The sequence below is a fragment of the Streptomyces sp. NPDC055254 genome (assembly GCF_053606025.1).
The window spans coordinates 120,803-177,233 of sequence record NZ_JBSGQV010000006.1; the positions used below are offsets into that span (position 1 = coordinate 120,803).

The window sequence follows — 56,431 nt, forward strand, 5'->3', positions numbered from 1 at the left end:
CCCGTCCTTCACCGGACTGAGCGGGGACTTCGCCACCATCCAGGCCGCCGCGCGCTCGCTCGGCATCGGCATCGAGGCCGCCAAGAAGGAGGCCGACGGCAGCGTCGTCTCCATGCACGGCGCCCAGGTCATCGCGTTCTCGCCCAAGACCGACGAGGGCTACGTCCTCTACGGCGAGGGCACCACCGTCGACGACTACGCCAAGGACCTGCCGAAGCTCATCCAGGGAGAGAACCCGTGAACGCCCGCACCACCCGAACCTTCGCCGCCGCCCTCTCCCTGACGGCAGCGCTGGCCATATCCGGCTGCTCCTCGGACTCCGGGGCCGGGGCGGACGCGGGCAAGCCCACTCCGGTGGTGAGCGGTGCCTTCATGCCCGAGCCCGTCAACACCAAGATGGCCGGCGCTTTCATGATCATCAAGAACGACTCCAAAACGGCGGACAAGCTCGTCGGCGCGTCCTCCCCGCTCTCGGACGATCTGCAGATCCACGAGACCAAGGACCAGAAGATGCAGCAGGTCCCCTCCATGGACGTGCCCGCCGACGGAGAGCTCAAGCTGGAGCGCGGCGGCAACCACATCATGCTGATGGGGCTCAAGAGCGCGCCGAAGGTGGGCGAAAAGGTCACCGTCGAGCTGCGCTTCGAGAAGGCCGGGCCCGTCAAGGTCGAGGTCGATGTGAAGGAACGGACGTACACCGCGCAGAACTCAACCGCCCACTGACGGACCGAGGTACCGACACGCCATGACGGCCACCGCCCCCTCCGCGGCCCGCGTCCACGCCACGGCACTCCTGCCCCGGCTCGCGCTGGTCCTCGCAACCCTGCTGGCAACCCTGTTCACCGCGGCCACCCCGGCCTCGGCGCACGCCGCACTCACCGCGAGCGACCCCAAGGACGGGGCGGTGGTGGCCACGGCCCCCGCCCAGGTCACGCTCTCCTTCTCGGAGCAGGTCGCCCTGGGCGACGACTCCATCCGCGTTCTCGATCCCCGGGGCAAGCGGGTGGACACCGGCGAACTGCGCGACATGTGCAGCGGCAGCGTCATCCGCTACGGCACCGCCCTGCACACCGGACTGCCCGACGGCACGTACACCGTCGCCTGGCAGGCCGTCTCGGCCGACAGTCACCCCATCTCCGGAGCCTTCACCTTCTCCATCGGCGCCCCCTCGGCCACGAGCGTCGCCCTTCCCGCCCAGCAGGCGGGGGGCGGTCCCGTCGGGATCGCGTACGGGATCGCCCGCTACGCCGCCTACGCAGGCTTCGCGGTCCTCGTGGGCGGCTCCGCCTTCATCCTGCTGTGCTGGCGGCGGGGCGCCGCCGAGCCCGCGCTCCAGAAGCTCGTCGTGCGCGCCTGGGTCACCCTCACCGCCGCCACTCTCGCGATGCTGGTGCTCCGCGCTCCGTACACCGGCTCGGGGAAGTTCGCCGACGCCTTCGACTTGGCCGCGCTGAGGTCCGTACTGGAGACGAAGACCGGCGCTTCGCTCGTCTCCCGGCTGCTCCTGCTCGGCGCCGCGGCCCTCTTCATCGCGGTCCTCTTCGGTGCGTACGCCCGACGCCAGCAGCAGGCATCGGGAGCCGAGACCGAGTCCCCGCGCGAGTCCGGAGCCGGGGACCGGGACGAGGACACCAATGACCTCAGCTTCGGCCTGGCCGTCGGCGGCGCCGTCGTGTCCGGCGGCATCGCCGCGACCTGGGCCCTGTCCGAGCACGCCTCCACCGGCATCCAGCCCGGTATCGCCATGCCGGCCGACATCATGCACCTGCTGGGCATGGCCACCTGGCTCGGAGGTCTCGCCGCGCTGCTCGTCGCCCTCCAGAAGGCACCCGGCATCGAGCGTGCCGCGGTGCAGCGCTTCTCCAAGGTGGCGTTCATCAGCGTCGTGGTGCTCGCCGTCACCGGCGTCTACCAGTCCTGGCGCCAGCTCGGTACCTGGTCCGCTCTGACGGGCACCGACTACGGGCGGCTCCTGCTTCTCAAGGTGGCCCTCGTCGCCGTGCTCATCGGCCTCGCGTACGTGTCCCGGAAATGGACCGGGCGACTGACGGAGACAGCGGCCGTGCCGGTCGGTCGGACGGCGGTCGCCGACAGCGGCGCGAAGCCCGGTCCGGAAGCCGATGTTTCACGTGAAACCGCCGGACCCGTCCTCGATGTTTCACGTGAAACATCCACCGCGGCCGACTCCGTGGACGAGACCCTGGACCCCCGGCGCGCGGCCCAGCTCGCCCGGCAGCACGCCGCCCGGCAGAGCGTGCGCGAGAAGCGGGTCCGGGACGCGGACCCCGAGCGGGCCGGGCTGCGCCGTTCCGTCCTCGCGGAGGCGGGCGTAGCCGTGGCTCTGCTCGCGGTCACCACCGTTCTCACCAGTACGGAGCCGGGCCGGGCCGCTCAACAGGAGGCGGGCCGCGGTTCCTCCGCCACCGCCGTCCCCGACCGCGCCGTCAAGATCACCCTGCCCTTCGACGCCGGTGGCCAGAACGGCAAGGGAAGCGTCCGCCTCGAACTCGATCCCGGGCGGGTCGGCGCCAACACCCTCCACCTCTGGGCCGACACCCCTGACGGACAGCCCTTCGACCTCCCCGAGGCCAAGGTCTCCTTCACTCTTCCCGCCAAGGACATCGGCCCCTTGCCGCTCGTCCCCGACCGCGCCGCCGCCGGCCACTGGACCGCGTCCGGGGTCCAGCTGCCGCTCGCCGGTGAATGGCGCATCGAAGTGACCGTCCGTACCTCCGAAATCGACCAGACGACCGTCCAGAAGACCGTGAAGATCGGCTGACCAGCGTGACCGTGAGCAACCCCGACATCGAGATCTCCCGGCGCCGCCTGCTGGGCACCGTCGGCGCCGCAGGCGCCGCCGGGCTCGCGCTCGGCGCCACCGGCGGCGCCCTCGCGCACTCCGGCCTGGCCGACCCCGCGAGCGGCTCCGCCGCGGGCGCGCCCGGCAGTCTGTCCTCCCTCGGGGCCAACGAGGTCGCCTTCCACGGGGACCACCAGGCCGGTATCACCACCCCGCTCCAAGCCAAGGGACATCTCGTCGCCTTCGATCTCACCCCCGGAGCGGGTCGTACGGAGGCAGCCGCACTGCTGCGGCGGTGGTCCGACACCGCCCGGCGGCTCATGGCGGGCGAGACCGCCGCGACCGCCGACAGCGGTATCGCCCTGGACGCCGGACCGTCCTCCCTCACCGTCACCTTCGGCTTCGGGCACTCCTTCTTCGAACGCACCGGGCTCACCGCCCGCCGGCCCACCGCGCTGGACCCCCTGCCGGACTTCTCCTCCGACCGGCTCGACGATCGGCGCAGCAACGGCGACCTGTGGGTCCAGATCGGCGCGAACGACGGACTTGTCGCCTTCCATGCGCTGCGCGCCCTGCAGAAGGACGCCGGTGAGGCCGCGCGGGTGCGGTGGCAGATGAACGGATTCAACCGTTCCCCCGGCGCCACGGGCTCTCCGATGACCGCCCGGAACCTCATGGGCCAAGTCGACGGCACCGGCAACCCGAAGCCCGCGGAACCCGACTTCGACCGACGGGTCTTCGTCCCCGGCGCAGGCCCCGGACCCGCCGAGCACGCCTGGATGGGCGGTGGCTCGTACGCCGTCGTCCGGCGCATCCGGATGCTGCTGGACGACTGGGACCGGCAGTCCTTGGAGCAGCAGGAGCAGGTCATCGGCCGGACCAAGGCCACCGGTGCCCCCCTCACCGGTGGCGGCGAGACCACCGAGATGGCGCTCGACAAGCTCGGCGCGGACGGTAAGCCGGTCATCCCGGCGAACGCCCATGCCCGGATCTCGGCCCCGGAACAGAACGGAGGGGCGGCCATGCTGCGGCGCCCCTTCTCCTTCCACGACGGGATCGGCCCCGACGGAGCACCCGACGCCGGGCTCCTCTTCATCTGCTGGCAGGCGGATCCGCTGCGCGGGTTCGTGCCCGTACAGCGCAAGCTCGACCGGGGGGACGCGTTGTCGACGTTCATCCGCCACGAGTCCAGCGGTCTGTACGCGGTGCCGCCCGGACCCCGCAGTGGTGAGTACGTCGGGCAGCGGCTGCTCGAAGGATGAACAGGACCCGTGCGGCGGGCAGCCCGGCACTAGGCTGATCCCATGTCGGCCACCCGCTTCACGTATCTCGGTCCCGAGGGCACTTTCACCGAAGCCGCCCTGCGCACTCTGCCGGAAGCCGCCACCCGCGAGCTCGTCCCGATGGTGTCGGTCCCGGCCGCCCTGGACGCCGTGCGCAACGGCGAAGCGGCAGCCGCCCTCGTCCCGATCGAGAACTCGGTGGAGGGCGGCGTCACCGCCACCCTGGACGAGCTGGCCTCGGGCGAACCTCTGATGATCTACCGCGAGGTGCTGCTGCCCATCGCCTTCGCGTTGCTCGTTCGGCCCGGGACCGCCCTGACGGACGTCAAGACCGTCACCGGGCACCCGGTCGCGCAGCCCCAGGTGCGCAACTGGCTGCGCGCCCACCTGCCGGACGCCGTGTGGGAGTCGGCCGCCTCCAATGCGGACGGCGCCCGCCTGGTGCAGGAGGGACGCTTCGACGCCGCCTTTGCCGGCGCATTCGCGGCTGCCACCTACGGGCTGGTTCCCCTGGTCACCGAGATCCACGACGCCGAGAACGCGGAGACCCGCTTCGTGCTCGTCGGGCGCCCCGCCCGGCCCTCGGCTCCGACCGGCGCGGACAAGACCTCCGTGGTGCTGTGGCTCGGCGACGACCACCCCGGCGCACTCCTCGAACTGCTCCAGGAGTTCGCCGTGCGCGGGGTCAACCTGATGCTGATCCAGTCCCGGCCGACCGGCGAGGGCATCGGAAACTACTGCTTCGCCGTCGACGCCGAAGGCCACATCTCCGACCGCCGGGTCAGCGAGGCACTCATGGGTCTGAAGCGGACCTGCCCGCAGGTCCGCTTTCTCGGCTCCTATCCGCGGGCGGGTATTGCTCAGAGTGACGTCCGAGCGCCTCGGCCGGGCACCTCCGACGGTGATTTCACGGCTGCCTCCGACTGGCTGACGCGTTGCCTCGATGGGCGAGCGTAGGACTTCTTCAACTGTCCACAGAGTTATCCACAGGTACGGACCCAGCCTGGGGACAAGTCGACACGGCGTTGCGACAAGGTCGACAAATCGGCTGGAGGCCCCGGTATCGCGCTGGAGAGCGGAAGGTGAACGCCGTCACCCCCGCATCCCCGATCAACTCTTTGGAGCGAGTCATTCCCACCCGAATGAGCGTGTGAGGGTGGTTTGAGCACTGATTCCCGCCGCCCTCACCCCGGCGGCGAATGATCAATATGGGTGTCCACAGATCCGGCACACAGCCTGTGGATAAAGTGGGGACAGCGCTAATTCCTGTGGACAAAGAAGCCCCTTCGGCGCAGTTCAGGGCCCGCGCGACCCTTGGGGGCGTGCCCCATTTCGGGGAATGGGACCGTTTTATCGACCTTTCGAGCCGGACCACTTCCGGCCAGCCGAGGATAATTATTCATTCGCGGCAATTGGGACATAGCGACACGCAGCGTGATATCGGTGTGATCCCAGGAACCCCAGCCCGGTAGCCTGGAGGGGTGATTGACCTCCGGCTGCTCCGTGAAGACCCTGACCGTGTCCGCGCCTCGCAGCGCGCCCGTGGAGAGGACGTCGAGCTCGTCGACGCACTGCTCTCCGCCGATGAGCGCCGCAGGTCCTCCGGCATGCGCTTCGACGAACTCCGCAACGAGCAGAAGTCGCTCGGCAAGCTCATCCCCAAGGCCTCTCCCGAGGAGCGGGCCGAGCTGCTGAAGAAGGCCGAACAGCTCAAGCAGGACGTGAAGGCCGCCGAGACCGAGCAGAACGAGGCCGACGAGGCCGCCAAGCAGCTCCTCCTGCGACTGGGCAACATCGTCCACGAGGACGTCCCGGTCGGCGGCGAGGAGGACTTCACCGTGCTGGAGACGCACGGCACCGTCCGCGACTTCGCCGCGGAGGGCTTCGAACCCAAGGACCACCTGGAGCTCGGCGAATCGCTGGGCGCCATCGACGTCGAGCGCGGCGCCAAGGTGTCGGGCTCGCGCTTCTACTACCTGACCGGCGTGGGCGCCCTCCTGGAGCTCGCACTGGTCAACGCGGCCATCGCGCAGGCCACCGAGGCCGGCTTCATCCCGATGCTGACCCCGGCCCTGGTCCGACCGCGCGCCATGGAGGGCACCGGCTTCCTCGGCCAGGCCGCGGAGAACGTGTACCACCTGGAGAAGGACGACTACTACCTGGTCGGCACCTCCGAGGTCCCGCTCGCCGCGTACCACATGGACGAGATCATCGACGTCGACAAGCTGCCGCTGCGGTACGCCGGCTTCTCGCCGTGCTTCCGCCGCGAGGCCGGTACGTACGGCAAGGACACCCGCGGCATCTTCCGCGTCCACCAGTTCGACAAGGTCGAGATGTTCTCGTACGTCGCGCCGGAGGAGGCCGAAGCCGAGCACCAGCGGCTCCTGGAGTGGGAGAAGCAGTGGCTGACCAGCCTGGAGCTGCCGTTCCAGGTGATCGACGTTGCTACCGGTGACCTGGGGGCGTCCGCCTCGCGCAAGTTCGACTGCGAGGCGTGGATCCCGACCCAGGGCAAGTACCGCGAGCTCACCTCCGCCTCGAACTGCAACGGGTTCCAGGCCCGCCGTCTGTCGATCCGCTACCGGGACGGCAAGAAGACCCAGCCGCTGTCCACGCTGAACGGCACGCTGTGCGCCGTACCGCGCACGATCGTCGCGATCCTGGAGAACCACCAGCAGGCCGACGGTTCGGTGCGCGTGCCCGCGGCGCTCCGTCCCTACCTCGGTGGGCGCGAAGTCCTGGAGCCGATCAACAAGTGAGCCCGGCCCCGTTCCCGTACAAGCTCGTCGCGACCGACCTCGACGGCACGTTGCTGCGCGGCGACGACACCGTCTCGGAACGCACCCGTGAGGCGCTCGTCGCGGCCAGCGCGGCGGGCGCGGCACACATCGTCGTCACCGGCCGTGCCGTGCCCTGGACCCGGCACGTGCTCGACGACCTCGGCTACAAGGGGATCGCCGTGTGCGGGCAGGGGGCTCAGGTCTACGACGCCGGCGCGCACCGGCTGCTCACCTCGGTGACGCTCGACCGGCAGCTGGCCGGTCTGGCGCTGTCGAAGATAGAGGCCGAGATCGGTCCGCTGGCGCTGGCCGCCAGTCGGGACGGGGTCGACGGCGAGGTGCTGTTCGGGCCCGGCTACCAGGTCCAGGAAGGCCTCCCGGCCCTCTATCTGGAGGACACCGCCGCGGTGTGGACGGCCCCGCTGAACAAGCTGTACATCCAGCACCCGGGGCTGGACGACGACGCGCTCGTCAAGGTGGCCCGGGAGTTGGTGGGCAGCCTGGTGGACATCGTCATGGCGGGTCCCGGCATCGTGGAGATCCTGCCACTGGGACTGACCAAGGCGACCGGACTGTCGCTGGCCGCGCGCCGGCTCGGGGTGAAGGCCGCGGAGACGATCGCTTTCGGTGACATGCCCAACGACATCCCGATGTTCGGCTGGGCGGGGCACGGGGTGGCGATGGCCAACGCTCACGCGGAGCTCAAGGCGATCGCCGACGAGGTGACGACCTCCAACGAGGAGGACGGCATCGCGGTGGTGCTGGAGCGCCTCCTGGGCGCCGCGTAGCGGGAGCGACGCACGACGATCGGCACCGCCAGAGCCGTCCCGTACGCACGGGAGGTCCGGGGAAGCCCGCGCCGCACGGCGCGCTCGAAGTGGCTTCCCCGGACCTTTTGTTGCTCCCCGCACGACTCACTGTGCCCCTCGCGCAGTCCCCGTACCAGCGAATTTCCCGCCCCGCCCGTTGGATCCGACGGCGCGGCCAGTAGGCCGTCGCCACGACGGTCAGTCATGTTTCACGTGAAACAACGGCAGTGCCCCGCCCGGCCGGTGGGCCGCGCGGGGCACGCGTACGCAGGCTGCGGCCTCGCGGCCGCCGTGGAGCGGGCCGGGGTCTACTCCTCGCCGGCCAGGGTCAGCCGACGCAGCTTCTGACCCGCGTAATAGGTGGCTCCGACGGTGACCACCGCGAGCAGGACCACCGCGGTGGGCAGGGCGACGGTGGCGTCGACATAGCCCGGACCCGCCACCTTCTCGGCGAGGGACAGCGCCCACTGCTGGACGCTGAGGGTCTTGGCGCCGGAGACCAGGCTGCCGAAGAGCGACTCCCAGATCAGGGCGTAGACGAGGCCGAAGACGACCGCGTGCCGGCTGATGGTGCCCAGCAGCAGGAACAGCGCGCTGTAGGCGATCGAGGCGACGAGGGCGGCGACGGTGTAGGCGACGGCGATCTGCTGGCCGTTGCCGTTGAGGATGAATCCGGCGATCAGCGTGGGGATCGCGGAGAAGGCCATGGTGACGGCGATCGCGACGATCAGCTTGGTCATGATGATCGTCGGACGCTTCACCGGCTTGGCGAGCAGGTAGACGATCGAGCCGTCGTCGATCTCGGGGCCGATGGCGCCCGTACCCGCGATGACACCGATCAGGGGGACCATCGTGGCGAGGGCGAAGCCTCCGAGGAGGTCCGCGGCGACCTTGTCGTCCACCCCCGTGAAGGCGCGTACGGCGACGGCGATGACGATCAGCAGGGCGGGCAGCGCGAAGAGGATCAGCGCGCGACGCCGGCCGAGCAGGGCCCGGTAGGTGAGCCGGGCAACGGTGGGGTTGTACATCGGGTGCCAGCTCCTTTCAGGCCGCGACGAGGTAGGAGAAGACCGACTCGAGGGACTCGTCGGAGGGCGAGACCGTCAGCAGTCGGATGCCGTGCTGCCGGGCCACGCGGGGCAGCAGCTCGGTGAAGCGGCCGAAGTCGACGGCCTGGATGCGCAGCGCGCCTTCCTTGAGGTCGACCTCGATGCCCGCGGTGGAGGGGTCGGCGATCAGGGCCGCGGCGAGGGCCCGGTCGTCGGAGGAGCGGACGAGGTAGCGGTGGGGGCGGTCCGTCATCAGTCGGCGGATCTTGCGGAAGTCGCCGGAAGCCGCGTGCCGCCCGGCGACGACCACCTCGATGTGCGAGGCGAGCTGCTCGACCTCCTCCAGGATGTGGGAGGAGAACAGGACGGTGCGCCCTTCGTCGCCCATGCGCCGCAGCAGGTCCATCAACTGCATGCGCTGGCGCGGGTCCATGCCGTTGAACGGCTCGTCGAGGAGCAGCACGGACGGGTCGTGGACCAGGGCGGACGCCATCTTCACGCGCTGGCGCATGCCCTTGGAGTACGTGGAGATCTTGCGGTCCTGCGCGTACTGCATCTCGACGGTGGCCAGTGCCCGCTGGGCGTGCGCCTCGTCGAGGCCGTGGAGTTCGGCGTTGGCCAGGACGAACTCCCGGCCGGTGAGGAAGTCGTACATGGCCTCGCGCTCGGGCACGACGCCCACCTGCTTGTAGACCTGCTCGTTGCGCCAGATCGGCGTGCCGTCGAGGGTGACGGTGCCGGTGGAGGGAGCGAGGAAGCCGCCCATCATGTTGATGAGCGTGGACTTGCCCGCGCCGTTGGGGCCCAGCAGGCCGGTGACGCCGGGCCCGATGGTCATGGTCACGTCGTTGACGGCTACGACGTTTCCGAACCAGCGGGACGTGTGGTCGATGTCGATGGTGGTCACAGCCCGGCCTTCCGGTAGCGGGCCATCAGGGCGGCGTAGGAGCCGACGATGAGGCCGAGGACGACCAGCAGGTAGACGGCGCCCGCGCCGGCCCCGGGGCCCTCGCCGCCGGGGAAGGCGGAGGTGGCGCCGAGGAACGCGGTCTGGACACCGTCGATCAGGCTGATCGGGGAGAACAGGCCCATCCACTCGATGGCGCCGTTGGCACCGGTCGAGTAGGCGACGGCCTGCACCGTGGACACGGCGCCGTAGGGGATGAGCAGCAGCCCGATGACCGCGGCGACACCGAACCCGCGGCGCGGGGTGAGTGCGGCCATGACCAGGCCGAGGCCGGCGAAGAGCAGCGACAGCAGCAGAACCGACACGAGTCCCTGCCCGAATCCCTTGGTCTGGTCACCGAAGTCGAACTTCGCCAGCAGCGCGCCGATCCACATGATCAGCAGCGGGGTTGCGGTGAGGATGAACAGGGCCGAGGCCATGGCCGCGTACTTGGCCACGACGTAGTCGACGCGTTCGATGGGCCGCGAGAAGTAGAGCGGCACCGTCTTGAAGCGCAGGTCGCGGGAGACGGACTGCGGGGCCTGGGAGGCGAGGTACAGACCGATGATCACCTGTGTGGTCAGGGCGTACGTCGTGTACTTGATCGGCAGGTCGGTGGACCCGGGTACCGCGATGGCCACCGCGACGATGATCAGTGCGGGGACGCACATCACCGCGAAGAGGATCATGGGCAGGACCTTGGACTTGGCCGAGCGGCCGAGTCCGTAGGCGCCCCGCAGGGACTGCGAGAACAGCGACTTGCGGGCGTAGGCGCGGCCGAGCCGGGGGCCGTCGTAGGACCGGTAGCCGATGTTGTGGATCTGGGTCGAGGTGTCAGGCGCCATCGGAACCGGCTCCCTTCTGCTGGATGAGCTGCGCGGACGGATCGTTGTCGCGGAAGACCTCCGCGATGTGGTGCCGGCGCTGCTCCATCCGGACCAGGCCGATCCCCAGGTCGGCGACGGTGTCGCGGACCTGGTCGTAGGTGTGGTCGCCGGTGGCTTCGACGAGCAGGATGTGGCCGGCGCCGGGCAGCCCCTGCTCCTCTCCCGCGTGCAAGGTGACGCCCGCCTCGGTGAGCGCCTTGCGCAGGGCGGCGCTGCCGTTCGGATGGGTGTCGGAGTCGGTGACCTCGACCGCGAGCGTCGTGGTGGTCTGGGTGAATTCGCTGGTCGAGCTCGACCGCAGCAGCGTGCCGCCATCGACGACCACGACGTGGTCGCAGGTCCGCTCCAACTCGCCGAGGAGGTGGGAGGTGACCAGGACGGAGATGCCGAAGTCGGTGTAGACCCTGCGGATCAGGCCGAGCATCTCGTCGCGTCCGACCGGGTCGAGACCGTTGGTGGGCTCGTCGAGAAGGACCAGCTGGGGGTCGTGGACGAGCGCCTGGGCGAGCTTGACGCGCTGCTTCATGCCGGTGGAGTAGCCGCCGATGGGGCGGTACCGCTCTTCGTAGAGCCCGACGTGGCGCAGGGTGTCGGCGGTGCGCTCGCGGGCGGCCGTCGGCGGGAGCCCGGACATGCGGGCCATGTGGACGACGAACTCGGTGGCCGAGACGTCGGGTGGCAGGCAGTCGTGCTCGGGCATGTAGCCGACGCGTTCACGGATGGCACCGCCATGCGTGGCGACATCGAGGCCGAGCACGGCGGCGCTGCCCTCGGTGGCGGGGGACAGTCCCAGCAGAATCTTGATCAGCGTGGACTTGCCGGCTCCGTTGGCACCCACGAGGCCGGTCACACCAGGCCCGATGTCCAGGGAGAGCCGGTCGAGGGCGGTCACTCGGGGGTACCGCTTGCTCAGGCTTTCGGTCGCGATGACAGTCACGGCTCCGACGTTAGTGGGGGAGCTCCCGGGAAACGTCAGACCTGGAGTGGGATCCCGTCTCCGCCTTCAGGCGTACATACCCGTACTGGAGGCTGATGTGGCCCGGTCAACTTTGTCCACAGGTCGGTGCACGGGCCTTGACGTGCCCTCCGGTCATTGTCACATTCATCAGTGTCACGTTACGGGCGCGTAGGGCTACAGGGACGGACTTCGGCATGGCTGGGGACACCACGCAACGCACCGATCGACTCATCGCCGACCTGCGCGGTTTCAGGGAAGTGCAACGGCTCGCGTACGAGTGCGCGGAGGCCGTCGCCGCGCAGCTGCGGCCCGGTACGACCGAGCGCGAGGCGGCGCGGATGCAGCGCGAGTGGCTGCGCGAGCGCGGGGTCCGGGACTGGTTCCACCTGCCCTTCGCCTGGTTCGGGGACCGCACCGCCTTCGCGAACTTCAAGATCCCCCTGCAGTTCTTCCCGACCAACCGGAAGCTGGAGCCGGGGATGCCGTTCATCCTCGACATGGCACCGGTGTTCAAGGGCTGCGCGGCCGACGTCGGCTACTCGGGCAGCCTGGGGCTCAATCCGGTGCAGGACCGGCTCATGTCCGATCTGCGGGCGCACCGCGAGCTGATCCTGGACCAAGTGCGCGAGCGCCGCTCGCTGCGCGAGATCTACGAGAACGTCGAACGGCTGATGACGCGGCAGGGGTACGCCAACCGACACCGCGCCTATCCGTTCGGCGTCATCGCGCACAAGATCGACCGGGTCAGGGACCGCCGCTGGTCGCCGACCGCGTTCGGGTTCGGCATCCAGTCCCTCAAGGGGCTGGCCGGTGACGTGCTGCACGGACACCGCGAGGGCTGGTCCCCGCTGTGGAGCCCGTACCACTTCTCCGACCACCCCCCGCAGCCCGGACTGTGGGCGGTGGAACCGCACCTCGGCTTCCGGGGAACAGGCGCGAAGTTCGAGGAGATCCTGGTCGTCACCGACTCCCGGGACCCGCTGGAGAGCGCGTACTGGCTGGACGACGATCTGCCGCACGTGCGGCGCTGGGCCGAGGAGAAGGCAGCATGAAGGGTGGGGACGACGCGCGCGGCAAGGACGACACGGTCGGGACGGACGGGGTGAAGAGCATGAGTGGAGCGGGAACCGCGGGGCCGGCCGGGGCGCGCGAGCGCCGGGTGAGCACCGGCGGCATCGAACTGTGCGTGGTCGAGCTCGGCGACGCGAGCCGGCCCACGGTCGTGCTGGTGCACGGCTACCCGGACAGCAAGGAGGTCTGGTCGGAGGTCGCCGAGCGGCTCGCGACGCACTTCCACGTCGTGCTGTACGACGTACGCGGCCACGGCCGGTCCACGGCGCCGCAGCCGCTGCGCGGCGGCTTCACCCTGGAGAAGTTGACCGACGACTTCCTGGCCGTCGCGGACGCCGTCAGCCCGGACCGCCCGGTGCACCTGGTCGGCCACGACTGGGGATCGGTGCAGGGCTGGGAGTTCGCGACGGTCGCCCGCACCGAGGGCCGCATCGCCTCCTTCACCTCGATGTCGGGGCCCTCCCTCGACCACTTCGGGCACTGGATCAAGAAGCGGACGGCACGGCCCACCCCGCGCCGGGTGGCACAGCTGCTCGGCCAGGGCGCCAAGTCCTGGTACGTGTACCTGCTCCACACGCCGGTGCTGCCGGAGCTCGCCTGGCGCGGGCCCCTAGGCAAGCGGTGGCCCGGGATGCTCCAGCGCGTGGAGAAGGTCCCGGCCGGTTCCTACCCGACGGCCTCGCTCCCCTCGGACGCGGCGCACGGCGCGTGGCTCTACCGCGACAACGTGCGGCCCCGGCTGCGCCGTCCGCGCCCCGACGCCTACGCACACGTACCGGTGCAGCTGATCACCCCGACCCGGGACGCCTTCCTGTCCGAGCGGCTCTACGACGAACTGGAGCTGTGGGCCCCCGACCTGGTGCGGCGCACCCTGCCCGCCAAGCACTGGGTGCCGCGGACCCGGCCCGACCAGCTGGCCGCCTGGATCGGCGAGTTCGTCACCTCCCGGGAGGACCCGGCGACCCGGGTCCCCGAGCAGAAGGCGCCGGGCAGGTACGCCGACCGGTTCGGCGGCCGGCTGGTGCTGGTGACCGGTGCCGCCAGCGGCATCGGCCGGGCCACCGCCTTCGCCTTCGCGGAGGCAGGGGCCCGGGTCGTGGCCGTGGACCGGGACGCCGAGGGCGCCGAGCGCACCGCGGACATGGCCCGCCTCGTCGGCGCCCCCGACGCCTGGGGCGAGTGCGTGGACGTCAGCGACGAGCAGGCGATGGAGAAGCTGGCGGCGAAGGTCGCCGCCGAGTACGGAATCGTCGACGTCCTGGTCAACAACGCCGGCATCGGTCTGTCCGGGCCCTTCCTCGACACCAGCGCGGAGGACTGGAAGCAGGTCCTCGACGTCAACCTGTGGGGTGTCATCCACGGCTGCCGGATATTCGGCAAGCAGATGGCCGACCGGGGCCAGGGCGGGCACATCGTCAACACCGCGTCGGCCGCCGCTTACCTCCCGTCCAGGACCCTGCCCGCCTACAGCACCTCGAAGGCGGCGGTACTGATGCTGTCGCAGTGCCTGCGCGCGGAGCTCGCGTCGAAGTCGATCGGCGTCTCCGCCATCTGCCCCGGCATCGTCAACACCAACATCACGGCCACCTCGCGCTTCGCCGGCGTGGACGAGGCGGAGGAGAAGCGCCGCCAGCAGCGTTCCTCACGCCTGTACGGACTGCGCAACTTCCCGCCGGAGAAGGTCGCCGAGGCGATCCTGCGTGCCGTGGTCCGCAACGAGGCCGTGGTGCCCGTGACCCCCGAATCCAAGGGTGCGCTGTGGCTGTCCCGATTCGCCCCGCGCACCCTGCGGGCCCTCGCCCGGCTGGAACCGAAGCTGTGAACGGGCCCGCGGGTACGGACCCGGGCACGGCCCCCTACCCGATCGCGCGGCGCCGGGTGACCTTCGAAGGGTCTGCTGCCCCGAGCACAGAGCTCGGCACGGCCATACCCCGCTCCTTCCGGCGGTCGTACCATCCCTCGCAGGAGGGCTCGCTGCGCAGGGCGGTCGAGTACCTCGCCGCTTCGCCTGCCGCCCGGACCGCCGCGGGCGCGATCGGCCGAGCCGCGATGTCGTAGGGAGCCGGGATTGTCCGAGCAGGCAGTAGCCGAGTACCGGATCGAGGATCTGGCGCACCGCAGTGGGGCGACGGTGCGCACGATCCGTGCCTACCAGGACCGCGGTTTGCTGCCGAAGCCGGAGCGGCGGGGGCGTTCCAACGTCTACCGGGACACCCATCTGGCGCGGTTGCGCCAGATCGCGGACCTGCTCGACCGCGGCTACACGCTGGCCTCCATCAAGGAGTTGCTGGAGGCCTGGGACGCCGGACGCGGGCTGGGCGGCGTCCTGGGTCTGGTCGCCGAGGTGCACGGGCCGTGGACCGACGAGGAAGCCGCCCGGATATCCCGGGAGGAGCTGAACCGGCGGTTCGGCGGCCGACCCGACGAGGACGCGGTCGGCGAGGCGTGCGAGCTGGGCGTGCTGGAACGGATCCCCGGACGCCCGGACCACTTCCTGGTGCCCTCCCCGCAGGAGTTGGCGGTGGCCGCCGAGCTGTACGCGGCCGGGGTACCGCTGTCGGCGATCACCGGGCACCTGCGGGAACTGCGCGGGCAGGTGGAGCACATCGCCTCGCGGTTCCTGGAGTTCACCACCGAGCACGTCTTCGCGCGCTACCTCGGGCAGGTGCCTCCGACGGACGCCGACGCGGCGGAGGCCGCCACGATGGTGCGGCGGCTGCGCCCGCTGGCCCAGCAGACCGTGGACGCGGAGCTGGCTCGGGCGATGCGGCTGTTCGCGACCCGGCATCTGCAGCGGCACCTGGGGGCCGCCGGTCCACCCCCGCCGTCGGGTCCCGCACCGGTCGCACTGCCGGCCGGGACGGTACGGGCGGTGCAGGAATTGGTGGGCGCCGAGAACGTGGCGGAGTTCGTCCGGGCCGCGACGGAGCGGGAGCTCCAGGCCCGGACGATGAACGATCTGGCCGGGATCGGCCGGGGCGAGGGGTAGCGGCCCGGCGCCGAGCCGGGTCCGACAGCGCCGGACGGGCCGGCGCCGACCGGCCGGTAGTCCACAGGGCGGATCATGCGATTGCCTTCCAAACCTGCCCAAACGGCTGTGGACAAGTACCCCTCACCTGTGGGCAACAGGGGTTCCTGTCTCACCCTATGGGCCGGTACGCGGCCTTGGTGGGCACGGTCCCGTCCACCGGCCCGACCTCGGCCGAGGCCGACGGGGGACTCACGGACACCGTCTCGGGCAAGGTTTCGGACCGGGCCGGGGTCAGCGGCTCGGTCGTGGCCGGAGTCATGGCCGCGGTTGTGGCCGCGGTTGTGGGCGCGGTCGGGGAGGCGGACCGGTTCTTCCCGTAGAGGAGGGCGGCGAGCGTGAGGCCGACGACGCCGCCGACCAGCTGGGCGGCGACGAAACCCGGCAGCGACTGCGGGGCGATCCCGGTGAAGGAGTCGGTGAAGCTGCGTCCGACGGTGCCGGCCGGGTTGGCGAAGGAGCCGGAGGGAGTGAACCAGATCGCGGCGGCGATGTAAGCGGCGACCGCGGCCGGGACGAGCTTCGGACGCCCGATACGGCCGAGGCCCTGGATGACGAGGACGAGCCCGGCGGTCGCGACCACCTCACCGAGGAGCAGGTGCCCGCCGTCGCGGACCTGGGTGGCGAAGGCCCCCGGGATGCGCCCGAACATGACCTCGGCGAGGACCGCGCCCCCGATGGCGCCCGCGGTCTGGGTCGCGACGTAGACGAGCGCCTCCCGGGCGGTGAGGCCTTCGCCGCCGGTACGTCGGACCCACCAGGACGTGAGGGTGACGACCGGGTTGAGGTGCGCGCCGGACAGCGGTCCGAAGAGCGTGATGATCAGCCCGAGGCCGATCGCGGAGGCGAGCGAGTTGGCGATGAGGGCGACACCCGTGTCGCCGCTGAGTTCGGCCGCTTGTAGGCCGGACCCGATCACGACGACGAGCAGGCCCGCGGTGCCGATGAGTTCGGCAGCCGCGCGGCGTGGCAGAGAAGTATGGATGGTCATGTTTCTCCCTCTGGACAGACGTGCCAGTGGAAAATATATTCCGCATCTCGGAATAGAGATAGACGAGGTCCACCTCGGGGCGGTGCGCGGAAATTCCCTGCCGGGGAACCCTCCGGGCGGGCACGCTGGGGGCATGGATGACAGACGCACCGTGAAGGTGTCCAAGTACGTCTCGAAACACCTTCGCCATCAGCCGGAACGGATCGGACTGGTGCTCGACGCACACGGCTGGGTGGAGATCGACGACCTGCTGAGCGCCGCCGCCGACCACGGCTTCGCGTTCAGTCGCGCGGAGCTCGACCATGTGGTGGCCGCCAACGACAAGCAGCGGTTCGCCGTCGACGGCAGCCGGATCCGGGCCAGCCAGGGGCACACCGTCGCCGTTGACCTCGCCCTTCCGGAGGCCGAACCGCCCGCGTACCTCTACCACGGCACGGTCGCCGCCGCCCTCGGCGCGATCCGCGCCGAGGGCCTGCGCCCGATGGCCCGACACCACGTACACCTGTCTCCCGACCGGGAGACCGCGAGCCGCGTCGGCGCGCGGCGGGGCCGGCCGGTCGTGCTCGCCGTGGACGCGGGAGCGATGCGCGCCGCCGGTCACGTCTTTTGGATCAGCGCCAACGGTGTGTGGCTGGTGGACGCCGTACCGCCGCGGTTCCTCCGCTTCCGGTAGGTCTCCGGGCCCCATTGCCGGCAGCCACTTCGCGCAGGGATTGTCAGATGATCCCCCTACGCTGTTGCCACTCCGGGAGCCGGTTGCCCCTCCGGGAGCCGTGAGGGGGGAACCTCGCGATCGCCCAACCATCCCTGAACGCACGCGAGGTGATGCCTTATGACGTCCACGACCCCGTCCACACCCTTCGCCCCGCACAACTTCCAGGTCGACCTGCGCGGCCTGGTCGACCTGCTCTCCCACCACCTCTACTCCAGCCCGCGCGTCTACGTCCGCGAACTCCTGCAGAACGCGGTGGACGCCGTCACCGCCCGGCACGCCCTCCACCCGCAGGCCGAGGTACGCATCCGGCTGTCGGCGTCCGAGGGCCGGGTCACCATCGAGGACAGCGGCATCGGCCTGACGGCCGCCGAGGCCCACTCCCTGCTCGCGACCATCGGCCGCAGCTCCAAGCGCGGCGGCGAGCACGGGTTGGAGGCCACCCGCCGGGAGTTCCTCGGCCAGTTCGGCATCGGGCTGCTCGCCTGCTTCGTCGTCGCCCGCCAGATCCGCGTGGTCACCCGGTCCGCCCGTGACCCCCGGGCCGCGCCCGTCGAATGGCTGGCCACCGACGACGGCTCCTACACCGTCCGCGAGCTGCCCCACGACGCCCGTCCGGAACCCGGCACCACCGTCGTCCTGGAAGCCCGTGCGGGCGCCGCGGAATGGACCGTCCCGGCCAAGGTGGAGCAATTGGCCCGCGACTACGGCTCGCTGCTGCCGTACGACATCACCTTCGACGACGGCGGAGCCGACGGCCCGCGCCCCGTGACCGACCGGCCGGCGGTGTGGGACCGGCCCCATCCCACCCCGGCCGCCCGTCGCGTCGCCCTCGCCGGACACTGCGCGGAGGCCTTCGGCTTCACCCCCCTCGACAGCATCGACCTCGACCTGCCCGTCGCCGGGGTGCGCGGCGTGGCGTACGTCCTTCCCGAACCGACCAGTCCCGCCCACCGGGCCGGACACCGCGTCCACCTCAAGGGCATGCTGCTGACCGACCGGGCCGACAACCTGCTGCCGGAGTGGGCGTTCTTCGTACGCGCCGTCCTCGACACGGACAGCCTGCGGCCCACCGCCTCGCGCGAGAACCTGTACGACGACGAGACGCTCTCCGCCGTCCGCGACGCCCTCGGCGCCCGCCTGCGCAACTGGCTCGCGGAGCTCGCGGCCGGCGACCCGGAGCGCCTGGCCGCCTTCCTCGGCGTCCACCACCTCGGTGTGAAGTCCATGGCGCGGCACGACCCCGAACTCCTCGGGTTGATGCTGCCATGGCTGCCGTTCGAGACCAGCGCCGGCTCGATGAGCCTGCAGGAGTTCGCGGCCGCCCATACCGAGATCCACTTCACGCGTACCGTCGAGGAGTTCCGTCAGATCGCGCCCATCGCCGCGGCCCACGGCCTCGGCGTCGTCAACGCCGGCTACACCTACGACGCGGACCTGCTGGCCCTGCTGCCCGCGGTACGGCCGGACCTGCGGATCGCCGAGCTCGACGCGGGTGCCGTCACCGAGCGGCTCGACCCCGTCCCCACCGCCGACGAACTGGTCCTCGCACCCTTCCTGGCCACCGCACGCAGCCGCCTGGAACCGCAGAGCTGCGACGTGGTGCTCCGCGCCTTCCAGCCCGTCGGCGTTCCGGCCCTCTACCTGGACGACCGGCAGGCACGGCAGGAACGCGACCGGACCGCCGCCCTGGAGAGCGCCGACTCGCTGTGGAGCGGGATCCTCGGAGCCCTGCGCGGATCCGCGCCGCGCGCCCGCCTGGTCCTCAACCACAACAACCCGCTGATCCGACGCATCTCCGCACTTCCGGACGAGGCGCTGACCGGCACGGCCGTCGAGTCGCTGTACGGGCAGGCCCTGCTGATGTCCCAGCGGCCCCTGCGCCCCGCGGACTCCACCCTGCTCAACCGGGCCTTCCTCGGGCTCCTGGAATGGGCGACCCACTCCGCCGACACCCGGGAGGACGAGAAGTGACGCTGACACGCGAAGAGATCGAGCGGGGTCTCGCCGAGAACCGCGAGGCTCCGAACGGCGCCGCGCGCAACACGCACGCCGAGGCACTCGCCGGCGCCGCGGAGGCGCTCGGGGAGCGACCCCTGTTCCGCGCGGCGCTGGACAACCTGATCAGCTCCTACCTCTTCAGTTCCGAGTCCTCGAAGATGCTGGTTCCCTTCGCGCGGCTGCTCCAGGAATACGACAAGGACCCCGGCTCCTTCTCCGCATGGGACGCGCATTCGCTCTTCTGGCAGTTCAAGTGGGTGGCAGGCGCGATCTCGGACTCCCCTGGCATCCCGCTGGAGTCGGCCACCGGCTGGCTGACGGAGATGGAGCGCCGCTACCGGCTCGCGGGCTACAGCGAGCGCCCGGTGCGCGAGGCCGAAGTGTGGCTCGCGGACGCGACCGGTGAGGACGAGCGCGCAGAGCGGGCCTTCAAGCGCTGGTTGGCGGCGGAGCGCGACGACATGAGCGACTGCGAGGCCTGCGAACTCAACGGTCAGGGCCAGTACGCCGTCCTGCGCGGCAGCGACGACGAGGCCCTTGAACTCTGGCGGCCGGTCCTGGCGGGCGAGCTGACCTGCGCCGAGGAACCCCACCGGGTACTGGCCGCCTCGCTGCTGCCACTGCTGCGGCTCGGCCGGGTCGACGAGGCGCGCTCGCACCACCTGCGCGGCTACCGGCTGGCCCGGGGCAGCGAGAGCCTGCTGCCCACGATCGGCCGGCACATCGAGTTCTGCGCGCTCACCGGCAACGAGTCCCGCGGTCTGGAAATCCTGTCCGAACACGCCGCCCACGTCGGCCCGCTCGCCAACGTCGACGACCAACTGGCCTTCCACGGCGGCGTCCTCGTCCTGCTGCGCCGGCTGGCGGACCTGGGGCACGGCGCCGGCCCGGCCCCGTCCTACGAGGGAACCTCCCGCACCGTCTCCGAACTGTACGAGGTCCTCCACGCGGGCTGCCTCGACATCGCCCGGCGGTTCGACACGCGCAACGGCAGCGCCCGGGTCTCGGACCGCTTCCTCGCGCGGATCCGGCGGGAGCCGCTCATCGGAGAACTGCCGCTCGGTGTACGCAGCACCGCACTGCCGCGGGCGGACGTCGGCGCGCGGGCTGCCGCCGGGTCCCCGAAGGCCCCGCCCACGGAGGCACAATTCTCGGACGCCGCGTTCGCCGAGCTGTGGGGACGGGCCCGGCAGGCACGTGACCTGGGACATCCCGGTGCCGACGCCCTGTGGGCCGAAGTAGCGGTACGAATGGCATCGCTGCCGGAGCCCGATCCGCTGGCCGCCGCGGACCTGGCGGACCACCGGGCCCTGACCGCCGCCCGGAGCGGGGCCGAGGACGCGCCGGAGCTGCTGACCGCGGTCCGGGAGGCCTACCGGGCCCTCGGCCGGACGGAACGTGCGGCGCTGGCGGAACTACGGCTGGCGAGCGTCGCCGCACAGTCCGGCGCGGCCCCCGCCAGGATCCGGGAGCTGGTGGGCGCGGCCCTGCGGGCAGCGGAGGCACTCGACCCGGCCGAACCGCTGCGGACCCGCCGGATCGCGCTCGCGGAACTCACCTCGATCCGCGTGGAGTCCTACCTGCGCTCGGTCGAGGCGGCCCTCGGGGAGCAGCGGGAGCAGGGGCACGACCACGGGCACGACCACGCGCGGGAGCACCGGCGGGAGCACGGGCACGGCGAACTCACCGCCGAGCTGACCGACTTCGTCGCCGCGTACCGGGCCACGTGTCCGGACCTGGTGGCGGAAGCCGAGGAGATGCTCGGCCGGGTACTCCTCTCGCAGGGTGACCCGGAGCGGGCCGTGCCGCTGCTGGCCTCGGCCGCCGCCCGGGCGGTCGCGGCGGGCCGGCCCTGGCAGGCGGTAGACCCGCTGGTGCTCGGGGCCGGGGTACTGCTGTCACTGGAGCGCCTCGACGAGGCCGAGGAAGCGGCCCGCGCCGGGCTGGACCATGCCTCCCAGGTCACCGACCCCGAGACTCACGGCGTCGTACGGCTGACCCTCGCGGACATCCTGCTCCGGCGGGACGAGGGGGCAGGTGAAGCCGCGGGGCTGGCCCTGACCGGCGCCCACTGGTTCGACAGGGCCGGACTCACCGCCGACGGCGGAGCGCAGGCGCGCCTGACGCTGGCCCGGGCCTACGCTCGGGACGGCCGCTCCGCCGAGGCCGCGGAGGTCCTCCAGTCCGCGCTGCCGGACCTGCTGGAGCATGGCGCCCCGCAGGCCGTGTTCGCACGGGAGTTCTTGGCCGACCAACTGTGCGAGCTGAACGAACCCCGCGCCGCCGCCGAGCAGTACCTCCTCGCGGCGGACGTGGCCGAGGACTGGGAGGACCCGCGCCCGCAGGCGGGTCTCGCGCAGTCGGCCGCCGACGCCCTGAGCGCGGCGGGCCTGGCCCGGGAGGCCTGCGCCGCCTACGAGCGGGCCTTGGAGCTGCACCGACAGACGGGAGACGCACCGGTCGCCGAGGTACGTGTCCTGCGTTCCCTGGCTTGGTTGGAACTGCGCGAGGAGACGACCGGCGCGGGCGTGGCGAGGGCCCGGACCCGGATGGCCGAGGCCGCGGCCGTGCTGGAGGACGCCCTGGCCCCGAAGCCCGGCGCACCCGAGCTGCGGTCCGAACTCGCCCAGACCTGGCACCAACTGGCGCAAGTGCTCGACCGGCACGTCAGCGCGCACACGCAGGCTTGGGACGACAGCGTCGACGTCGAAGAGCACGGCACCCAGCCCGCCCGCTCCTTGAGCGAGGCGGAGATCGACGCGCTGCGGCGGGAGGAGGTCGACCTCTGGGTCCGCGCGGCCGGAACCTACGCGGACCTCGGGCCGGACCACGTACAGGACCGGTTCCAGTGCCTGAACAACGCCGCCTGGACGGAGCGGGAACGCGGCCGGACGGCCGCGGGTGCGACCTTGGTCTCCACGCTGATCGACGAGGTGCGCGATCTGCCCGAGGGAGCCGCTCCCGACTGGCTGCTGCCCGCCGCGGAACGACTCCTCACCCGGCTGACGGCGTAGGCCTCGTCCTTCTGCACGGTTGTATTGCCGTGACCAACAAGGTCCACCGCACTAGCCGTCCAGCTGGGCCAGAGCTTCCGTGGCGATCCGCTCGAAGACGTTCTCGTCCGCCGCGAAGTCGGAGTCGGGGATCGGCGCGTGGATCACGAGCTCGGCGAAGCCGAGTTCGCGATGGCGGCCCGCGAAGTCGACGAAGGCGTCCACGGACTGGAGCAGGGTGTTGCGTTCGGGTGTGAATCCGGTCAGGAAGATCTTCTCCATGGGCTCGGTCTCCCGCCCGGCCTCCGCCAGGGCTTTCTCCAGCCGGCCGATCTGCCCGCGCAGGGCCTCCAGCGACTGCGCGGGGGTGCCGTTCTCGGAGAGTTTCGGATCACCCGTGGTCACCCAGGCCTGGCCGTGGCGGGCGGCGAGGCGCAGCCCGCGCGGGCCGGTGGCGGCGACCGCGAAGGGCAGACGCGGCCGCTGCACGCAGCCAGGAAGGTTGCGGGCCTCCTCGGCCGAGTAGAAGGCTCCCGAGTGACTCACGGCCCCCTCCGTCAGCAACCGGTCCAGGAGCGGAACGAACTCGCCGAACCGGTCGGCGCGCTCGCGCGGGGTCCAGGACTCCTGGCCCAGTGCGGTCGCGTCGAAACCGTTGCCGCCCGCGCCGATCCCGAGGGTGACGCGACCGCCCGAGACGTCGTCCAGCGTGATGAGCTCCTTGGCCAGGGTCACCGGATGACGGAAGTTCGGCGAGGTGACGAGCGTGCCCAGACGCAGCCGCTCGGTGGCCGCGGCTGCCGCCGTCAGCGTGGGCACGGCGCCGAACCACGGGCCGTCGCGGAAGGTCCGCCAGGAGAGGTGGTCGTAGGTGTAAGCGGTGTGGAAGCCGAGCCGCTCGGCGCGCAGCCATTGGTCGCGGCCTCCCTCGTGCCATCGACGGACCGGGAGGATCACCGTGCTCAGACGCAGACTCATACATGTGAGCCTAAGCCGACGGACCCCCTCGGCGCTCATCGCTCCCGCCGACTCCGGAAGCGATCGGGTCCGTAGGCATGTTTCACGTGAAACACGGCCGCTATGGCCCAGCGCGTGGATGTTTCACGTGAAACATCCACGCGCGTCCAGAGCCGGCTCCTTCCGAGCCACTCGATCATGGTTCGCCGCATGCGGCCCATGGGCGAAGATGGAGCCGTGACCTCGGCTCCCCAGCGCCCGGACGGGCCAACCCCCGCGCCCCGACTCATCGCCACCGACCTCGACGGCACCCTGCTGCGCGACGACAAGTCCGTCTCGCCCCGGACCGTCGCTGCCCTTGCCGCCGCCGAGGAGGCCGGGATCGAGGTCTTCTTCGTCACCGGCCGCCCCGCCCGGTGGATGGACGTGGTCAGCGACCACGTCCACGGGCACGGCCTCGCGATCTGCGCGAACGGCGCGGCTGTGGTCGACCTCCACGCCGGGCGGAAATTCGTCCAGGTCAGGGCACTTCCTCGGGTAGCCGCGCTGGCTGTGGTGGACGCCCTGCGAGCGGCGGCCCCCGGCACGTCCTTCGCGGTCGAGCTGACCACGGGCATCAACTACGAGCCGGCGTATCCGCCGTTCTTCAAGGACCCCGCGGCCCACATCGGCACCGCCGAGCAGCTGCTGCGGGACGAGACGGACGACACCGCCGCTCCGGTCCTCAAACTGCTCGCGCACCATGCCGAGCTCGCCCCGGACGAGTTCCTCGTACTGGCCCGTGAGTCCGCCGGGGCCCATGCGTCGATCACCCGCTCCAGCCCGACCTCTCTGCTGGAGATCAGCGGACCGGGCGTCTCCAAGGCCAGCACGCTGGCTCTCTGCTGCGCCGAGCGGGGCATCTCCCCTGCCGAGGTCGTCGCCTTCGGAGACATGCCGAACGACGTGGAGATGCTCAGCTGGGCGGGCACCTCGTTCGCGATGGACAACGCCCACCCCGATGTCATCGCGGCCGCGTCCGGTCGTACGACGGCCAACAACGAGGACGGGGTCGCGGTCGTCATCGAACGCATCCTGGCCGAGCGCATCGCGTCCCGGGAGGTTCCGGCGGACCCCGGAACCGCGACTCCCGACCGGGCCTGAGGCAGACAGACGGGGCAGCCGGGCTGACGGGGCAACGCCCTCTCTAGAGCGGTGCCTCCCACACCAGGGTGGTCCCGCTGCCGTCCTTGCCGATGCCCGGGCCGTACGAGCTCGCGCCGCCCAGCGACTCGGCGCGCCGGCGCAGGTTTCGCAGCCCGCTGCGGCGCCCGCCCTCGGGCATGCCCACCCCGTCGTCGGCGACCGCCAGCCGGACCCCGGGCCGCCCGTCGGAGAGCGTGACGGTGGAGTCCAGGACCACCTCGATCCGCGACGCGTCGGCGTGCCTGAACGCGTTGGACAGCGCCTCACGCAGCGCCGCGATCAGGTTCTTGCCCACCAGCTCGCCGACCACCGCATCGATCGGTCCGACGAAACGGTGCGCGGGCTTGAAGCCCAGCGGAACGGCGGCCGTGTTGATCTCCCTCAGCACCCGGGTCCGCAGCCCCGAAGGGGCCTCTGCCGGGCCCTGCTGGAGGGCGAAAATCGCGGTGCGGATCTCCTGGATCGTCACGTCCAGCTCGTCGACGGCCTTGCCGACCCCGTCGCGGACCTCCGGGACGAGGGACCGGCGCTGGGCGCCCTCCAGCATCATCCCGGTGGCGAACAGCCGCTGGATCACCAGATCGTGCAGGTCGCGTGCGATGCGGTCGCGGTCTTCGAACACCGCCAGCCGCTCCCTGTCCCGTTGTGCCTCCGCCATCATCAGGGCGAGCGCCGCCTGGGAGGCGAACTGCGTGGCCAGGGTCCGCTCGGCCTCGCTGAACGGGCGCTCGCCGCGTGCCCGAGGGGTGACCAGCGCGCCCAGCACCCGCCCGCCGCTGTGCAGGGGCAGCATCATGCACGGCCCGTACTGGCTGGTGAGCTTGCTGATCGTGCGGGGGTCGGCCGCCGCGTCGTCCACGAAGACCGGCTCGCCCTGGAGCAGCCGTTCCACTACGGGGCTCTCGGCCGGGATCACCACGCCGAGCGAGGTGGCCGTGTTCTCGGCGGACACGGCGACGATCTCCATGCCGCCCTCCTCGGCCGGCAGCAGCACGATGCCGGCGGCGGAGTCGGCCAGGTGTCGGGCCTGTTCGGCCACCACGGTGAGGGCGTCGTCCGCGTCCCCGCCGGAGAGCAGGGCGGTGGTGACGGCCACCGAGCCGTCGATCCAGCGCTCGCGCTGGGTGGCGGCCTCGTAGAGACGGGCATTGCCGATGGCGATGCCGGCCTCCGTGGCCAGGACCCGGACCATATGGACGTCGTAGTCGTTGAACTGGCCGCCGCCGTTCTTCTCTGCGAGGTACAGATTGCCGAAGATCTCCCCCTGCACCCTGATCGGGACACCGAGGAAGGTCTTCATGGGCGGGTGGTGCGCCGGGAACCCCGCCGCCCGCGGGTCCCTGGTCAGATCGGCGAGCTGCACCGTGTCGGGGTGCGAGATCAGCGCTCCCAGCAGACCCCTCTTCCCGTCCGGACGGTGCCCGATCTTCCGGGCGAGCTCTGAGCTGATCCCGAAGGTGACGAAGTCCGAGAGCCCTCGACCTTCCGTGTCGACCACTCCGATCGCCGCGTAGCGGGAGTCGGCGAGCTCGGCCGCGGTCTCGCAGATGCGGTCCAGGGTGGAGTGCAGTTCAAGTCCGGTACCGACCGACCTCATGGCCTCCAGCAACTGCGGAACCCGGGCGGTGAGCTCGGTGGACAGACCCTGCAGACTCCTGGTGGCCCGGGTGGCGGCTTCCAGCCGGTCCGGCGCTCGCGACGACGGGTCCGGCGATTGCTGCGACTCCTGCACTGACATGCTCTTGAGCCTAGTTAGTCCCTTTTACCGGGGAAAGTCGGCCAAGGTCGCATCCACGGCCCTCTCCCGCTCCAACAGCCGCTTCAGCGGCCCCTCGGCCGCGGCCAGCTTCGCGTACGCACCCCGCTGGACCACCTCACCACCCTCCAGCACGAGTACCTCGTCCACCGCCTCCAGGCCGGCCAGCCGGTGCGTGATCAGCACGGTGGTACGGCCCTGCGTCGCGGCCAGCAGGTCCGCCGTGAGCGCATCCGCCGTGACCAGGTCCAGGTGCTCGGCCGGCTCGTCCAGAACCAGTACGGGGAAGTCCGCGAGGAGCGCGCGGGCCAGGGCCAGACGCTGGCGCTGGCCGCCGGACAGCCGTGCGCCGTGCTCGCCGACCAGTGTGTCCAGCCCGTCCGGAAGGCTGTCCGCCCACTCCAGCAGCCGGGCACCGGACAGGGCGGCCCGCAGGTCCTGCTCGCTCGCCCCCGTCCGGGCCAGCCGCAGGTTCTCCCGTACCGAGCTGTCGAAGATGTGCGCGTCCTGGGCGCAGAGGCCCACGAGGGCGCGTACGGCGTCGCCGTCGAGCGAACGCGCATCCGCCCCGCCCAGGGTGTATGTCCCGTCGCTCGGGTCCAGGAACCGCAGGAGTACCTGGGCCAAGGTGGTCTTGCCCGATCCGGAAGCGCCGACGACCGCGATGCGGCGGCCCACTTCCAGGGTCAGGTCCAGTCCGCGCAGCGCGTCGCCCTCTTGTCCCGGGTGCCGGGCGGTGAGGCCCGTCAGCCGTAGCGGGAAGGGCGAGGCCGGTGCCGCGTGGGTCCGCTCCGGCTCGGCGACCGGGGCCGGGGCGTCGATGACCTCGTAGATCCGCTCGGCGCTGCGGCGCACCCGCTGGCGGTACTGGACGGCCTGCGGAAGTCCGTTGACCGCCTCGAAGGCGGCGAGGGGGGTCAGGACGGCGACGGCCATGGCGACCCCGGAGAGCCGTCCGTCGTGGACCGCGCTCGCGGCGAACGCCGCGGCCGCCACGACGGTGAGTCCGCACACGAGCGCGGACAGTCCGCTGCCCAGCCCCGTGGCGGCGGCCCCCCGCGCGGCGATCCGCGTCAGCACGCCGTCGCTCTCCCTCGCCCGGGCCTTCCGGTCCTCCAGCGCGCCGGCGACGGTGAGCTCGGCGGTACCCGTGAGCAGATCGGCCACCCGGGTGGCGAGCTGACCCCGAGCGGGGGCGAGCCGGCGCTCCGCACGGCGGGCGCAGGCACCGCTGACCAGAGGCACACCGACACCGGCCGCGAGCAGTCCGGCGCCGAGCACCGCTCCGACCTCGGGCAGCAGCCATGCCGTGAAGGCCACCGATCCGGTGCCGACGAGCACGGCGGTGCCGACCGGCAGCAGCCAGCGCAACCAGTAGTCCTGCAGGGCGTCCGCGTCGGCCACCAGCCGGGCCAACAGGTCCCCGCGCCGGTGCTCGCGCAGCCCGGCGGGAGCGATGCGCTCCAGTCGGCGGAACACGGAGACCCGCAGGTCGGCGAGCATCCGCAGGACGGCGTCGTGCGAGACGAGCCGCTCGGCGTACCGGAAGACGGCCCGTCCCATACCGAAGGCACGGGTGGCGGTGACGGCCACCATCAGATAGAGCACGGGCGGCTGCTCCGAGGCACGCGAGATCAGCCAACCGGACACGGCCATCAGACCGACGCCGCATCCCACGGCGAGCGCCCCGAGCAGCAGTCCGAGCCTGAACCGTCCCTGCCAGGCCCTGGCCACCGCGCGCACCCGGCGCAGGGGATCCGAGCCGCCCAAGTCGGCGCCGCCACCGGCCCGCGCCCGCTCGGACTCGGCGCCGAGGATCCACTCGCCGGCGTCCGGAGCCGGCTCCCCGGATCCCCTCCCGGCGGCACGGCCGTCGACCGCGATCGCCGGACGGGCCGGAGGCTGACCGGCCGCCGCCGGGGGGAGTGGAACCGGCGGCGCCAGCGCGACCACGCGGTCCGCGACGGCGAGCAGGGCCGGCCTGTGCACGACGAGGAGAACGGTCCGGCCCATGGCGAGCCGGCGGACCGCCTCCACGATGCCGGCCTCGGTCTCACCGTCCAGAGCCGCCGTCGGTTCGTCCAGCAGCAGCACCGGCCGGTCGGCGAGGAAGGCCCGCGCCAGGGCCAGTCGCTGGCGCTGGCCGGCGGAGAGTCCGACGCCGCCCTCACCGAGGAGCGTCTCCACCCCGTTCGGCAGGTCGGCCACGAACTCCCGGGCCCCGGCGTCCTCCAGGGCCTCGATCACGGCGGCGTCGGAGGCCCCCGGCCGGGCGAGTCGTACGTTGTCACCGATCGTTCCGGCGAACAGGTGCGGCCGCTGCGGCACCCAGGCGATGCGCTCACGCCAGCCGGCCGGTGACAGCTCGGCGAGGTCCGTGCCCGCGACCCGGACCCGGCCCGAGGTGGGCGCCACGAACCCCAGCAGGACCTGGAGCAGCGTGGACTTCCCGACCCCGCTCGGGCCGGTGAGGGCCACGCACTCACCGGGCTCGACCGTCAGTGACACCGGGCCCGGCGAGTCCTCGCCCCTGCCCTCGTACCGGACGGCGACCCCGTCGATCTCGATCCGCAGCGGAGCGCCCTTCGGCAGCTCGACCCCGCGGCCCGGACCGGGTGCCGGAGCGCCCGCCGGACCACCGACCGGAGTTTCCAGTACCTCGAAGATCTCCTCGGCGGCCGCCAGCCCCTCGGCGGCGGCGTGGTACTGCGCGCCCACCTGTCGCAGCGGGAGATAGGCCTCGGGCGCGAGGATCAGGATGACCAGCCCGGTGTAGAGGTCCAGCTCGCCGTGGACCAGCCGCATGCCGATGGTCACGGCCACCAGTGCCACCGACAGTGTCGCCAGCAGTTCCAGGGCGAAGGAGGAGAGGAAGGCGATGCGCAGCGTTCGCATCGTCGCGCGCCGGTAGTCGTCGGTGATCCTCCGGATGGACTCGGCCTGTGCCTTGGCCCGGCCGAACACCTTCAGCGTGGGGAGCCCGGCGACCACGTCGAGGAAGTGCCCCGACAGCCGTGACAGCAGGCGCCACTGGCGGTCCATCCGGGACTGGGTGGCCATTCCGATGAGGATCATGAACAGCGGGATCAGGGGGAGCGTGACGACGATGATGGCCGCCGACACCCAGTCCTCGGTCACGATGCGGGCGAGCACCGCGACCGGCACGACCACGGCGAGCCCCAGCTGGGGCAGGTACCGCGAGAAGTAGTCGTCGAGCGCGTCCACGCCCCGGGTGGCCAGGGCCACCAGCGAACCGGTCCGCTGACCGGTCAGCCAGCCGGGACCGAGGTCCGCCGCCCGGTCCAGCAGCCGGCCCCGCAGCTCCGACTTGACCGCCGCGCTCGCCCGGTGTGCGGCGAGCTCGGTCAGCCAGGCGACCAGCCCGCGCCCCAGCGCCACCGCAACGAGCAGCAGCAGGGGTGTGCGGAGCGCCGTACCGCCCAGCCCCTCCTCGAAGGCCCCGACCACGATGTCGGCGATCAGCATGGCCTGACCGACGACCAGCCCCGCCCCGGCCAGGCCGAGGGCCACCACCGCGCCGAGGAAGAGACGGGTGGAACGGGCGTACCGAAGCAGGCGCGGGTCGATCGGTTTCACGTGAAACATCCCCCAGGGCAGGGTCAGTCAGGAAGGCATGCGGTCGGGCAGGTGGGCCGGACGGCGCTACGGGCGGGACTCAGTGCACGTCGACGATGTGCTGCGTCCCGATGCGCTTGCGGAACACCCAGTACGTCCAACCCTGGTAGAGCATGACGAGCGGAGTGGCCACCGCCGCGCACCACGTCATGATCTTCAGCGTGTACGCGCTGGACGAGGCGTTGGTGACCGTGAGGTTCCAGGCCTCGTTCAGCGAGGACGGCATGACGTTCGGGAAGAGCGTCAGGAACAGCATCGCGACGGCCGCCGCGATGGTGACCCCCGACAGGGCGAACGCCCAGCCCTCCCGGCCCGCCAGGTTGCAGCCCAGGGCTCCCAGCAGCGCCAGCACGGCGACGACCATCGCGACCAGGCTCTTGGTGTCGCCGCGCGAGGCCTGGGTCCAGAGCAGGAAGACCAGCGCCAGCACAGCGGTGACCGCACCGAGCCGGCCCGCCAGTTTCCGCGAGCGGTCCCGGATGTCACCGACGGTCTTGAGCGAGGTGAACACCGCGCCGTGGAAGGTGAACAGGGTGAGGGTGACGAGGCCGCCGAGGAGCGAGTAGACGTTGAGCAGGTCGAAGAGGTTGCCGACGTACTCCATGTCCTGGTCGATCTTCACGCCGCGCACGATGTTGGCGAAGGCCACGCCCCACAGGAACGCGGGAATCAGCGAGGTCCAGAAGATCGCGCGTTCCCAGTTGGTCTGCCACGTGTCCTCGGGGCGCTTGTGCCGGTACTCGAAGGCGACGCCGCGGATGATCAGGCAGACCAGGATGAGCAGCAGGGGCAGATAGAACCCGGAGAAGAGGGTGGCGTACCACTCGGGGAACGCGGCGAAGGTCGCGCCGCCCGCGGTGAGCAGCCATACCTCGTTGCCGTCCCACACGGGCCCGATCGTGTTGATCAGGACGCGCTTCTCCGTACGGTTTCGGGCGAGGAGCTTGGTCAGGACCCCGACTCCGAAGTCGAATCCCTCCAGGAAGAAGTAGCCGATCCACAGGACGGCGATGAGTACGAACCAGACGTCGTGGAGTTGCATGGTGTGGTCTCCCCAGCCTCAGTACGAGAAGGCCATCGGACGGTCGGCGTTCTTGTCGTCCCCGCCGATCCTGGTGGGCGGGTTGAGATCGGCCTCGGTGAGTTCCGGCGGGCCGGCCTTGACGTACTTGACGAGAAGCTTGACCTCTATGACGGCGAGAACGGCGTACAGGAGGGTGAATCCGATCATCGAGGTCAGGACCTCACCCTGGGAGACGTGCGGCGAGACCGCGTCCCTGGTCCGCAGGACTCCGTAGACCACCCACGGCTGCCGGCCCATCTCGGTGAAGATCCAGCCCCAGGAGTTGGCGATCAGGGGGAAGCCCATCGTCCAGAGCGCGACGATCCAGTACAGCTTCTCGAAGCGGGGGCTGAGTGCCTCCCTGAAGAGGACCAGGTTCGGGACCTCGTCCTCCGTCGTGCGCAGCGCCGGCGGCAGCAGGAACTTCTTCCGCGTCAGCCACAGGCCGAGCACGCCGATGCCGAGCGAGGCCATCCCGAAGCCGATCATCCAGCGGAAGCCCCAGTAGGCGACGGGAATGTTGGGCCGGTAGTCACCGGGGCCGAACTTCTCCTGCTGGGCCTTGTTGACGTCGTTGATGCCCGGGACGAACGAGGTGAAGTCGTCGTTGGCGAGGAAGGACAGCAAGCCGGGTATCTCGATCGCGACCTTGTTGTGGCCCTTGTCGACGTCGCCGTACGCGAAGACGGAGAAGGGCGCGGGTGCCTCGCCGTCCCAGAGCGCCTCGGCGGCGGCCATCTTCATCGGCTGCTGCTTGTACATCACCTTGCCGAGCAGGTCACCGCTGATCGCCGTGCCCATTCCGGCGATGATCAACGTGATCAACCCGAGCCTCAGCGAGCTGCGCATGACGGCGACGTGCTTCTTGCGGGCCAGGTGGAAGGCCGCGATGCCGGCCATGAACGCGCCACCGACGAGGAAGGCGGCGGTGATCGTGTGGAAGAACTGGGTGAGGGCCGTGTTCTGCGTGAGCACGAGCCAGAAGTCGGTGAGCTCGGCCCGACCCCGCTCGGCGTTGATGCGGTAGCCCACCGGGTGCTGCATCCAGGAGTTGGCCGCCAGGATGAAGTAGGCGGACAGTACGGTGCCGATCGACACCATCCAGATGCAGGCGAGGTGGATGCGCTTCGGCAGCTTGTCCCAGCCGAAGATCCACAGGCCGATGAAGGTCGATTCGAAGAAGAAGGCGATCAGCGCTTCGAAGGCCAGCGGGGCTCCGAATACGTCCCCGACGAAGCGCGAGTAGTCGGACCAGTTCATGCCGAACTGGAACTCCTGGACGATGCCGGTGACGACACCCATCGCGATATTGATCAGGAAGAGCTTGCCCCAGAACTTCGTCGCCCTGAGGTACTTCTCCTTACCGGTCCGCACCCAGGCCGTCTGCAGGCCGGCCGTGAGGGCGGCGAGAGAGATCGTCAGGGGCACGAAGAGGAAGTGGTAGACGGTGGTTATGCCGAACTGCCATCGCGCCAAGGTCTCCGGCGCCAGAGCGAGGTCCACGTCGTCGTCTCCTTCAGCTCGCCGTGGTCACAGGGCATCTGCCTGGTGCGGCCCACTCAATCCGGGAGAAAGCGGGACACGCTTGTGAACGCGTTCACATTCACAAGCATTATGGCGCACAGGTTTTCGCGCCTCGCACGGGGGGTCCCCCTAGCCAAGAAATTCAACAGATTGTTGAATGTGGCGCATGAAGATACGAATCTCCTGGCCCGCGGGCCAGCTCACCGCGACCCTTGAGGACACCCCGACCAGCAAGGCACTGGCCGCGGCCCTTCCAATCTCCGCCTCCGCCCGCACATGGGGCGAGGAGGTCTATTTCGACACGGGCGTCTCCGTGGATCTGGAGCACGACGCGCGCCAGGTCGTCGAGCCCGGCACGGTCGCGTTCTGGACCGAGGGGGACGCGCTCGCGCTGCCCTACGGCCCGACGCCCGTCTCGCGCGCCGGCGAGAGCCGCCTGGCGAGCCCGTGCAATGTGCTCGGCTCGTTCGACGGCGACCCCCGCCTGTTGTCCACCGTCCGCGACGGGGACCCCGTCCGCGTGGAACTCGCGTAGCCGCACCCGGACCCCTGGCCCGACCGCGCACGCGCCGACCGCAGGCCCCGTAACGACGCACGACGCGCGAGCTACAGCTCCTTGAAGAAGGCCTCCGCCGTGTGCAGGAAGAGGTCGTTCGCCTCGGTCTCACCGATCGTGACCCGCAGGCCCTCGCCCGCGAAGGGCCGGACCACCACACCGGCCTTCTCGCAGGCCGCCGCGAAGTCGGCCGTCCGCTCCCCCAGCCGCATCCAGACGAAGTTCGCCTGCGTGTCCGGGACCGTCCAGCCCTGCGCCAGCAGCGTCTCGTGGACCCGCGTGCGCTCGCCCACCAGTGCCCCGACCCGGCCCATCAGCTCGTCCTCGGCTCGCAGCGAGGCGACCGCCGCGTCCTGGGCGAGCTGGCTGACCCCGAACGGCACCGCCGTCTTGCGCAGCGCCGCTGCCACCGGCTCGTGTGCCACCGCGAAGCCGACCCGCAGGCCGGCGAGCCCGTACGCCTTGGAGAAGGTACGCAGCACGGCGACGTTCGGACGGGTCCGGTACACCTCGATGCCGTCCGGCACGTCCGTGTCGCGGACGAACTCCCGGTACGCCTCGTCCAGCACCACCAGAACGTCCGCGGGCACCTGGTCCAGGAACCGTTCCAGCTCAGCACGGCGTACGGCGGTACCAGTCGGATTGTTCGGGTTGCAGACGAAAATCAGCCGGGTCCGGTCGGTGATCGCGGCGGCCATCGCGTCGAGGTCGTGCACGTCCCCGTCCGTCAGCGGGACCTGCACGGAGGTCGCGCCCGAGATCTGCGTGATGATCGGGTACGCCTCGAAGGAACGCCAGGCGTACATGACCTCGTCACCCGGGCCGGCCGTCGACTGGATCAGCGACTGGGCCACGCCCACCGAGCCGGTGCCGGTGGCGACGTGCTCGACCGGCACCCCGAACCGCTCGGCGATCTCGTTCACCAGGCCGGTGCAGGCCATGTCGGGGTAGCGGTTGAAGCTGCCCGCCGCCGCGACGGCGCTCTCCAGCACCCCCTGCAGCGGGGGGTAGGGGTTCTCGTTCGAGGACAACTTGTACGCGACAGGGCCTCCCGCGGCTGCCGGCTTGCCCGGCTTGTACAGGGGAATGCCGTCCAGCTCGGCGCGCAGCTTCGGGCTCTTCTCGCTCACCGCAGGTCCTCCTCGACCGTCCCGTCCGACGTCGCCGTCGACTCAATACTGCTCACCTTATGAGGATTCCGCCCTCGCGAGAATGGGGGCGCCTGGAATGCGGGGGAGCGCGCGCATATATGCGCGCGCCGGTGGCCTGCGCCGTGGCGCGCATCCCTCGTGAAGGTGACTTGAGGGCGGCCCGAGATCGCACCGCTTTGGCATGCTCGTACCCGCCGACAAGCGCCACGCTTGGCGTGAGCCACCAAATCCCTTTGTTTCCATGGTCATTGGGGGTGGCGAAGCGCGCAGAATCGTGCCTGTCAACGCGTGCATATGCACCCGGACCAGCCACCCCACCGAGCCCTACTATCGGCTCGCCATGACAGCAGCAGGGAAGCATCAGGTGAGCCGGACCGAGACCACCCGGCGGGCAGCCGGCCGACAGGGCCGGGCAGGCATCAGGGACGTGGCCGCCGCGGCGGGCGTCTCCATCACAACCGTCTCCGACGCGCTCAATGGCAAGGGGCGGCTGCCGGACGCCACCCGCCGCCACGTTCGCGAGGTCGCCGAGCGGCTGGGCTACCGCCCGTCCGCCGCCGCCCGCACCCTCCGTACGGGCAAGTCGGGCCTGATCGGCCTGACCGTGACCACGTACGGGGATGAACCTTTCACCTTCACCGAATTCGCCTACTTCGCCGAGATGGCCCGGGCGGCCACCTCCGCCGCACTGGCGCGCGGCTACGCACTCGTCATCCTCCCCGCCACCTCCCGACACGACGTGTGGTCCAACGTCGCCCTCGACGGCACCGTCGTCATCGATCCGTCCGACCACGATCCCGTCGTCACCGAACTGGTCCGCCAGGGTCTGCCCGTCGTCTCCGACGGCCGCCCGGCGGGCTCCCTCCCCGTCACCGCCTGGGTCGACAACGACCACGAGGCGGCCGTACTCAACCTGCTCGACCACCTCGCCGCCGCGGGAGCCCGCCGTATCGGGCTGCTGACGGGCACCACCACCGACACCTACACCCGACTCTCCACGACCGCCTACCTCAACTGGTGCGAGCGCGTCGGCCAGGACCCCGTCTACGAGTCCTACCCGGCCCACGACCCGTGCGCGGGCGCCGTGGCCGCCGACCGGCTCCTCGCCCGTCCCGACCGTCCCGACGCCGTGTACGGGCTGTTCGACCCCAACGGCACCGACCTGCTCGCCGCCGCCCGGCGCTACGGCCTGCGCGTCCCGGAGGACCTGCTGCTCGTCTGCTGCAGCGAGTCCACCGTCTACGCCAACACCGAACCGCCCATCACCACGCTCTCGCTCAAACCGCGCCGCATCGGCACCGCCGTCGTGCAGTTGCTGATCGACGCGATCGAGGGCGTGGACACGGGACGCCCCGTCGAACAGGTCGTCCCGACCGAGCTCATCATCCGTACCTCGTCACAGCGCAGGCAGCCCCGCACGACGGTCAGCCCGCCCCGATCTCCGGCCAAAGATTGACGCCACACCGGCCGGTCGGACCGGTCGGCGACGCGGCTGAGGATTTCGGCAACACCGAAATCGGCAGAAAGCGGTAGGAACGATCGGCTCCGCACAGGATTCACCACCCCTGGTGCGTCACAGAGCGCGAGCCGCATTCCTATGATGGGCGCACGACATCACGGCCCCTCCTCGGAGGTCAGGAGGGTCCGCAGGTGTACGGCAGCGCGACGGTGGTGGAGGGGTCGATGACTCAGGGGGCCGGTCAGGGACCCGCGATGCGGACGGAAACGCTGCGGGACTTCCGGGTTCCGGTCATCGAACCCGCCGCGTACGCCGTATCCACCGGGCTGCCCGGAGCGCCTCCCGCGTACGGGGAGTACCCGGCGTACTACGAGCAGCGTGCCGCGAGCGTGCCCCCGCAGCCCGACTACGCCCCGGCGGACCCCGTGAGCCAGGTCCCCGAGGAGGGCGACCCCGACGGCTACACGCCGACGCAGCGCGACCTGCCCGTCATCGGCCGCGCACCGCTCGGCGGGCCCGGCGACACCGTCCAGGTCCAGTACGTCCCCCAGGAGCCCGCGGTCTCGGGTCCCGGCCCGCTCTACGTGGTCGGCGATGTCCACGGCTACCTCGACGAGCTCGTCACCGAACTCCGCGCCCACGGGCTGATCGACGACGAGCGCCGCTGGTCCGCCGGCAACGCCCGGCTGTGGTTCCTCGGTGACTTCACCGACCGCGGCCCCGACGGCATCGGCGTCATCGACCTCGTCATGCGACTGTCCGCCGAGGCCGCCGCCGCCGGCGGCTACTGCAAGGCCCTCATGGGCAACCACGAACTGCTCCTCATCGGCGCCAAGCGGTTCGGCGACACCCCCGTCACCTCCGGCGCCGGCACGGCCACCTTCCAGGCCGCCTGGCTCCTCAACGGCGGGCAGCGCACCGACATGGAGCGCCTCCAGGACGTCCACCTCCAGTGGATGTCCCGGCTGGACGCGGCCGTTCTGGAGGAGGGCCACCTGCTGCTGCACTCCGACACCACGGCCTACCTCGACTACGGCGACTCCATCGAGGACGTCAACGACACCATCCACGAGCTGCTCAACCGCAACGACGCCGACATCACCTGGGACCTCTTCCGCAAGTTCACCAAGCGGTTCGCCTTCCGCGACGAGGAGACGGGCCCGCAGGCGGTGCGCGAACTGCTCGACACATACGGCGGTGGCCGCGTCGTCCACGGACACAGCCCGATCCCCTACCTGCTCGGCGAAGTGGGCGCCGAGGACGGGGACGAGGCGCGCGGCCCGGAGGCCGTGGACGGCCCTCACGTGTACGCGGAGGGGCTTGCCATCGCGATGGACGGCGGGGTGACGATGGCCGGCAAGCTGCTCGTCGTGCAACTTCCGTTGAACAACTAACCGTTCTCGCGGAGGGGTATTTACTGAAAGCCCCTGTCAACGGGTGGCGTGGTCCCTCTACCATCGCTCTATCCGTAGCAGGCTCTCCTCCGTTTGTGCCGGCGCCCGGGTCTACGCGGGCAAACCGGCTTCTACGGAGCATCGGGGGATGCACATGACCAGCGCTCCGCACCTGCTGACCGAAGACCGACCGGAGTTCGATCGGCTCCTCGACGAGACGCTGCGCACCGCGCGCGACCGGCCGGAACTCGCCGCGCTCGGCGAACGGCTGAACGCCGAACAGCTGCGCACCATGGCTCAGGGGGCCACCGCTCTGCTCGCGGCCGCGGCCTCCACCGAGTACGACCACTACGTGAAGGTCCGCGAGGAACGGCGCGACGAACTCCTCTCCACCCCCGGGACGACCGGGGAGGACGGCGACGGGCACGGCGATGCCAACGGCGCGGGTCTGAGCGCCGTGGTCACGGTCCTCGCGCCCGTCCTGGCGGGCACCGCCATGCTGATCTTCCTGCTCGTCGGCTACAGCCTGAAGATGATCGAGCCCGAACCCGCCTTCGCCGAGACCATGCTCACGGCGGGCTGGCTCTTCGGCGCGCTCACCGCAGCCGCCCTGTTCATCGCCGTGATCGGGCTGCTGATGACGGCTCTGCGCAACAGCTCCACGGAGGTGGTGGCGGACGAGACCGAGGCGATACCCGACGAGGTCGCGCGTGCCCGCGAGGCCTGGCGCAACGCGCTGCTGGAGCGCGGCATCATGCCGTTCCTGCGGGACGCGCTGGCCGACCCGAGCGCCGGGCCGGGTACTCCGGGACCTCACCGGCGCGGCGGCCGCATACCCACCCTGGGCTACACCGCGCCCGACTTCACCAGCCCGGGTGCCCCGCCGGAGGGACCCGGCCCGGGCTACAGCTCACCGGACTTCACGAGCCCCGACTTCGGCGGACCGAAACCTCAGCCCGAGTGACGCCGGCGCGCGAACGGATGTTTCACGTGAAACATCCGGAGATCCACTCGGCCTGCGCAGGGCCGTGCGCCTGCATCTCGGCCCACGCACCGAAAGGCGCCGCTTCCCGGCCGCCGGACCGGGGAGCGACGCCTGGCGATCGGTGCGTCAGTCGGCCAGCGGCAGGTAGACGCGGCTGCCCGAGGCAGCGAACTCGGCGGACTTCTCCGCCATGCCCGCCTGGATCTCCTCGGCCTTGAGGTCACCGCCGTGCTCGCGCCGGATGTCCTGCGAGATCTTCATGGAGCAGAACTTCGGACCGCACATGGAGCAGAAGTGCGCGGTCTTCGCCGGCTCCGCCGGAAGGGTCTCGTCGTGGAACTCGCGGGCCGTGTCCGGGTCGAGGGCCAGGTTGAACTGGTCCTCCCAGCGGAACTCGAACCGCGCGTCCGACAGGGCGTCGTCCCACTCCTGGGCGCCGGGGTGCCCCTTGGCCAGGTCCGCCGCGTGCGCCGCGATCTTGTAGGTGATGACTCCGGTCTTCACGTCGTCACGGTTGGGCAGGCCCAGGTGCTCCTTGGGCGTGACGTAGCAGAGCATCGCGGTGCCCCACCAGGCGATCATCGCGGCACCGATGCCCGAGGTGATGTGGTCGTACGCGGGCGCGACGTCCGTGGTCAGAGGGCCGAGCGTGTAGAACGGCGCCTCCTCGCAGATCTCCTGCTGGAGGTCGATGTTCTCCTTGATCTTGTGCATCGGGACGTGGCCCGGGCCCTCGATCATCGTCTGGACGTTGTGGCGCTTGGCGATGGTGTTGAGCTCGCCCAGCGTCTTCAGTTCGGCGAACTGCGCCGCGTCGTTGGCGTCCGCGATGGAGCCGGGGCGCAGGCCGTCGCCGAGCGAGTACGTGACGTCGTACGTCGCGAGGATCTCGCAGAGCTCCTCGAAGTTCGTGTAGAGGAAGTTCTCCTTGTGGTGTGCGAGGCACCACGCGGCCATGATCGAGCCACCGCGCGAGACGATGCCGGTCTTGCGGCGGGCGGTCAGCGGGACGTACGGCAGCAGCACGCCGGCGTGGACCGTCATGTAGTCGACGCCCTGCTCGGCCTGCTCGATGACCGTGTCCTTGTAGATCTCCCAGGTCAGGTCCTCGGCGCGGCCGTCGACCTTCTCCAGTGCCTGGTAGAGCGGCACGGTCCCGATCGGGACGGGGGAGTTGCGCAGCACCCACTCGCGCGTGGTGTGGATGTTGCGGCCCGTCGAGAGGTCCATGACCGTGTCGGCGCCCCACTTGGTCGCCCAGGTCATCTTGTCGACCTCCTCCTCGATGGAGGAGGTGACGGCCGAGTTGCCGATGTTGGCGTTGACCTTCACCAGGAAGCGCTTGCCGATGATCATCGGCTCGATCTCCGGGTGGTTCACGTTCGCCGGGAGCACCGCGCGACCGGCGGCGATCTCCTCGCGGACGACCTCGGGGGAGACGTTCTCGCGGATCGCGACGTACTCCATCTCCGGGGTGATCTCACCGCGGCGGGCGTACGCGAGCTGGGTGACGGCCGCCCCGCCGCGGCCCCGGCGGGGCTGGCGGGGACGGCCCGGGAAGACCGCGTCGAGGTTCTTGAGACCGCCGCGCGGCGAGGTGTGCTTGATGCCGTCGTCCTCGGGGCGCACGGGACGGCCCGCGTACTCCTCGGTGTCCCCGCGGCCGATGATCCAGTTCTCGCGCAGCGGCGCCAGACCGCGGCGCACGTCGGTGTCGATCTGGGGGTCGGTGTACGGCCCGGACGTGTCGTAGAGCGTCACGTCCTGGCCGTTGGTGAGGTGGACCTGGCGGACCGGCACCCGGATGTCGGGGCGGGAGCCCGCCACGTAGCCCTTGTGCCAGCCCGGCCGGCGCTCGGTCCGGCCATCGGCGTCCTGGCTGACGGCAGGCGTGCGTGCGTCCTGAATGGTCATGAGACCTATCTCCCTACGCCGGCATTACCCGGTAACAGGTTCGGCGGTCGACGCAGCCTCTTCCCGTACGCATCCGTGATGCGCGTACGGTGATCAGCGTCCTCTCAGCCCGGTGCTCCGAGCTCCCGCGTTGTGCAAAGGTGCCCCCACGCTAGCGTCATCTGTGGCGTGCTGAACAGTGGGCCCCCTCATCTCTTGCGATGATCTGCTGGTGACGTCCTCGCCGCATCCCCCCAACGAACCCACAGAGCCCACTGGTCGTCCCGGCCACGCGCACTCCGGTCCCGGGCCCGCGTCCGGGCACTCCCACAGCCACAGCCACGGTCCGGCCGCCCCCGTCTCGAAGCATCTGCGCAAGGTCATCGCCGCCGTCCTGATCCCCTTCGCCACCGCCGTCTTCATCGGCATGGTGGTGCTGTGGCCGGGCGGCGCGCCCGGGCACGAGCGCACCGGCGTGGGCTTCGACCGGCAGACCCAGCAGGCCCGGGTCGTCTCGCTGGAACGCGTCGACTGCAAATCCGTGAACGCCTCCCAGGTGCCGCCGACCGGTGACACCTCCACGCCCGAAGGCCGCGAAGCCCTGGCCGCGCAGACCGGCGAGTGCAAGAAGGCCACGGTCGAGGTCGGCACGGGACCCGACAAGGGCCGCACCTTCGTCGAGATCGTCCAGCCGGGCGCGCCACGGCAGTTGGCGGACGGTCAGGAGGTGGTGGTGGCGTACGCGCCGGACGCTCCCCGCGACCTCCAGTACTCGGTCATCGACGTGAACCGCAAGCTCCCGATGGCGGTGCTGGCCGGCATCTTCGCCGTCGCCGTCGTACTCGTCGGGCGGATGCGCGGGCTGTTCGCGCTGATCGCGCTCGTCGTCAGTTTCGGGGTGCTGATGCTCTTCATCCTCCCGGCCATCCTGCAGGGTTCTAACCCCCTGGTCGTCGCGGTGGTCGGGGCGAGCGCCATCATGCTCATCGCGCTCTACATGTGCCACGGTTTGACCGCCCGTACCTCGGTCGCCGTCATCGGCACGCTCGTCTCACTGCTGCTGATCGGGCTGCTGGGCTCCCTGTTCATCGGCTGGGCGTTCCTCAGCGGCAACACCGACGACAACACCGGGCTGATCCACGGGCTCTACCCGGAGATCGACATGAGCGGTTTGCTGCTCGCCAGTATCATCATCGGATCCCTGGGCGTACTCGACGACGTGACGGTCACCCAGACCTCGGCGGTGTGGGAACTGCACCAGGCCGACCCGGCGATGGGGTCGCGCGCCCTGTACCGGGCGGGAATCAGGATCGGCCGCGACCACATCGCATCGGTGGTCAACACGCTGGTACTGGCCTATGCGGGCGCCGCGCTCCCCCTGCTCCTCCTGTTCTCCATCGCGAACAGCAGCATGGGTTCGGTGGCCAACAGCGAGCTGGTCGCGGTGGAGATCGTCCGGACCCTGGTCGGCTCGATCGGACTCGTGGCCTCGGTGCCCGTCACCACGGCGCTGGCCGCGCTGGTCGTGTCCGCCGACCGGCCCGGATCCCCGACCGGGGCCCCGGACTCCGGGCCGGCCCGCGGCGGCCGGGGCCGGCGGCGCAAGCGCTGAGGGACGGGCCGGGTCAGCCGGCGTTCTGCTCGTTCTGCCGGGACCCGGCCAGGATCTTGCCGAGCGCCTCGTCGAGGTCCTCCTCGAAGTCCCCGAGGTCCCGCTCCTGACCGAGCGGGACCAGCCGGTCGGTCCGGTCCAGGAAGGCGACGAGCGGGGCCGCGCTGACCCGGAACAGGGCCCGGTCACCGCCGACCTGCAGCCGGATGTGAACGTCGGACAGGTCCTCCGGATCGGTGGGCGCGATGTGCACGTCACCGTCACCGCACGGCTTGTTGATGCCGTCGAGGAGGAGCTCCCGGCCGAACGCCCAGGTCACGGGCGCGTCTCCGGGAAGGTGGAACGTCAGGCGGACCGCGTAGGGATCACGAGCGTCGTACCGCAGCTCCACCGGGATCCGGAACGAGAGCTCCTCGGAAACGAGGAAGCTCATCATGACCTCTGCCTGTACCGACTCGCGCATTGCCTACCCCGCTGTAGTGGAAGTGGCCAGGAATGGTCCCCCAGGGCCTCTTGACAAGAGTGGTGTAAGCGCTTCCAGATCACAAGGAGTGAGTTTTCAGATACTGATAGAGAACGAGAGAGTGCTCAACAGCGCGCCTACTTCTCTCTGTAGCCGGTCAACCGCATACAGCAACTGACTTTCTTGGTCCAGAGGAAGGGAAATGGCCATCGTTGCGGCGGTGCCCCCCACGGTGATCGGAATGGCGGCGCACACCGTGCCGAGCGCGTACTCCTGACGCTCCGTGACCGCCTGCATCCGTTGCAGGGATGCGATCCGGCGCTCCAGGCGCCGCTGGTCCCTGACGGTGAACGGGGTGATGGCCTCGACCGGGTGGCGATCGTAGTAGTCCTTGCGTGCCTGCTCGTCGAGCTGGCCGAGCAGGCACTGCCCGATGGCGTGCGCGTAGCCGGTCTCACGGAAATCGGCCCACTCCTCGCAGGCCGGGTTGTCCGGGGTGTCCGAGACACCCACGACCTCGATCTCACCCTCGCGGTACACGGCGAAGTAGACCGGGGCCCCGACCGCGTCGCGGAAGTGCGCGAGGGAGTCGAGGATCATGCTGCGACGTTTCTGCTGAAGTCCCGCACCCGCCAACCGCCCAGCGGCGTCGCCCAGGAGGAAAACCCCGTTGTCCCTGCGCAGGTAGCCCTCGTGGGTCAGGGTGCGCAGCAGGTGGTACGCGGTGGGAAGGGGGAGCCCGGCCTCGCGCGCCAGTTGCTTCGCCGGGGCCCCCTCACTGTGGGACCCCACCGCTTCGAGCAGCCTCAGCGCCCGTTGCACCGAGCCGATCAGGGTCGGCGCACCGGCATTGTGACCCGAAGCCAAAGCTCACCCCCAGGCGTGGCGGTGGGCCTTCGGGAAGGCCCACCCTGCGGGGGCCGCCCCCGCGCGTACCGCGGTCCTGGGGGTCGTGCTCGGCGCATGTCGTGCACAGCCGCTGGTCGGACGCATGGTGTGCACAGCCGCTGGTCAGAGCGGTGTAACCGGCTGTGGGTGCCCCGGGATCGGCACGGAATACCACTGTATCGGCCGGATCCTCGGGTGTGAGCGCTTCAGTGCCCCGCGTTCCCCCGCCTGGCGCAATGCCAGGAGCGTCGGGGCCCCCGTCCTCCTCCTACCACTCGCGGGAGGAGGACTTCGTCCGCGTGCCGCCGATCTTCTTGACGACGAAGATCAGGCCGCCGACGAGCGCGACGAAGAGCAGCAGCTGGAAGACGAATCCGATCAACGCGCTCAGGATGCTGGTGATCACCCCGCCGAAGACGAACAGTGCCAGCAGCGGAACCGCGACCCACTTGACCCACCAGGGCATTGCAGCGAATGTCTCTCGGATCGCGTCCATGTCCTCTTCCTCGTCCTCGTCCGTGGCTTCTGCTCCCGATGCTAGGAGTCCCGGACGACGGGCGGGGGCCCGCGAGCCCCCGGAGTCCCCTGATCCGCCCCCTAGGGGTGGCCGGCGGATCAGGGGCGCGAACCCCGAGCCCCGCGGGCCGTCAGCCCTCCGGCGGGGAGAACACCACCATCACCCTGAGGTCCTCGGCGATGTGGTGGAACTTGTGCGGCACCCCCGCCGGCACGTAGACGACGCTCCCGCGCGCCACCGCCGTCGTCTCCTCCCCGACCGTGATCGCCGCGCGACCGCTCACGACGAAGTAGACCTCGTCCTGGCCGTGCGGCTGCTGCGGGTCGAGCTGCCCCGCGTCCAGCGCGTACAGCCCGACGGACATGTTCCGCTCGCGCAGGAACTGCAGGTAGGCGCCGTCATTGGCCGCCCGCTCCGCTTCGAGCTCGTCAAGCCGGAAGGCTTTCATCCGCGTTGTACCCCTTGTACTCGGTCGTGCCGGCTCTTCCGCTGATCTGCGGATGTCCCACCGGGATCTTCTCTGCCACGATCAGACACATGACGAATTTCGTAGTCAAGACGCTCGCCAATGCGGCGGCCCTGGCCGTCGCCATCTGGCTGCTGGCCGGCATCACCCTCGACGACGGCAGCAGCGTGGGTCACCGGGCCCTCTCCCTGATCCTGGTCGCGCTGGTCTTCGGCCTGGTCAACTTCATCGTCAAGCCCCTGGTGAAGCTGCTCTCGCTGCCCCTGTTCGTCCTCACGCTCGGTCTGTTCACCCTCGTCGTGAACGCCCTGATGCTGCTGCTGACCTCCTGGCTGGCCCAGCAGTTCGACCTCAGCTTCCACGTCGACGGCTTCTGGACCGCCCTGCTCGGCGCTCTGATCATCTCCGTCGTCTCCTGGGCCGTGAACATGGTCCTGCCCGACAAGGACTGAACGGCTCCCATGTACCGCGTCTGCTTCGTCTGCACCGGCAACATCTGCCGTTCCCCCATGGCCGAGTCCGTCTTCCGCGCACACGTCTCGCGGGCCGGACTCGCTGGCCTGGTCGAGGTGGACAGCGCCGGCACCGGCGGCTGGCACGAGGGGGACGGCGCCGACCCGCGCACCGTCACCGTCCTGGAGGCCGCCGGGTACGAGCAGGACCACCGGGCCCGGCAGTTCCGCTCCTCCTGGTTCGCCCTCCTCGATCTCGTCGTCGCCCTCGACGCCGAGCACCTGCGGGACCTGCGGGACCTCGCCCCCACCCCGCAGGACGCCGCCAAGGTCCGGCTGCTGCGGTCCTACGACCCTGCGGCCCCGGCCGCGGAGACCGACGTACCGGATCCGTACTACGGCTCCCTCGACGGATTCGAGGAGTGCCTGGAGCTGGTGGAGGCGGCGAGCCCCGGGCTGCTGGCCGCCGTACGCGAAGCCGTGAAGGAGCGCACCGCATGAACGAGAACGACTACGGGGCCGCCCGGCTCGGTGAGGGCACGCGCGCCGTCCGGGCCGGACTGCCCGATCCCGTGAAGAACGAACCGCCCCTGCCCGGACCGGTCTTCGCCGCCCACTTCCACCTCCCGGGCGACGTCGAGGGGCCGTACACCTACGGCCGCGACACCAATCCCACCTGGACCCTGCTGGAACGGGCCATCGGGGAGCTGGAGTCCCCCGGCGAGGACGTCCACACCATCGTCTTCGCCTCCGGCATGGCCGCGATCTCCGCCGTCCTCCTCTCCCAGGCGCGCACCGGGGACACCGTCGTCCTGCCCGACGACGGCTACCAGGCGCTGCCCCTGCTGCGGGAACAGCTCCAGGACTACGGGATCCTCGTCCGCACCGCCCCGACCGGCGACGACGCCCAGCTCGCGGTCCTCGACGGAGCCCGCCTCCTGTGGATCGAGACGCCGTCGAACCCCGGGTTGGACGTGTGCGACGTACGGCGGCTCGTGGACGCGGCGCGTGCCGGTGGCACGCTCGTCGCCGTCGACAACACCCTCGCCACGCCGCTCGGACAGCGGCCCCTGGAGCTCGGCGCGGACTTCTCCGTCGCAAGTGGCACCAAGGGTCTGACCGGCCACGGCGACCTGCTGCTCGGCTACGTCGTCTGCCGCGACCTCGAACTCGCCACCCGGGTCCGGCGGTGGCGAAAGATCGTCGGCGCGATCCCGGGCCCGATGGAGGCCTGGCTCGCCCACCGCTCCCTGGCCACCATCCAGCTGCGCGCCCAGCGCCAGTGGGCCAACGCGCTGGCCGTCGCCGAGGCACTGGCCGGCCGGACCGAGGTGACCGGACTGCGCTACCCGGGCCTGCCCTCGGACCCGTCCTACAAGACGGCCGCCCGTCAGATGCGGGGCTTCGGCTCGGTGGTCTCCTTCACCCTGCCCGACCGCGACCGCGCGGAGCGGTTCATGGCCGCCCTGCGCCTGGTCGAGGACGCCACCAGCTTCGGCGGGGTACGGTCCACCGCCGAACGGCGCGGACGGTGGGGCGGCGACGCCGTGCCGGAGGGCTTCATCCGCTTCTCCGCGGGCGCCGAGGACACCCAGGACCTCGTCGCGGACGTCCTGCGGGCCCTGGACAGCGTGGGCACGACCAGCTGAACGGAGCCGCGCCGCCGCGGTCCGAGCCTCCGCCCGGTGCTCGGACCGCCCCGGTTCCGTTCGTGGCGGCGCCGCGCACCTGTTCCCGGTCCTGCCGACCCGCGGTCCCGCCCCCACCCACCCGGCGCGGCCCGCGACCCGCAGGCGCGCGCCGCTGTGCACGGGTGAGCCCCCTGATTTCGGCCCGTGGCGCGTTTCAGAAGCGGAGCCGTGGGCCACTCTTCTCCCATGACCGAACGCCCCGTGGTCAAACGCACCGCCCGCGCGATCCTGCTCGACGGTGACGACCTGATCCTCATCAAGCGCACCAAGCCCGGCGTCGACCCGTACTGGGTCACTCCCGGCGGCGGGGTGGAGTCCTCGGACGCCACCGTCGTCGACGCACTCCACCGGGAGGTCCACGAAGAACTCGGCGCGAAGATCACCGATGTGGTGCCCTGCTTCGTCGACACCGTCGAGCACATCGCCGACGGCGGAGTGACCGGCGTGAAGGTGCAGCACTTCTTCGTCTGCCACCTCGAATCGATGGACCCCGGCCAACGGCACGGCCCGGAAATGGAGCAGCCCGAGGGCGAGTACGAGATCGTCCACGTGCCCTTCAGCAGGGTCGGCATCGCCGCCGTCCACCTCGTCCCGCTGTCCCTGCGGCACTACCTCGACGGCAACATCGAGGGCGTACGCGCCATGCACGCACCGGACCTGGGCTGAGTCCGACCCGGAACAGGCCGTCGCTACCTGATCCTCCCCTTCTGATCCTGCCCGACCCGCGACGAGGCCGGCGGAGCACCCGCCGGCCTCAGCCCGCGACGCCCGCCAGCTCCTCGACCGCGTCGTGCCGGATCCGCTCGCCCGGGATCCCGATCCGCTTGAGCTCGTCGACTCCGCTGCGGATCATCGCCGGCGGCCCCGAGATGAACGCGTCGTACGAACTCCACGGCCCGTGCTCCCCGATCGCCTGGGGCAGTTGGCCGGCCAGCCCGTCGCCGACCACCGGCCGCACCGAGAGCCACGGGTGGGAGCGCTGCAGTCCCAGCAGCGTGTCCTTGTCGTACAGGTCGTCGTCGCTGCGCGCCCCGAAGAACACCTCCACCGGACGCCGTTCGCCGTGCTCCGCCACGTCCTCGATCAGCGCCTTGATCGGGGCGATGCCGGTACCGCCGCCGAGGCACAGCATCCCGTTGTCCGTGGTGTGGTCCACCACCATCGATCCGGCCGGAGGGCCCAGGCGCAGTACGTCGCCCGGGCGGGCGTGGCGCACGAGCGCGTTGGACACCCAGCCCGCCGGGACGGCTTTGACGTGGAAGGACAGGAGCCCGTCGGCGCGCGGAGCCGAGGCGAAGGAGTAGTGCCGCCAGACCCTGGGCCACCACGGGGTCTCCAGGCTCGTGTACTGGCCGGCGAGGAAGCCGTACGGCTGGTCGGGGCGGACTGTCAGCACCGCGATGTCCGAGGTGCGCAGCTCGTGGGAGACCACTTCCGCGTGCCACCAGGCGGGCGCCTCGTCCGCAGCGGCCGCGTCGATCATGATCTGGGAGATCCCCGTGTAGGCGCGCACCCAGGCGGCCTCCGCCTCGGGCCCCCAGGTCTGGTCGGCGTACCGGGCCAGGGCCCCGAGGAGGGCCTCACCCACCGCCGGGTAGTGGGCGGGCCGGGTCCCGTACTTACGGTGCCCCGTGCCGAGTCGCCGCAGGTAGGGGACGAGTACCGCCGGATCGTCGATGTGCTCGGCAGCGGTCAGCAGGGCCTTCAGCAGCCGGTCGCGCTGCACGTCCATGGCCGCGGGGAACAGCGATCGGAGCTCCGGGTGCCCGATGAACACCAGCGCGTAGAAGTACGAGGTCACCTTGTCCGCGACGGGTGCGATCTCCGCGAGGGTCCGGCGGATGAGTACGGCGTCCGGTGAGGGCTCGGCCGTGCCGGCCCCGGAGGATATCCGGGGCGGCCTCCCTCTGGCCGATCTGGTGGGCGGAGCGTCCATGCGGTGCCTCGCTTCGAGCATCTCGGTCGGTCTGCACGCGCCACGGTCTGCGAATCCGTGGTTCCAGGTTTCTCAGCCTGACAGCCTGCCCGAACGCCTGCGGGGAAATGCGGGAAATCCGCGTTTCGAACCCACTTTCCCCTTAAGATGCGTCAACTCCCGGGCGTGGCGCACCCACGAGCTGGTAGGCCTCCCGCAGGTCACGGCCCTCGTAGACGTGGGTGGCGCGCTTCATGAGATAGGGCCGGGCGTTGACCGCGACCGAGACCGGCACCGCGCCGAAGAGGACCGCGTCCGTCATCGAATCCCCGTACGCGACGCAGTTCGCGCGTCCCAGCCCGAACTGCTCGCACAAGCGGTCCGCCACCGTGACCTTGGCCTCGGGCGTGAGGATCCCCGCCACCTCCACGGGCCGGGTGAACGGCACCTCGGGGAAGACCGAGCCGTGCGCGGCGTGCGCCCCCCACTCGGTGAGCAGTTCCACGAAGAAGGACGGCGACAGCGAGATCACCGCGCAGTACTCGCCGCGCTCGCGGATCTCCCGCCACACCTCGCGGATCCCCGCGATCCAGGGAGACCCGTCGAAAGCCGCCCGGACGTGAGCGGGTGTCAGCTCCGCCCACAGGGCGTGGACGGCTACCGAGAACTGGTGCGGCCCCATCTCCCGTGCACTGAAGGACCGCTCCAACTCGGCGATCTCGGCGCTGAGGCCGAGTTGACGGGAGATCTCGACCGGTGCAGCCGAACCGTACATCAGCGTGCCGTCGAGATCGAAGAGATGCAGGCGGGTCATAACCGTCGAGATTAGTGCTTACGTTTCACGTGAAACAGGGTGTTTCACGTGAAACATCCACGTCGTGAATCCCCTGGACGCGCCCGGGCCGATGATCCACTCTGGGTCGGTGACCCAACCAGACATCACAGATCTGCCGATCAGAGCGCTCCGGGCGGAAGACCTCCGCCACTGCGCGGACCTGTCAGAGGACCGGGGTTGGCTCCGTGAGGACCACAAATGGGGGCTGCTCCTCGCCGCCGGGGACGGCTACGGGGTCGACGCCCCGGACGGGCGGGGACTCGCCGCGGCCTGCATCGTCACCCGGTACGGTCAGACGCACTCGGGCACCGAGCTCGCCGCCATCGGAATGGTCCTCGTCGCGGACCGCTACGCCCGCCGGGGCCTCGGCCGCCGCCTGATGTCCCACGTGTGCGACGACGTGCTCAAGGGCGTTCCGCTCACCCTGCACGCCACCCCCTACGGCCGGCCCCTTTACGAGGAAATCGGCTTCGAGACCACCGGCCGCGTCGAGATGCTCCGCGGCACTTTCCGCGACGAGGGTCTCCCGGCGGCGGCCGACGCCCCGCGGGTCCGGGCGGCGCACGCCGAGGACCTGTCCCGCATCCTGCGCCTGGACGCCGAAGTCTTCGGGACCGACCGCACTCACATGATCGTCCGACTGCCGGCCTTCGCCGACCAGCTGATCGTCGCCGAGGACCCGTCCGGAGACGGCACCCTCAGGGGTTACGCCGCCGCCTGGCCCAACATGGACACCCATGTCATCGGCCCGCTGATCGCCCACGACACCCCCACCGCCCAGGCCCTGGTCACCGCCCTCGCGCGGGGCACGGACCGGCCGCTGCGCACCGATGTCGACGTGCGCCACGAAGAACTGCTCGGCTGGCTGAGAGACCGCGGGATGGAGTCCGTGGTGTTCAACGCCGTCATGACCCGGGGCATACCGGGACTGCCCGGCGACTGGACGCGCCGCTGGGCGCCGTTGACCGTAGCCGCCGGTTGAGAGAGGAACACCTTTCATGACCCACGCCCACGCCGCCGAGCTGACCATCCGGCCGGCCACCGAGGCCGATCTGCCCGCCGTCGTCGCCATGCTGGCCGACGATCTGCTGGGAGCCGCCCGCGAGTCTCCCGAGGACCTGGGTCCGTACCGCTCGGCCCTGGCACGCATCAGAGACGACCCGAACCAGCACCTGGTCGTCGCCGTCCGGTCCGACCGGGTCGTGGGCACCCTCCAGCTCACGATCGTCCCGGGCCTCTCCCGCAAGGGGGCCACCCGTTCGATCATCGAAGGCGTCCGCGTCCATGCCGACGAGCGCGGAAGCGGCCTGGGCACGCGGTTCGTCGAATGGGCTGTCGAGCGGTCCCGCGATGAGAACTGTTCGCTGGTCCAGCTGACTTCGGACGTGACGCGAACCGATGCCCACCGCTTCTACGAGCGGCTCGGGTTCACCGCTTCCCACGTCGGGTTCAAGCTCCCGCTCTGACCGGCCACGCGTCGCGGGGCGGGCGGGGCCGTCAGCCGATGCCCCGCCAGCCCTGCGGGTCCACTCCACCGGGTACCGGCGCCTGGGCGTCGTACGGCTCGCGCGTGAACACGAACGACGCGAGGTCGAGATGGCTCACCGAGCCGTCGGCCCGGCGCACCGCCCGCAGGGTCTCTCCCGCGTAGTAGCCGTTCAGGCCCGTCCAACTGCCGTCAGTCTCGGCCCGGAAGCGGGCCGTGCGCCCGATCGCGCCCACCGGCCCCAGCTCCAGCGAGCCGTCCGCTTTCAGCCGCACCAGTTGGGGCGACGTGCCCCAGTACCAGGTCCCGCACAGCTCCAGGGGGACCTCGTCGGTCTCCAGGAACGGCCGCCACGGCTCGGGGAACCGGGGCTCGGCGTCGGCCACCAGGCCCACGAGCTCCGCCGCCACCGTCGCGGCCGCCAGACCCGAGGTGACGTTGGCCAGCACCACGGCCGCCACGTCGTCCGCCTCGCTCAGCCACAGCCCCGCGACGAACCCCGGCAGGGAGCCGCTGTGTCCCGCGAGACGGCGCCCGCCGTGGACCGCCAGCTGGAGCCCGAGTCCATAGCCGAGGTCGGCGAGACCGGGCTCCGGCGGAGCGGCCGACGTACGCATCTCCCGCAGGGACTCCCGGCTCAGCACCCGGGCGTCGCCCCGCAGCAGGAAGTCCGCGAACCGCGCCAGATCCCCGGTCGTGGACCACAGCTGACCCGCCGCGGCCATCAGCCCGAGGTCCTCCAGCGGTTCGGGCATCATCAGGTCGGCCCACGGGTGCACCGCCCAGCCGCCCGCGTGCGGTGCCTCGGGCAGGCTCGTGGTCCGGGTCAGCCCCAGCGGCTCCAGCACCTCCGCCCGCAGCGCCTCTTCCCAGGGCATGCCGCGCAGCGCCTCGACGAGCGAACCAAGCAAGGTGTAACCGGGATTGGAGTAGTGGTGCCGTCGGCCGGGCTCATGCCTCAGCGGCACCTCTCCCAGGACGTCGGCGAGTTCCGGCCGTAGTTCCGCGGAACTGCGCTCCCACCACGGGCCCGGGGTCTCCGCGCCCAAGCCGGCCGTGTGGGAGAGCAGTTGCGCGACGGTCACCTCGCCGACTCCGGTTCCCGGCAGGTACTTCTCCAGCGGATCCGCGAGGCCCAGCAGCCCTTCGTCCCGCAGCCGCAGCACCAGCACGGCGGTGAAGGTCTTGGTGATCGAACCGATCCGGTACTGCACGTTCCCGTCGGGACCGTGGCCCCTGACGGAAGTGGCGGACCCCTCCCAGACCACCTCCCCGCCCCGCACGACGGCCGCCACCACGGACGGTGCACGGCCTTGGCTCTGGGCGACGGCGATCCGGTGCCTGAGCGAGCGCCGGGTGGCGGGGAGCAGTTCCAGGTCCTCAGCAAGGGCGTCCATGATCGGATGCTACGTGTTGGCCATGTCCACGAACCGTGAATAGTGACCCTGGAAGGCCACGGTGATCGTGGCCGTCGGGCCGTTACGGTGCTTCGCCACGATCAGGTCGGCCTCGCCCGCGCGCGGGGACTCCTTCTCGTACGCGTCCTCGCGGTGCAGCAGGATCACCATGTCGGCGTCCTGCTCGATCGAGCCGGACTCACGCAGGTCGGAGACCATCGGCTTCTTGTCGGTGCGCTGCTCAGGACCACGGTTCAGCTGGGAGAGGGCGATCACGGGGACCTCCAGCTCCTTCGCCAGCAGCTTCAGGTTTCGCGACATGTCCGAGACCTCCTGCTGACGGCTCTCGGGACGGCGCGAGCCGCCGGACTGCATCAGCTGGAGGTAGTCGATGACGACGAGCGAAAGGTCGTTGCGCTGCTTGAGCCGGCGGCACTTGGCCCGGATCTCCATCATCGACAGGTTGGGGGAGTCGTCGATGTAGAGCGGGGCGGCCGAGACGTCCGGCATGCGGCGGGCCAGCCTGGTCCAGTCGTCGTCGGTCATCGTGCCGGAGCGCATGTGGTGCAGCGCCACCCGGGCCTCGGCCGAGAGCAGGCGCATCGCGATCTCGTTGCGGCCCATTTCCAGGGAGAAGATCACGCTCGGCAGGTTGCTCTTGATGGAGCAGGCGCGGGCGAAGTCCAGGGCGAGGGTGGACTTGCCCATGGCGGGGCGGGCCGCGATCACGATCATCTGGCCCGGGTGCAGGCCGTTGGTGAGCGAGTCCAGGTCCGTGAAGCCCGTCGGGACGCCGGACATCTGGCCGCTGCGCGAGCCGATCGCCTCGATCTCGTCGAGGGCGCCCTCCATGATGTCGCCCAGCGGCAGGTAGTCCTCGGAGGTCCGCTGCTCGGTGACGGCGTAGATCTCCGCCTGGGCGCTGTTGACGATCTCGTCGACGTCGCCGTCCGCCGCGTACCCCATCTGTGTGATCTTCGTACCGGCGGCGACCAGGCGGCGCAGTACGGCCCTCTCGTGGACGATCTCCGCGTAGTACTCGGCGTTGGCCGCCGTGGGTACGGACTGCACCAGCGTGTGCAGGTACGAGGCGCCGCCGACCTTGCTGATCTCCCCGCGCCTGGTCAGCTCCGCGCCGACCGTGATCGGGTCGGCGGGCTCTCCCTTGGCGTAGAGGTCGAGGATGGCCTGGTAGATCGTCTCGTGGGAGGGCCGGTAGAAGTCGTGGCCCTTGAGGACCTCGACGACGTCGGCGATCGCGTCCTTGGAAAGCAGCATGCCGCCGAGAACGGACTGCTCGGCGTCGAGGTCCTGCGGGGGCACGCGCTCGAAGCCGCCACCGTTGCCGCCGCCGTCCCAGGAGCCGCCCTCGCGGCCCCGGTCGTGCTGTTCGTCTCCCCGGCCGCGGCCTTCGCCGCCCCGGCGCGAGCGGGTGGGCAGACGGTCACCTGGACCGCTGTCGGCCCAGGGGTCGTCCATGGGCTCGGGCATGCTCACCGGGCCGCCTCCTCCCGTCCGCAACGCGGACCTCGCCGTGTCGCTCTTTCTACGACACGGCTCTGACATTTGGGGCACCCGATCGGCTCTCGGCGAAGTCGGGCAACGCACCACGGTAGGGCCGAGAGCGGCGTCAGCCAATCTTGTTATCCACAGGCTGTGTGGATGAGGTGTGGATGACGGCGCCAATGCTGTGGGTAAGTCGCCGGAAGCTGTGCACGGACCGGGGGACGACGCTGTGGACAAAATCACCTGCCCCACCCTCTCACCCCATCTGACCTGCATATTTGCCCTCACCCAGGACTGCGGGACAAAAATCTTGGGCCCGGTCCCGAGATCGCCTCGAACGAGGTGCGAAGAACGCGCCGAGCGATGTATCGGTAAGGCCCTAAAGACTCTTGTATCCATTACCTGTGGAAGATTAGATTGAGCGCATGACACAGGCCCCCGCCGCACCGAAGGCTGCCCCGAGGCGGCACGACCGAGAGATCTTCGCACTCGCCGTCCCCGCCTTCGGCGCCCTCGTCGCCGAACCCCTCTTCGTGCTGGTCGACAGCGCCGTCGTGGGACACCTCGGCACGCCCCAGCTGGCCGGCCTGGGCATCGCCGCCGCACTGCTCACCACCGCCGTGAGCATCTTCGTCTTCCTCGCCTACGCCACCACCGCCGCCGTCTCCCGCCGCGTCGGAGCCGGCGACCTCCAGGCGGCCATCCGGCAGGGCATGGACGGCATCTGGCTCGCCCTCCTGCTCGGCGCCGCCGTGGTGGCCGTGCTGGTTCCCCTGGCCCCCTGGCTCGTCTCCCTCTTCGGGGCCTCCGACACCGTCGCCCCGTACGCGATCACGTATCTGCGGATCTCCGCGTTCGGCATCCCGGCCATGCTCGTCGTCCTCGCGGCCACCGGCGTCCTCCGCGGCCTCCAGGACACCCGCACACCGCTCTACGTCGCCGTCGCCGGCTTCGCCCTCAACGGGGCCCTCAACGTGGCCCTGGTCTACGGGGCCGGCCTCGGCATCGCCGGCTCCGCCTGGGGCACGGTCATCGCCCAGTGCGCCATGGCCGGCGCCTACCTCGTGGTCGTCGTACGCGGCGCCCGGCGGCACGGCGCCTCGTTGCGCCCCGACTCCGCCGGCATCCGGGCCTGCGCCCAGGCGGGCGCGCCCCTGCTCGTCCGGACCCTGTCCCTGCGTGCCGTCCTGCTGATCGCGACCGCCATGGCCGCCCGCCTCGGCGACGCCGAGATCGCCGCGCACCAGATCCTGCTCTCCCTGTGGAGCCTGCTCGCCTTCGCGCTCGACGCGATCGCCATCGCCGGACAGGCGATCATCGGGCGCTACCTCGGCGCCGGCGACATCGACGGCGCCAAGGCCGTCTGCCGCCGCATGGTGCGGTGGGGCATCGTCTCGGGGATCGTGCTCGGGTTCCTGGTCGTCCTCGCCCGGCCGGTGTTCATCCCGCTGTTCACCAGCGACCCGGCGGTCGAGGACGCCTTGCTGCCCGCCCTGCTCGTGGTCGCGCTGTCCCAGCCCGTCTCCGGCATCGTCTTCGTCCTGGACGGGGTCCTGATGGGCGCGGGCGACGGCCGCTACCTGGCCTGGGCGATGCTCCTGACACTCGCCGTCTTCACCCCGGCCGCCCTGCTCGTCCCCGCGCTGGGAGGCGGCCTGACGGCGCTCTGGTGGGCCATGACCTTGATGATGCTGGTGCGGATGGTCACGCTCCAGCTGCGCGCCCGCTCGGGCCGGTGGCTGGTCGCGGGGGCCGCGCGCTGACTGCGCGCCCGGCGGGGGCGGCGCCGACTTCCCGGTCGTGTTCCGCGCGTGCATGTTTCACGTGAAGCATCCCCCGGAGGCATCACCGTTTCACGTGAAACACCTCCCGGAGGCATCACCGTTTCACGTGAAACAACGAGCCCGAAACACGACGAAGGGCCGCACCCCGGAGGATGCGGCCCTTCGTGTGCGGCACTTAGGCGGCGACGACCTCGACACCGAGGTTCGCAACGACCTCGGCGTGCAGACGCACGGAGACCTGGTACGAACCGAGGGTCTTGATCGGGGACGCCAGCTCGACGCGACGCTTGTCGACCTTCGGACCACCGGAAGCCTCGATCGCCGTGGCGATGTCGCCCGGAGTCACGGAGCCGAAGAGGCGGCCGGTGTCACCCGAGCGGGTGGCCAGACGCACCTTCACGCCCTCGAGCTTGGCCTTGAACTCGTTGGCCTGCTCGATGGTCGCGATCTCGTGGATCTTGCGGGCGCGGCGGATCTGCGCCACGTCCTTCTCGCCACCCTTGGTCCAGCGGATCGCGAAACCACGCGGGACCAGGTAGTTGCGAGCGTAACCGTCCTTGACGTCGACGACATCGCCGGCGGCGCCGAGGCCAGAGACCTCGTGGGTCAGGATGATCTTCATTAGTCGGTCACCCTTTCCTTATCGCGCGGTGGACGTGTAGGGCAGCAGCGCCATCTCACGGCTGTTCTTGACGGCCGTGGCGACGTCACGCTGGTGCTGCGTGCAGTTGCCGGTAACGCGGCGGGCACGGATCTTGCCGCGGTCGGAAATGAACTTCCGCAGCATGTTCGTGTCCTTGTAGTCCACGTACACGGTCTTGTCCTTGCAGAACGCGCAGACCTTCTTCTTAGGCTTGCGCACAGGCGGCTTCGCCATTGTGTCTCTCCTGTGTGATCAAGAAGTGGGGTTGCGAGCTGCCCTAGAAGGGCGGCTCGTCCGAGTAGCCACCGCCGGAACCGCCGGAGCTTCCGCCCCAGCCGCCCCCGCCGCCGCCCTGCTGCTGGCCACCGGCCGGCGCGCTGGACGACCACGGGTCGTCGGAGGGAGCTCCGCCGCCCTGCGGGGCACCGCCACTGGGGGCTCCGCCCCAGTTGCCGCCACCGCCGCCCTGCTGCTGACCGCCGCCGCCGTATCCACCCTGACCACCGCGACCGCTGGTCTTGGCGACCTTGGCCGTGGCGCTCTTCAGGCTGGGGCCGACTTCCTCGACGTCCAGCTCGTAGACCGTGCGCTTGACACCCTCACGGTCTTCGTACGACCGCTGCTTCAGCCGGCCCTGCACGATGACGCGCATGCCCCGCTGAAGGGACTCGGCGACGTTCTCCGCCGCCTGACGCCAGACCGAGCAGGTCAGGAACAGGCCTTCGCCGTCCTTCCACTCATTGGTCTGCTTGTCGAAGATGCGGGGAGTGGACGCGACACGGAACTTCGCGACCGCCGCACCCGAGGGGGTGAAGCGCAGCTCGGGGTCGTCGACGAGATTGCCGACGACCGTGATGACGGTCTCGCCTGCCATGGATGAACCTCTCGGCGGGGATTGCTGCTGGGCTG

50 protein-coding genes (1 of these 50 only partly in view) are annotated in these 56,431 nt (G+C 70.7%); 27 read left to right on the forward strand and 23 right to left on the reverse strand.

The window, feature by feature from the left end; translation table 11 throughout:
* The 7 genes from ACWFQ8_RS08940 to ACWFQ8_RS08970 all read left to right on the forward strand — a co-directional run.
* A protein-coding gene (locus ACWFQ8_RS08940; protein ID WP_453785502.1) for an SCO family protein crosses the window boundary here: on the forward strand, window positions 1-241 show its final stretch. Its footprint begins 413 nt before the window's first position; only the last 241 of its 654 coding nucleotides appear in the window; its start codon lies off the left edge, out of view; the stop codon is at window positions 239-241.
* Entirely contained in the window at window positions 238-723 is a 486-nt protein-coding gene (locus ACWFQ8_RS08945) for a copper chaperone PCu(A)C (protein ID WP_453785503.1), read from the forward strand. Before ACWFQ8_RS08940 ends, ACWFQ8_RS08945 begins: the two co-directional genes overlap by 4 nt.
* Window positions 724-745: 22 nt before the next feature.
* Window positions 746-2,779, forward strand: coding sequence for a copper resistance CopC/CopD family protein (locus tag ACWFQ8_RS08950; RefSeq protein ID WP_453785504.1), 2,034 nt, complete (start codon window positions 746-748; stop codon window positions 2,777-2,779).
* On the forward strand, window positions 2,776-4,062 hold the full coding sequence (efeB, locus tag ACWFQ8_RS08955) for an iron uptake transporter deferrochelatase/peroxidase subunit (RefSeq protein WP_453785667.1): 1,287 nt from the start codon (window positions 2,776-2,778) through the stop codon (window positions 4,060-4,062). Before ACWFQ8_RS08950 ends, efeB begins: the two co-directional genes overlap by 4 nt.
* A 42-nt stretch (window positions 4,063-4,104) precedes the next feature.
* On the forward strand, window positions 4,105-5,040 hold the full coding sequence (gene pheA / locus ACWFQ8_RS08960; RefSeq protein ID WP_453785505.1) for a prephenate dehydratase: 936 nt from the start codon (window positions 4,105-4,107) through the stop codon (window positions 5,038-5,040).
* A 524-nt stretch (window positions 5,041-5,564) separates the two neighbouring features.
* The gene (serS, locus tag ACWFQ8_RS08965; RefSeq protein WP_453785506.1) at window positions 5,565-6,842 is read left to right on the forward strand and encodes a serine--tRNA ligase; all 1,278 of its coding nucleotides are present in this window, start codon (window positions 5,565-5,567) and stop codon (window positions 6,840-6,842) included.
* Window positions 6,839-7,651, forward strand: a complete 813-nt coding sequence (locus ACWFQ8_RS08970; RefSeq protein WP_453785507.1) for an HAD family hydrolase — start codon at window positions 6,839-6,841, stop codon at window positions 7,649-7,651. Before serS ends, ACWFQ8_RS08970 begins: the two co-directional genes overlap by 4 nt.
* 329 nt (window positions 7,652-7,980) lie before the next feature.
* Here the strand turns inward: ACWFQ8_RS08970 and ACWFQ8_RS08975 are convergent, their stop codons facing one another.
* Genes ACWFQ8_RS08975 through ACWFQ8_RS08990 form a run of 4 tightly spaced genes read right to left on the reverse strand, consistent with a single transcriptional unit; the run spans window position 7,981 to window position 11,491 of the window.
* Window positions 7,981-8,700, reverse strand: a complete 720-nt coding sequence (locus tag ACWFQ8_RS08975) for an ABC transporter permease (protein WP_453785508.1) — start codon at window positions 8,698-8,700, stop codon at window positions 7,981-7,983.
* Between the two features lie 16 nt (window positions 8,701-8,716).
* Window positions 8,717-9,628 carry an ABC transporter ATP-binding protein gene (locus tag ACWFQ8_RS08980; RefSeq protein WP_453785509.1) on the reverse strand — a complete coding sequence of 304 codons (912 nt, stop codon included), beginning with the start codon at window positions 9,626-9,628 and terminating at the stop codon, window positions 8,717-8,719.
* Window positions 9,625-10,512, reverse strand: coding sequence for an ABC transporter permease subunit (locus ACWFQ8_RS08985; protein WP_453785510.1), 888 nt, complete (start codon window positions 10,510-10,512; stop codon window positions 9,625-9,627). Before ACWFQ8_RS08985 ends, ACWFQ8_RS08980 begins: the two co-directional genes overlap by 4 nt.
* Window positions 10,502-11,491, reverse strand: a complete 990-nt coding sequence (locus ACWFQ8_RS08990; protein WP_453785511.1) for an ABC transporter ATP-binding protein — start codon at window positions 11,489-11,491, stop codon at window positions 10,502-10,504. The genes ACWFQ8_RS08985 and ACWFQ8_RS08990 overlap by 11 nt, the downstream gene beginning before the upstream one ends.
* Before the next feature lie 215 nt (window positions 11,492-11,706).
* On the opposite strand from ACWFQ8_RS08990, the gene ACWFQ8_RS08995 reads away from it, so the two are divergent.
* From ACWFQ8_RS08995 to ACWFQ8_RS09010, 4 genes are read left to right on the forward strand one after another with little or no spacing between them, the layout of a single operon-like run.
* Window positions 11,707-12,564, forward strand: coding sequence for a M24 family metallopeptidase (locus tag ACWFQ8_RS08995; protein WP_453785512.1), 858 nt, complete (start codon window positions 11,707-11,709; stop codon window positions 12,562-12,564).
* 59 nt (window positions 12,565-12,623) lie between these two features.
* Window positions 12,624-14,405 carry an SDR family oxidoreductase gene (locus ACWFQ8_RS09000; protein ID WP_453785668.1) on the forward strand — a complete coding sequence of 594 codons (1,782 nt, stop codon included), beginning with the start codon at window positions 12,624-12,626 and terminating at the stop codon, window positions 14,403-14,405.
* The gene (locus ACWFQ8_RS09005; protein ID WP_453785513.1) at window positions 14,402-14,641 is read left to right on the forward strand and encodes a hypothetical protein; all 240 of its coding nucleotides are present in this window, start codon (window positions 14,402-14,404) and stop codon (window positions 14,639-14,641) included. The genes ACWFQ8_RS09000 and ACWFQ8_RS09005 overlap by 4 nt, the downstream gene beginning before the upstream one ends.
* Before the next feature lie 10 nt (window positions 14,642-14,651).
* Window positions 14,652-15,572 carry a MerR family transcriptional regulator gene (locus ACWFQ8_RS09010; RefSeq protein WP_453785514.1) on the forward strand — a complete coding sequence of 307 codons (921 nt, stop codon included), beginning with the start codon at window positions 14,652-14,654 and terminating at the stop codon, window positions 15,570-15,572.
* 151 nt (window positions 15,573-15,723) lie between these two features.
* Here the strand turns inward: ACWFQ8_RS09010 and ACWFQ8_RS09015 are convergent, their stop codons facing one another.
* Window positions 15,724-16,602 carry an aquaporin gene (locus ACWFQ8_RS09015; protein ID WP_453785515.1) on the reverse strand — a complete coding sequence of 293 codons (879 nt, stop codon included), beginning with the start codon at window positions 16,600-16,602 and terminating at the stop codon, window positions 15,724-15,726.
* 133 nt (window positions 16,603-16,735) lie between these two features.
* On the opposite strand from ACWFQ8_RS09015, the gene ACWFQ8_RS09020 reads away from it, so the two are divergent.
* The 3 genes from ACWFQ8_RS09020 to ACWFQ8_RS09030 all read left to right on the forward strand — a co-directional run bounded on the left by ACWFQ8_RS09020 (window position 16,736) and on the right by ACWFQ8_RS09030 (window position 22,329).
* Entirely contained in the window at window positions 16,736-17,275 is a 540-nt protein-coding gene (locus ACWFQ8_RS09020; protein WP_453785516.1) for an RNA 2'-phosphotransferase, read from the forward strand.
* A 159-nt stretch (window positions 17,276-17,434) separates the two neighbouring features.
* Window positions 17,435-19,288 (forward strand): HSP90 family protein, encoded by a 1,854-nt coding sequence (locus ACWFQ8_RS09025; RefSeq protein ID WP_453785517.1) that lies wholly within the window; start codon window positions 17,435-17,437, stop codon window positions 19,286-19,288.
* On the forward strand, window positions 19,285-22,329 hold the full coding sequence (locus ACWFQ8_RS09030; protein WP_453785518.1) for a tetratricopeptide repeat protein: 3,045 nt from the start codon (window positions 19,285-19,287) through the stop codon (window positions 22,327-22,329). Before ACWFQ8_RS09025 ends, ACWFQ8_RS09030 begins: the two co-directional genes overlap by 4 nt.
* Before the next feature lie 51 nt (window positions 22,330-22,380).
* Here ACWFQ8_RS09030 and ACWFQ8_RS09035 read toward each other — a convergent pair whose 3' ends face one another.
* Window positions 22,381-23,286: an LLM class flavin-dependent oxidoreductase gene (locus tag ACWFQ8_RS09035; RefSeq protein ID WP_453785519.1), complete on the reverse strand. Its 906-nt coding sequence runs from the start codon at window positions 23,284-23,286 to the stop codon at window positions 22,381-22,383.
* Between the two features lie 198 nt (window positions 23,287-23,484).
* Between ACWFQ8_RS09035 and ACWFQ8_RS09040 the strand changes: the two genes are divergently transcribed.
* Window positions 23,485-24,408, forward strand: coding sequence for a Cof-type HAD-IIB family hydrolase (locus ACWFQ8_RS09040; RefSeq protein WP_453785520.1), 924 nt, complete (start codon window positions 23,485-23,487; stop codon window positions 24,406-24,408).
* 43 nt (window positions 24,409-24,451) lie between these two features.
* On the opposite strand, the gene ACWFQ8_RS09045 is transcribed toward ACWFQ8_RS09040, so the two are convergent.
* The 4 genes from ACWFQ8_RS09045 to ACWFQ8_RS09060 form a co-directional block, all read right to left on the reverse strand.
* Window positions 24,452-26,188, reverse strand: coding sequence for a sensor histidine kinase (locus ACWFQ8_RS09045; RefSeq protein ID WP_453785521.1), 1,737 nt, complete (start codon window positions 26,186-26,188; stop codon window positions 24,452-24,454).
* A 24-nt stretch (window positions 26,189-26,212) separates the two neighbouring features.
* Window positions 26,213-29,803: a thiol reductant ABC exporter subunit CydD gene (gene cydD, locus ACWFQ8_RS09050; protein WP_453785522.1), complete on the reverse strand. Its 3,591-nt coding sequence runs from the start codon at window positions 29,801-29,803 to the stop codon at window positions 26,213-26,215.
* Between the two features lie 79 nt (window positions 29,804-29,882).
* Window positions 29,883-30,884, reverse strand: a complete 1,002-nt coding sequence (cydB, locus tag ACWFQ8_RS09055) for a cytochrome d ubiquinol oxidase subunit II (protein WP_453785523.1) — start codon at window positions 30,882-30,884, stop codon at window positions 29,883-29,885.
* 18 nt (window positions 30,885-30,902) lie between these two features.
* Window positions 30,903-32,408 (reverse strand): cytochrome ubiquinol oxidase subunit I, encoded by a 1,506-nt coding sequence (locus tag ACWFQ8_RS09060; RefSeq protein WP_453785524.1) that lies wholly within the window; start codon window positions 32,406-32,408, stop codon window positions 30,903-30,905.
* A gap of 187 nt (window positions 32,409-32,595) precedes the next feature.
* On the opposite strand from ACWFQ8_RS09060, the gene ACWFQ8_RS09065 reads away from it, so the two are divergent.
* Window positions 32,596-32,964, forward strand: coding sequence for a cyclophilin-like fold protein (locus ACWFQ8_RS09065; protein WP_453785525.1), 369 nt, complete (start codon window positions 32,596-32,598; stop codon window positions 32,962-32,964).
* 71 nt (window positions 32,965-33,035) lie between these two features.
* Here the strand turns inward: ACWFQ8_RS09065 and hisC are convergent, their stop codons facing one another.
* On the reverse strand, window positions 33,036-34,115 hold the full coding sequence (gene hisC / locus ACWFQ8_RS09070; RefSeq protein WP_453785526.1) for a histidinol-phosphate transaminase: 1,080 nt from the start codon (window positions 34,113-34,115) through the stop codon (window positions 33,036-33,038).
* Window positions 34,116-34,476: 361 nt separating this feature from the next.
* Between hisC and ACWFQ8_RS09075 the strand changes: the two genes are divergently transcribed.
* The 3 genes from ACWFQ8_RS09075 to ACWFQ8_RS09085 all read left to right on the forward strand — a co-directional run bounded on the left by ACWFQ8_RS09075 (window position 34,477) and on the right by ACWFQ8_RS09085 (window position 37,953).
* On the forward strand, window positions 34,477-35,592 hold the full coding sequence (locus tag ACWFQ8_RS09075) for a LacI family DNA-binding transcriptional regulator (protein ID WP_453785527.1): 1,116 nt from the start codon (window positions 34,477-34,479) through the stop codon (window positions 35,590-35,592).
* A 212-nt stretch (window positions 35,593-35,804) separates the two neighbouring features.
* Window positions 35,805-36,989, forward strand: coding sequence for a metallophosphoesterase (locus ACWFQ8_RS09080; RefSeq protein WP_453785669.1), 1,185 nt, complete (start codon window positions 35,805-35,807; stop codon window positions 36,987-36,989).
* Between the two features lie 148 nt (window positions 36,990-37,137).
* Window positions 37,138-37,953, forward strand: a complete 816-nt coding sequence (locus tag ACWFQ8_RS09085; RefSeq protein ID WP_453785528.1) for a hypothetical protein — start codon at window positions 37,138-37,140, stop codon at window positions 37,951-37,953.
* Between the two features lie 147 nt (window positions 37,954-38,100).
* On the opposite strand, the gene thiC is transcribed toward ACWFQ8_RS09085, so the two are convergent.
* Window positions 38,101-39,888 carry a phosphomethylpyrimidine synthase ThiC gene (gene thiC, locus ACWFQ8_RS09090; RefSeq protein ID WP_453785529.1) on the reverse strand — a complete coding sequence of 596 codons (1,788 nt, stop codon included), beginning with the start codon at window positions 39,886-39,888 and terminating at the stop codon, window positions 38,101-38,103.
* 211 nt (window positions 39,889-40,099) lie between these two features.
* Between thiC and ACWFQ8_RS09095 the strand changes: the two genes are divergently transcribed.
* A complete protein-coding gene (locus ACWFQ8_RS09095; RefSeq protein WP_453785530.1) occupies window positions 40,100-41,479 on the forward strand; it encodes a YibE/F family protein in 1,380 nt (459 codons plus the stop codon).
* 13 nt (window positions 41,480-41,492) lie between these two features.
* Here the strand turns inward: ACWFQ8_RS09095 and ACWFQ8_RS09100 are convergent, their stop codons facing one another.
* From ACWFQ8_RS09100 to ACWFQ8_RS09115, 4 genes are all read right to left on the reverse strand, one after another.
* Window positions 41,493-41,942: an SsgA family sporulation/cell division regulator gene (locus ACWFQ8_RS09100; protein WP_453785531.1), complete on the reverse strand. Its 450-nt coding sequence runs from the start codon at window positions 41,940-41,942 to the stop codon at window positions 41,493-41,495.
* Between the two features lie 96 nt (window positions 41,943-42,038).
* Window positions 42,039-42,809, reverse strand: a complete 771-nt coding sequence (locus tag ACWFQ8_RS09105) for an IclR family transcriptional regulator (protein ID WP_453785532.1) — start codon at window positions 42,807-42,809, stop codon at window positions 42,039-42,041.
* A 289-nt stretch (window positions 42,810-43,098) separates the two neighbouring features.
* Window positions 43,099-43,326 carry a DUF5326 family protein gene (locus ACWFQ8_RS09110; RefSeq protein WP_453785533.1) on the reverse strand — a complete coding sequence of 76 codons (228 nt, stop codon included), beginning with the start codon at window positions 43,324-43,326 and terminating at the stop codon, window positions 43,099-43,101.
* 151 nt (window positions 43,327-43,477) lie between these two features.
* The gene (locus tag ACWFQ8_RS09115; RefSeq protein WP_453785534.1) at window positions 43,478-43,795 is read right to left on the reverse strand and encodes a cupin domain-containing protein; all 318 of its coding nucleotides are present in this window, start codon (window positions 43,793-43,795) and stop codon (window positions 43,478-43,480) included.
* An 89-nt stretch (window positions 43,796-43,884) separates the two neighbouring features.
* On the opposite strand from ACWFQ8_RS09115, the gene ACWFQ8_RS09120 reads away from it, so the two are divergent.
* From ACWFQ8_RS09120 to ACWFQ8_RS09135, 4 genes are all read left to right on the forward strand, one after another.
* Window positions 43,885-44,265, forward strand: a complete 381-nt coding sequence (locus ACWFQ8_RS09120; RefSeq protein WP_453785535.1) for a phage holin family protein — start codon at window positions 43,885-43,887, stop codon at window positions 44,263-44,265.
* Window positions 44,266-44,274: 9 nt separating this feature from the next.
* Window positions 44,275-44,766: a low molecular weight protein-tyrosine-phosphatase gene (locus ACWFQ8_RS09125; protein WP_453785536.1), complete on the forward strand. Its 492-nt coding sequence runs from the start codon at window positions 44,275-44,277 to the stop codon at window positions 44,764-44,766.
* Entirely contained in the window at window positions 44,763-45,914 is a 1,152-nt protein-coding gene (locus tag ACWFQ8_RS09130) for a cystathionine gamma-lyase (protein ID WP_453785537.1), read from the forward strand. Before ACWFQ8_RS09125 ends, ACWFQ8_RS09130 begins: the two co-directional genes overlap by 4 nt.
* 228 nt (window positions 45,915-46,142) lie before the next feature.
* On the forward strand, window positions 46,143-46,622 hold the full coding sequence (locus ACWFQ8_RS09135) for an NUDIX domain-containing protein (protein WP_453785538.1): 480 nt from the start codon (window positions 46,143-46,145) through the stop codon (window positions 46,620-46,622).
* Between the two features lie 88 nt (window positions 46,623-46,710).
* Here the strand turns inward: ACWFQ8_RS09135 and ACWFQ8_RS09140 are convergent, their stop codons facing one another.
* Both ACWFQ8_RS09140 and ACWFQ8_RS09145 read right to left on the reverse strand, forming a co-directional pair.
* Window positions 46,711-47,913 (reverse strand): globin domain-containing protein, encoded by a 1,203-nt coding sequence (locus ACWFQ8_RS09140; protein ID WP_453785539.1) that lies wholly within the window; start codon window positions 47,911-47,913, stop codon window positions 46,711-46,713.
* A gap of 121 nt (window positions 47,914-48,034) precedes the next feature.
* Window positions 48,035-48,685 carry an HAD family hydrolase gene (locus ACWFQ8_RS09145; protein ID WP_453785540.1) on the reverse strand — a complete coding sequence of 217 codons (651 nt, stop codon included), beginning with the start codon at window positions 48,683-48,685 and terminating at the stop codon, window positions 48,035-48,037.
* Window positions 48,686-48,794: 109 nt separating this feature from the next.
* On the opposite strand from ACWFQ8_RS09145, the gene ACWFQ8_RS09150 reads away from it, so the two are divergent.
* Both ACWFQ8_RS09150 and ACWFQ8_RS09155 read left to right on the forward strand, forming a co-directional pair.
* On the forward strand, window positions 48,795-49,688 hold the full coding sequence (locus tag ACWFQ8_RS09150; protein WP_453785541.1) for a GNAT family N-acetyltransferase: 894 nt from the start codon (window positions 48,795-48,797) through the stop codon (window positions 49,686-49,688).
* Between the two features lie 16 nt (window positions 49,689-49,704).
* Entirely contained in the window at window positions 49,705-50,172 is a 468-nt protein-coding gene (locus tag ACWFQ8_RS09155) for an N-acetyltransferase family protein (RefSeq protein WP_453785542.1), read from the forward strand.
* Window positions 50,173-50,203: 31 nt separating this feature from the next.
* Here ACWFQ8_RS09155 and ACWFQ8_RS09160 read toward each other — a convergent pair whose 3' ends face one another.
* Window positions 50,204-51,589: a serine hydrolase domain-containing protein gene (locus ACWFQ8_RS09160; RefSeq protein ID WP_453785543.1), complete on the reverse strand. Its 1,386-nt coding sequence runs from the start codon at window positions 51,587-51,589 to the stop codon at window positions 50,204-50,206.
* Between the two features lie 9 nt (window positions 51,590-51,598).
* Window positions 51,599-53,068 (reverse strand): replicative DNA helicase, encoded by a 1,470-nt coding sequence (dnaB, locus tag ACWFQ8_RS09165; RefSeq protein ID WP_453785670.1) that lies wholly within the window; start codon window positions 53,066-53,068, stop codon window positions 51,599-51,601.
* Between the two features lie 452 nt (window positions 53,069-53,520).
* Between dnaB and ACWFQ8_RS09170 the strand changes: the two genes are divergently transcribed.
* Window positions 53,521-54,858 (forward strand): MATE family efflux transporter, encoded by a 1,338-nt coding sequence (locus ACWFQ8_RS09170; protein ID WP_453785544.1) that lies wholly within the window; start codon window positions 53,521-53,523, stop codon window positions 54,856-54,858.
* Window positions 54,859-55,054: 196 nt separating this feature from the next.
* On the opposite strand, the gene rplI is transcribed toward ACWFQ8_RS09170, so the two are convergent.
* The 3 genes from rplI to ACWFQ8_RS09185 are packed head-to-tail and all read right to left on the reverse strand — an operon-like array spanning window position 55,055 to window position 56,396.
* Window positions 55,055-55,501 carry a 50S ribosomal protein L9 gene (gene rplI, locus ACWFQ8_RS09175; protein WP_453785545.1) on the reverse strand — a complete coding sequence of 149 codons (447 nt, stop codon included), beginning with the start codon at window positions 55,499-55,501 and terminating at the stop codon, window positions 55,055-55,057.
* 18 nt (window positions 55,502-55,519) lie between these two features.
* Window positions 55,520-55,756, reverse strand: a complete 237-nt coding sequence (gene rpsR / locus ACWFQ8_RS09180) for a 30S ribosomal protein S18 (RefSeq protein ID WP_003956534.1) — start codon at window positions 55,754-55,756, stop codon at window positions 55,520-55,522.
* Between the two features lie 43 nt (window positions 55,757-55,799).
* On the reverse strand, window positions 55,800-56,396 hold the full coding sequence (locus ACWFQ8_RS09185; protein ID WP_453785546.1) for a single-stranded DNA-binding protein: 597 nt from the start codon (window positions 56,394-56,396) through the stop codon (window positions 55,800-55,802).
* Between the last annotated feature and the right edge of the window lie 35 nt (window positions 56,397-56,431).

Excerpts from the sequence above, each read along its gene's own strand:
- ACWFQ8_RS09085 (WP_453785528.1), top strand. The coding sequence starts at position 37,138 with ATGCACATGACCAGCGCTCCGCACCTGCTGACCGAAGACCGACCGGAG.
- ACWFQ8_RS09065 (WP_453785525.1), top strand. The coding sequence starts at position 32,596 with ATGAAGATACGAATCTCCTGGCCCGCGGGCCAGCTCACCGCGACCCTT.
- ACWFQ8_RS09110 (WP_453785533.1), bottom strand. The coding sequence starts at position 43,326 with ATGGACGCGATCCGAGAGACATTCGCTGCAATGCCCTGGTGGGTCAAG.
- ACWFQ8_RS08985 (WP_453785510.1), bottom strand. The coding sequence starts at position 10,512 with ATGGCGCCTGACACCTCGACCCAGATCCACAACATCGGCTACCGGTCC.
- rpsR (WP_003956534.1), bottom strand. The coding sequence starts at position 55,756 with ATGGCGAAGCCGCCTGTGCGCAAGCCTAAGAAGAAGGTCTGCGCGTTC.
- ACWFQ8_RS09135 (WP_453785538.1), top strand. The coding sequence starts at position 46,143 with ATGACCGAACGCCCCGTGGTCAAACGCACCGCCCGCGCGATCCTGCTC.
- ACWFQ8_RS09145 (WP_453785540.1), bottom strand. The coding sequence starts at position 48,685 with ATGACCCGCCTGCATCTCTTCGATCTCGACGGCACGCTGATGTACGGT.
- ACWFQ8_RS09140 (WP_453785539.1), bottom strand. The coding sequence starts at position 47,913 with ATGCTCGAAGCGAGGCACCGCATGGACGCTCCGCCCACCAGATCGGCC.
- ACWFQ8_RS09170 (WP_453785544.1), top strand. The coding sequence starts at position 53,521 with ATGACACAGGCCCCCGCCGCACCGAAGGCTGCCCCGAGGCGGCACGAC.
- ACWFQ8_RS09115 (WP_453785534.1), bottom strand. The coding sequence starts at position 43,795 with ATGAAAGCCTTCCGGCTTGACGAGCTCGAAGCGGAGCGGGCGGCCAAT.
- ACWFQ8_RS09100 (WP_453785531.1), bottom strand. The coding sequence starts at position 41,942 with ATGCGCGAGTCGGTACAGGCAGAGGTCATGATGAGCTTCCTCGTTTCC.
- ACWFQ8_RS09025 (WP_453785517.1), top strand. The coding sequence starts at position 17,435 with ATGACGTCCACGACCCCGTCCACACCCTTCGCCCCGCACAACTTCCAG.
- ACWFQ8_RS08950 (WP_453785504.1), top strand. The coding sequence starts at position 746 with ATGACGGCCACCGCCCCCTCCGCGGCCCGCGTCCACGCCACGGCACTC.
- cydB (WP_453785523.1), bottom strand. The coding sequence starts at position 30,884 with ATGCAACTCCACGACGTCTGGTTCGTACTCATCGCCGTCCTGTGGATC.
- pheA (WP_453785505.1), top strand. The coding sequence starts at position 4,105 with ATGTCGGCCACCCGCTTCACGTATCTCGGTCCCGAGGGCACTTTCACC.
- ACWFQ8_RS09160 (WP_453785543.1), bottom strand. The coding sequence starts at position 51,589 with ATGGACGCCCTTGCTGAGGACCTGGAACTGCTCCCCGCCACCCGGCGC.
- ACWFQ8_RS08975 (WP_453785508.1), bottom strand. The coding sequence starts at position 8,700 with ATGTACAACCCCACCGTTGCCCGGCTCACCTACCGGGCCCTGCTCGGC.
- ACWFQ8_RS08995 (WP_453785512.1), top strand. The coding sequence starts at position 11,707 with ATGGCTGGGGACACCACGCAACGCACCGATCGACTCATCGCCGACCTG.
- ACWFQ8_RS09125 (WP_453785536.1), top strand. The coding sequence starts at position 44,275 with ATGTACCGCGTCTGCTTCGTCTGCACCGGCAACATCTGCCGTTCCCCC.
- dnaB (WP_453785670.1), bottom strand. The coding sequence starts at position 53,068 with ATGGACGACCCCTGGGCCGACAGCGGTCCAGGTGACCGTCTGCCCACC.
- ACWFQ8_RS09045 (WP_453785521.1), bottom strand. The coding sequence starts at position 26,188 with ATGTCAGTGCAGGAGTCGCAGCAATCGCCGGACCCGTCGTCGCGAGCG.
- ACWFQ8_RS09020 (WP_453785516.1), top strand. The coding sequence starts at position 16,736 with ATGGATGACAGACGCACCGTGAAGGTGTCCAAGTACGTCTCGAAACAC.
- ACWFQ8_RS09000 (WP_453785668.1), top strand. The coding sequence starts at position 12,624 with ATGAGTGGAGCGGGAACCGCGGGGCCGGCCGGGGCGCGCGAGCGCCGG.
- ACWFQ8_RS09155 (WP_453785542.1), top strand. The coding sequence starts at position 49,705 with ATGACCCACGCCCACGCCGCCGAGCTGACCATCCGGCCGGCCACCGAG.
- rplI (WP_453785545.1), bottom strand. The coding sequence starts at position 55,501 with ATGAAGATCATCCTGACCCACGAGGTCTCTGGCCTCGGCGCCGCCGGC.
- thiC (WP_453785529.1), bottom strand. The coding sequence starts at position 39,888 with ATGACCATTCAGGACGCACGCACGCCTGCCGTCAGCCAGGACGCCGAT.
- ACWFQ8_RS09130 (WP_453785537.1), top strand. The coding sequence starts at position 44,763 with ATGAACGAGAACGACTACGGGGCCGCCCGGCTCGGTGAGGGCACGCGC.
- ACWFQ8_RS09075 (WP_453785527.1), top strand. The coding sequence starts at position 34,477 with ATGACAGCAGCAGGGAAGCATCAGGTGAGCCGGACCGAGACCACCCGG.
- ACWFQ8_RS09185 (WP_453785546.1), bottom strand. The coding sequence starts at position 56,396 with ATGGCAGGCGAGACCGTCATCACGGTCGTCGGCAATCTCGTCGACGAC.
- ACWFQ8_RS09035 (WP_453785519.1), bottom strand. The coding sequence starts at position 23,286 with ATGAGTCTGCGTCTGAGCACGGTGATCCTCCCGGTCCGTCGATGGCAC.
- ACWFQ8_RS09120 (WP_453785535.1), top strand. The coding sequence starts at position 43,885 with ATGACGAATTTCGTAGTCAAGACGCTCGCCAATGCGGCGGCCCTGGCC.
- ACWFQ8_RS09040 (WP_453785520.1), top strand. The coding sequence starts at position 23,485 with ATGGGCGAAGATGGAGCCGTGACCTCGGCTCCCCAGCGCCCGGACGGG.
- ACWFQ8_RS09015 (WP_453785515.1), bottom strand. The coding sequence starts at position 16,602 with ATGACCATCCATACTTCTCTGCCACGCCGCGCGGCTGCCGAACTCATC.